The following is a 57671-nucleotide window of genomic DNA, read 5'->3' as shown; positions in this document are numbered from 1 at the left end:
CTTTCTCTCCATACAGAAATCCCTGGCGCCGCAAGACTCAAAGCCGCAGATTTACGTACCTTTGTAGAAGTGTCATTTCGACCAGGCCCGGAAGAATCGTACGAGAACTGGTCCAGAACTTTCCCCGAAATCGGATCTTTTAGAAGCAGAGTAACTTTCCCGGTAGAGGGCAAAATGAAGCCCGGGATTTTCCAAGAAGGAATCTGTAAAAAGCAGGAAAGTGAATTAGAACTTAGTACAGTGAATCCTTTTTCCAGAGGGAAATACCAGGATTTCAAAAGTTTTGAATCTTGGTACACTTCCAGATAAATGCTTTCTAAAGATTCTTCAGCTCCTTCCTCCAATTTTAATTCTATGAATCTATCATTTAATACGGACTCGGTTCCTTTGTAAGAACCCATCCAAGAGACCTCCGAAAATTTGGGCCTTCCAAACATTTCATTTTTGGTAGGCAATTCCTTGAATTTCTGCCCAGGAGAAACCCTGTGTTTTGGAGAATAATTTTCGGGAAGAACGGATGGAATCTCCGGGTGAAAAATCGGAATCCGATCCTTCCATGTGATCGATACAGTATGACCGAAAGTGTGATCTGTAGAAACCCCAATTGGAATGCCAGCATTCGTACTCGTACTTCCACTCCAAAGTTCTGTAATTTCAGAGTGAAGATTCTGTTTCAGAAAGATTTTTTCTGAATACTTTCCTCCTTCCAGATTCCCATAGGAAAAAGTATCTGAACCGAACAAAAAAGGAAGAGCACCTAGACTAAGAATGTCCCCAGGCACCAAAGTCTTTTTGGAAATCTGAATCGGAATCTCCTCTGTTCCCCAGACTACACTTAGATTGGAAGGAATACAAGAAGCGAACCCGGTATATTCCAAGTCCAAAAATTTTCGATCAGCTCTCAAAGTCTGAACCTGATAAAGTCCAGTTGCATTCAGTTCTTCTAATATAAAATCTTTGGAATGGCAAAAATCCAGATTGGAAACAATTTCTCCGGTTTTCCTAAGCTCCATTCCGGGATCCATACAGAAACTCGGAGGCAGATATCCAGTAAGAGGCAAATAAGAACAGTCCGAAAATCCATGCTTCCAAGAAACATACTTTTCCTGAAATTTGAACTCGCTCCCCGGTAAATCTAATTCAGAAGTAAGATTCTGATAGATCATCCGAATCTTTCCTTCTCTCTTCAAGTCACCCCATCGGATCTTTAGATTCACCCCCTCTAATTTGGAGTTTTCTTCTGAGTACACTCTGGTTTCATTTGGAAGAAAGAATCCAATAGTAGGAGGCAATTCATATCTTTGCCCGAATACCTCCAGAAATAGATCCTTCTCGCAAAGGAAATTCTCCGACCGATTCCTTACTTCTATCCATCTACCTAATTCAGACTCTGGTTCTCCAAAGATTTCTGTTATCTCGGGAAGCCCTGGCGCACAATGATCAACTGCGTTTTGATTCCTCTTTTCAATCCCGAACAATGCATCTTCCACAGTATTCGAATAGGTAGCGTTTACTTGTATCGCTAAAAAGATTTCCGAACCGTTGATATCTCTTGGTGGGAATACTAAAATAAAATTAGCATTAGGTAATTTAAATATGCTGAAACTTCCAAAGGAATTTGTCCGAGCAAATGAATTTCTGCCTAGCCTAAAGGTAGCGCTCTCCTTTTCTCCCAAATCAGAATTCTTGCTTCCGATTAAGTAGAAGTTACTTTCTGAAACTAGTTTTTTTAAAGCGGCTGAGCTGTAGGTGCCTATCAAGCCCCAGTGGCCTATCCCATTACTCGACAAGATTTCTTCCGGAAGCAAGGTGGCTTCCTTCCATGCAATCCAGTATCTGCTGACCACTTCTTTGAATGCTTGATCAGGGTCTGGTGAGCAAACCGATGCCCTTAAGCGGGATATTTCAGAAGAAACAATGCAGGTTGCTCCTTCCGAAATCGTAATCCTAGGATTGTAGTCGGGAGGCAGATCGAAGCTCTTAGGATCGATTGATTCCAGATCATATTCCACATGAAATTCTGGGATCTCGGAAACTTTCCACCAGTTCTGCTTAGAGTTAGAATGGCACCGCGCGCATATTAGAAAAATCTGTAGGATAAATATACAACGAAATGTGAAAAACGAAATGGTATCGTGGATATTGGCTTTCTGGTTCACATTCACCTCCACTTTCTCGAGTAGAAAAAGTAGAGGTGTGCGATAAAATTATTCTGGTTTAGAGGTCCTTTGTTTGAAATGGGAATGAATTCTTTCTGCCAGGGAAGCACCTATTCCAGAAACTTGCTTCAACTCCTCTATGCTTGCCTCTTCGATTTTCTTTTTCCCAGAGAAAGCGCGAAGTAGTAATTTACTCCTTTTTAATCCAATATCGGAAACATCCTGGATCAGTGAATTCAAGGCAGCTCGGTTCCGTCTAGAACGATGGTGTTCCACTCCAAATCTGTGGGCTTCGTCCCTGATCCTACGCAAAAGCTTCATTCCGGGTGAATTCATATCGAAAGTATAAGGATTCGTTTCTCCAGGAAAATAGATTTCTTCGCGCTTCTTAGCCAATCCGACCATCGGAAGTTTATTTAAACCTGCCTCTAATGCCGCTTCGCAGGCTTTGGTGAGTTGAGTATAACCTCCGTCGATTACTATTAGGTCCGGAACAGTTAACTCCTCATTTGTGATTCTTTGCAATCTTCGAGCAATCACCTCGTGCATCATTCCGGGGTCATTGATTCCTTCATAACCTCGAATATTATATTTTCTGTAACCTTGTTTGAAAGGCTTTCCCTCTACAAACATCACACCGCTCGCTACAGGCTGAGATCCCTGAAAGTGCGAAATATCATAACATTCAATAATATGAGGTGGTTCCTTGAGATGAAAAAGTTCCTGGATTTCTTTGAGCGCTGGTGTCTGGTCTTTGTACTGAGTCGCAAGCAATCGTTCTGTAAGACTTAGTTCCGCGTTCTTCTCGGCGATTTTGAGTAAGGATCTTTTTTCTCCCATTCTAGGAAATTTTAGCTTTGGCCTAAACCCTGTTTTTTCCTGCAAAAAGTCCAGGATTGCATCTGCTTCGTCCTTCACAGAGGATGCCATTAAGATCGAAGCGGGAATCAGGCTCGCATTCATATAATAATCTCTGAAAAACGAAGTGAGTATTTCTTCGTCTGAGGAATTTTCCACACCCTGGATCGGAAAGGATTTCTTGTTATCCAGCATTCCCCCTCTCACTTCCATCACGATGACTTGGCCTTCATCCTGCTTTCTGGCGAATGCAACTACATCCTCGTCGCCACCTTCCAAGCTAACCACAGTCTGTTTTTGTCTGAATTTCTGCAGCTTCTCGAGCATATCCCTGTATCTGGCGGCTTTTTCATATTCCATGTTCTCGGAATTCTCGGCCATCCTTTTGGTCAACTCGGTGATAAGAGCTTCCTTTTTCCCTTCCAAAAACTGTACAATCTGATTTACGATTACGTTATATTCGTCTTCCGGAACATTCCCTTGGCAGGGTCCCAAGCACCTTCCCATATGGAAGTTGAGACAGGGCCTCCTGGGCCTTGGCAAAGGCAAACTTTGCACGGTCTTTCGAATCGGGAAGATTCTATGAATGATATCTAAGGTTTCTCTAGTAGTTTTGACATCCGTATACGGACCGAAGTACCGATCTCCGTTGTCCTTTAGAGTTCGAGTCACATAAATCATCGGATACGGCTCTGAAAAGGAGACGCAAAGATACGGGTACTTTTTATCGTCCTTTAATCTGACGTTAAATCTAGGAGTGTGCTTTTTGATCAGAGTCGCTTCGAGTATCAAAGCTTCTCTCTCAGTAGAAGTGGCAATCCAGTCTAGATCAAAAATTTCCCTTCTCAGACACTGGGTTTTTAAGTCGGGGTGAGTCGTTTTTAAATAGCTGCGGATCCTTTTGTCTAGTTCCTTCGCCTTTCCGACATAGATGATCTCACCCTCCTGGTTTTTCCAGAGGTAGCACCCTGGTGATCCGGTCAGGTTTTTTATTTTTTCAACGATTAGAGTGTGATTGAGTACTTCTGACATTTACTTTAGCTGCATTTATCTGTACTAGATTGGACTTTGGAGTCATACACAAATTTGATCGATTGACGTAGGAGTTCCTACTTTTGGTGCGCCCCGCCCGGGGCCCTGGGTGGGGGGCCGGTGGTGGGAAACCCCTCCGCGACGTTTCGTCACGCGTGCCACAAAAGCGGATTTTTTACAACCCATTTTGCAGGTGATTCCCGTGTAGGAGGTCCTACACGTTCTATTGGTTTGAAACTACTCCCAATCTTCCTCTTGCTTCGGTCCTTTTTCCGGTTTTCGAGCTGCCAAGGAAGCCGCCTTCCGTTTTACTTTTCTAGCTTTGTCTGCTTTTGCCTTTCGAATCTTGGCGTGCTCTGGATCTTCTATTTTCGACAAGGCTCTCTCTTTTTCTTCGAGTTTCTCACAAAGTAGTACACGCGCCTTATAACGGTTCAGTCCTTGGGTTCTGTGAATCGAACATTTGATTTCTACACCAGAAGGAATGTGCAAAAGTCTGACCGCGGTCGAAACCTTGTTCACGTTCTGCCCGCCCTTTCCACCGCTCCGAGTAAAAGTTTCTTCTAGGTCAGATTCCTGAATTCCTAGAGCAAGCATTCTAGAGATTAGAGAATTCTGCTTTTCGGGAGAAACTGGAAATCGAAACGACATGATCTATATTCAGTTTAGCTAATAAGCTTACTTACGTCAAAACCACCAAAGTACGGAAATGGCTTACCTTGGTCGTCCAGGCAAACGTAGGTGATCCTGCAATCTATGATTTCTCTCACGTGTTTAGTCTTTTGACTCTTGGTCACAGAGGAGTTCCGAATGGTAATCGAGCTTTTTCCGACCTTCTCTATTTTGGAATAAATCTGAATGATCTCGCCCAACAATCCCGGGCTCTTAAAAACTACATCGTCCATACTTACTGTAACTATATTGCTGTAATGAATTTTTTCCATTACATACATTGCACATCCTTCGTCGATCCAGGCGAGCATTTGCCCACCGAACAAGAATCCGTGCTGATTCAGATCACGAGACATGACGATATGCTGCGTGGACAATTCCATGCCTTCTAATTTTTTTTCCAGAGGACTTTCTTCCATCATCTCTTCCCCTTTTTGGTATTTCTTTGAGCTGATTCTGTCGAGGAGGACGGACAAAGATCCTTTAATACGCATTCGTTGCAAAAGGTCTTATGAGCCTTGCACCATTTTCTTCCTAGGAAAATCAGATATAATGACAAGTCCATCCAGTAAGCGGAAGGAACAATTCTTAGCAGATCTTTTTCTACCTTAACCGGATCCGTGTTCTCAGTGAGTCCTAATTTAACGGAAACCCTTTTGACGTGTGTATCCACTACAAATCCCTGAGAAATCCCATGAATTTCGTTTAATATTACGTTGGCAGTCTTTCTGCCGATGCCTGGCAATCCGGTCAGCTCTTCCATAGATTCAGGTAATTTTCCATTATAATCTTCTAATAATCGCTTAGAAAACCCCAGGATCGATTTCGTCTTATTTCGATAGAAGCCGGTTGGAAATATGATTTCTTCTATTTTCTTCGGTTCCGCATTTGCGATCGATTCCAGTGTCGGAAATCGAGAAAACAAAACCGGCGCAACTTGGTTGACCCTTTCGTCCGTGCACTGCGCGGATAGGATCACCGAGATCGCGAACTCGTAGTCTTTTTTGTAATGTAAGGGAGATCTGACGGCCCCGAATTCTCCCTTTAAAAGAGAGAAGACTCGGGATACGTATTGGCGAGTCGGAACAAACTCAGGCTTTCTTTGCCTGTCTTTGGATTCCGACGTATTTTTTCGGGGCAAGAGATTGTAAAGATCCGCCGTTGTCTTTGATCGCGGCTTTAATTCCTTTTTTTCTGAGAGTGCGGAGAGCTCTGGTAGAGATCCTCACAGTCACCCAGCGGTTCTCATCTTCTAAGAAAATCCGCTTTTTGATTAGGTTGAGTTTCCAGGTTCTACGGGTTTTCAGGTGAGAGTGAGAAACATTGTTCCCAGCGACTGTTCCGCGACCGGTAACGACACATTTTCTGGCCATATTGCGACCATAATTTTCCGGGAGAAAGGTCTGTCAAGAATTCAACTTCCTGGTGCCTGAATTTCAGGGATTTCTTTCTACTCTTCCATTGGGACCTTCGCCTTCAGTGTCTTTAGCACTTCTTGCGGGGTATTGCAGTAGGTAACCAAGTCCAGGTCAGACGGATCGATCAACCCGTACTCCTTCATTTTTTCCAGGTCAAAAATCTGGTCCCAGAATTCTTTGCCGTAGAGAACGACCGGGATCTTTAGATTGTTTCTGCCGGTTTGGATCAGAGTCAGTGTCTCAAAAAGTTCGTCCACTGTTCCGTATCCTCCGGGAAACACCACGATCCCTCTGGAAAGTCTCAAGAACCAAAGCTTTCTCAAGAAGAAATAGTGGAATTCTATGCTCAAGGCTGGGTCTGCATACGCGTTCAAACTTTGCTCGAAAGGAAGTCGGATATTCAGGCCAAGGCTGGGCCCTCCAGCGTCAGTAGCTCCCTTGTTTGCTGCTTCCATGATTCCAGGTCCGCCGCCGGTGCAAACTGCCATCCTTCTATCTCCACCGTTAGAAATCTCCTGGCCCCATAGAGTAATTAATTTTGCGGTCTCGTAGGCGTCCTGGTAATATTTTACCAATTCTTTTTGCTTATCCAAGATCCTAGCTTCTTGAGGAGATAGTTTCTTTTTGGTATTTTCTTTTTTGGCCATCTCTTCCGGTCCAGGAATTCTGGCTGAACCAAAGATACATATCGTATCCTTGATTTTGGTTGCTTTAAACAAGGCTTGTGGATAATTTATTTCCGCCAATACCCGTAAATGGAATGCATCCACTGAATGTAGGAACTCATCGTTCTCAAATGCTGCTCTTCCCATATAATTTCCCTTTTTCTCTAGTTTCCCCAATGGTGCCTCCCAATGAGCTTGCGTCTCTCATCCCTTAGGTAAATCTATCAACCTATGGACCACTTTCGGAACTACAGGGACAGATTAAGATCCTTCTTGCATCGGGTTTGGTTCCGAATTTCTGTAAAATTTTTTGCATCTAAAGTACAAATTTCGAAAAGGTTCTCTCCTTTCTTGAGAAGTGAATCTGTTTCCGAAGCCATTTATCCTATCGGCAAGGAAGTCGAAACATCTGATTGGACGGAAAACAATCCCCCCTTTCCCTATATGGAAATCCAGGAAGAGCAAATCTTTCCGAACGCAAAAAGAAAAAGAAGGCTTCGTAAACTACAATGGGCAAAATTTTCCCAAATTTTTTCTTTTTTACCCTGGAGAAAAAAACTCCCGGGGGGAGAGGTTGCAAACTACGGATTCCCGGCAGGAACCAATCCGGAAAAGGAAAAAAAACAAAAGATTCCGCGAACACATTTAGTTTCTCCTAGGTCAAAGCCCTATTTTTGGGAAGCTTGGTTTCCAATGGAATCTACTCTGACAATCTCTCCTCTGCTTGTTTGGGAGAGCCATATAGAAAGCCATTTTTTTTCTGACTGTCTTCCAGAAGGAGTCGTCCCCTTTGGCCCACCCGGTAAATGGAAGATCCAATTTTATGTGATGAGAATTCGCAGCCACCAGATCGGAAATCTCTACGAGGACTTTTTTCCTAAGCCGAATCTTGCCTATCGTGCAGAGGCTTGGGTCTATGGAGTACAAAACGGATCTGAAATGGATCCGGAAAATCTGTACCAATTTCCACTAGGTGTTTGGACCAGTCCTTCCACATTACAGCACCTGGACCCAAGGATTCGACAAAAAATGACCTTTCGCTCTGGTGAACTAGAATGGAATATTTTAGGATCCATTCTAGAAATCCGTTTGAGAGAATTGTACTGGAGATGGAAACCATCTTCCGAACAGGACGCGAACATAGAAAAGCAAAACCTCGCGCCTCATGTGCAAGTCGGAAAAAAGAAACACAAGCTGGTGTTAGATTCTCCCAGGGAAAAAATGGAAAACGCGATACTTTACGAAAGATCAGTGATCAGCGAACCTAAGCTCTTCCAACGATCCAATCCAGATCTGAATCGCTCCGTATCCTCTCCGAATCCGATTCGAAGATAGCCCTCCTCTTCAAAATCGGAACCAGGCAATACGAATACGTCTGCATTCTCCATTAGATAATCGGAATATTCTGAGGAGCGTATCTTTTTCGCTAGTTTGGCAAAACCGACCACTCCTCCTTTGGGGCGAGAAAAGGATTCTATTCCGGGCAAAGAAGGCCAGAATTCTTGAAAGAGTTCGATATTGGTTCGTATCGTTTCTTGGGCCTTCTTTTGCAGAAAGGACCGATTCCTTAATAACTTTAACGTAATGTATTCCGAAATGGGAGATACAGTATGTGTAAGGTAATCCTTGATCGATCTGGACTTTTCGATCACTTCCTTTGGAGCAAGTAACCAACCGATTCTTAGCCCCATGACCCCGAAACATTTTGTGACAGAGCCAGTGCAAATTGCGCGTTCGGAAGTCCCCCATCCGCTCCAGCCTAATTCTTCTTTTCCTTCCAAAAATCTATAGTGCTCATCAAACAGAATCCATCCGGAAAATTTCTTCAAATGCAAAAGCAATGCTTTCTTATCTTCTGCAGTAGGAACAATTCCTGTAGGGTTGTGGGGATGATTGTAGATTACTAGTTTTGGAGAGTTTCGGAAAAGCATATCCGTATTGTATTCTCCGAAGCAGAAGTTAGACTCGGATTTTAATTGAGAAAGAAGACTTACCTTTTGGATTCTAGATCCTAAAAACCGAGGGACCTCATACAAACCCTGAAAGGCAGGCCAAAAAAGAGAAACCAAATCTCCCTTTTCCAAGATTGCTGCAAAGCTGATAAACAAGGCTTCTCCGGTTCCGGTAGTTATCAGAACTTGATCCGGGCTTGCTCCGGAATACAAAGATGCCACTTCTCTTCTTAACTCGTAACTTCCTCTGTTTTCCGAATCCTCTAAGGATAAATTTCCGAGTTCGTTTAGATCCAGGCCGATGGACTCGCTTAAATCTTTGAGGGTGAGATTTCGAATCCCGCTTTCCCCCAAATTGCAAGCCGCCTTTTTCCGATACCGTTCTAACCTATCCTCGATAAAGAATTCTCTGAGTTGCATCTTAGAAAATTAGAAACTTCCTAAGTAAACAGAGTAGCGATTGCGCCAGCAAAAGAAAGCAAAAAGAATCCGAGTAAGGTCCAGCCTAACCAAAGCAAAAAAGTTCTGAGATCTTTGAGCGCGTACAATAACTGCTCTGGATCCGACCCTTCTAAGTCGAGGGATCTGCGAAAAGAAAGTGAGGCGCTATAGGACAAAACTCCCAAAATCAAAGAGAAGGTCCCCAAGCATCCGAGCAATGCGATCTTGCCTGGTAATTCGGCGAATACAGCGCTAAAGAAAATCGGTCCTGATAACAAAAAGAAAATGATTGCGATATTTCTAAGATAGGCTCTTAGAGAATCCAATTCCCGATGCTGCTCTCTAGAAAATTCTGTAGATTCCATAGTTTTAGAATCGGCGAAAAAACGGGTTGAACCAGGGGGAAACTAAAATTTTATGAAATCGGACCATCAATTTATCAGCTATGGATAAAGAACTCTCAACCATTCAATCCTGGACCCAAAGTCCTTTCTCCGAAAAAACTAGAAACGAAGCCCAAGGTATTTTGACCCGTTATCAAAAGGGAGAACGGACTCTCGAAACCGAGGCTTTTACGGTTCCATTGGAATTCGGGACGGGCGGGATCCGGGGAAGAATCGGCAACGGAATCGGCAGGATGAACGAGTTCACAGTCGGACGAGCCGCCCTAGGATTTTCTCGTTATCTAAAAAAGAAGTTCAAGAATCCAATTTTGGTGATCGCTTATGATTCCAGAAGAAGGTCTCGTGAATTCGCGGAGGTCACGGCCGGAATCGCAGCTTCTTTAAACATTAAAGTTTTTTTATTTCCGGAAGTAGCTCCTACTCCTCTACTTTCCTACGCGGTTCGCCATTACAAGGCAAGCGGCGGCGTAGTCCTGACTGCTTCCCACAATCCTCCGGAATATAACGGATTTAAGGCGTATCTTTCCAAAGGAGAACAGCTAGTTCCGCCTGATGATTCCAAAATCATAGGACTGATTCAGTCCATAGATAACTGGAACGAAATCAAGATCTTATCTCCGAAAGATTCGTTATATAAAAAATTCGTAAATAAAGTGGACAGGAAATGTTTCGAGAGTTATCTCAAGGATATCAAAAAATCAGGAATACTTTCCAAATCCGTAAAGGATAAGGATCGCTCTTCATTAAAAATCGTATATTCTCCACTGCACGGCACCGGCGGAAAATATATGAAAGATCTTTTAAACCATTTCGGATACAGCAAGGTGCAACTAGTACCGGAGCAAAAAGATCCAAATGGAGAATTTCCTACTGTCAAATACCCAAATCCGGAAGAACCGGAAGCACTAGAGCTCAGCAAAAACCTGGCGATAAAAACCAACTCGAATGTATTTATCGCAACGGACCCGGACGCGGACCGTTTAGGAGTAGGAATCAGGAACGGCTCGGGAAGCTATACCTTGTTAAACGGAAATCAAATCGGTTCGATTATGGCCGCTTTTCTTGGAGAGAGAGAATTCGGAAAAACCAAAAAGGGTAAAAAACCGGTGATCGTAAAAACGGTTGTGACTACGGATTTGCAGTCAGCAATCGCAAAGAAAAACAAGATTGCGATCAAGAATGTTCTCACCGGTTTCAAATTCATCGCTGAAGTTATGAACAAGTTAGATGTAAGTTCCTCTCAGTACTTTCTTTTCGGAGGAGAGGAATCCTACGGATACTTGCCGGTTCAATTTGTACGGGACAAAGACAGTCTTTCTTCTGCCCTATTACTTTTGGAAATCCTCGCCGAAAAGAAAGATTTGCTATCTTATCTAGATGAAATTTATCTAAAGTACGGTTTGTTCCAGGAAAGTCTAAAATCCTTAAATCTAGAAGGATTGGCTGGCAAAAAGAAAATCCAGGAATCTCTCCAGAAATTGAGAGAATCGGACCTTCTGGGAAAAACGGTCGGAAGAAGAAAAGTAGTCGGGTTCTTGGACTTTAAAAACAAAGTCGCCAAAGGAATCTCAAAAAAATCTGCTTTCGCAGGTCTTCCACCTTCAGACGTGATCCAGCTCGAGCTAGAAAACGAAGCAAAACTTACGATCCGACCTTCTGGGACAGAACCTAAAATTAAAATCTATTCCTCTTTCAAAAGTCTGCAGTCTCCCAAAAAGAGAGACGAAATTCCTAGACTGACAGAACAACTTTTGGACGAACTACATCAAACAGAGACCCAATTCTTAACTTTGGCAGGTTTATCATGAACGACGCAGCAACCGAATTTCAGAAAACAAAAGAGCTTACGGATAAATACTTACTCGATCTGTATTCCAGATATCCTGTCGCGTTTCGTTACGGGGTCAACGAGCTCCTATTTGACCAAGACAACAAACAGTATATCGATTTTCTCTGCGGTGTCGCGGTCACCAATCTAGGACATAGTGATCCAGATATCATCGAAGTGATTCGAAACCAAGCAGACAAACTGATGCATACTTCCAACTGGTTTTATTCGGAAGAGGCTTCTAAACTTGCAGAACTCTTAATATTAAATACGTTTCCGGGAAAAGTATTTCTGTGCAACTCCGGGACGGAGGCCACAGAAGCAGCTTTCAAACTAGCCCGCAGATACGCAGAGCAAAAACAAATCGGCGACCCTATCATTATCTCTCTGCAAAAGAGTTTCCACGGTAGATCTGTATCCGGGATCAGTCTGACCGGACAATCAAAGATACACTCTGGATTCGGAAAACTACTGGAAGGAATCGAGTATGTGCAGCCGAACAGCGAGGAAGAATTAGTCGCCGCATTCGAAAGGTATGCAGGTAGAGTGGTCGCTTTTTTTGCCGAGCCGATTCTTGGAGAAAGCGGAATTATTCCTCTTACTCACGGATTCATGAATTTAGCCCGCGAACTTACGACAGAGAACGATGCACTTTTGATTCTGGATGAAATACAAACCGGATTTGGAAGGACCGGAACCATGTTTGCTTTCGAAACCTACGGATTTTCTCCGGATGCAATGACTCTAGCAAAGGGCCTAGGCTCCGGATTTCCGATCGGTGCATTGATCGTCGCAGAGAAGTTTGAAAAAGTTTTGGGCCCCGGTACTCACGGCACTACCTTTGGAGGGAATCATTTAGCCGCATCGGTTGCGTATGAAACCGTTCGAGCCATTCAGACCAGAGATCTACTTTCCAATGTGAACAGTTGCTCTGATATCGCAATCAGCAGATTACATCAGATGCAGCAAAAATTAAAACTGATTAAAGAAATCCGTGGGAAAGGATTACATATCGGTGTGGAACTTACAATTCCATCCAGACAGGTCGCTGAAAGTTGCCTAAACAAGGGACTCATCGTCAATGCAACTGCAGAAACTGTCATTCGGGTAATGCCTCCTCTTACGATTTCGGCAAAATATCTAAATGAAGGCTTGGATATTTTAGAATCAGTTCTGACCGAATTTCAAAACGAACAAAAATAAAAGGAACAACAACCAATGAAAAAAGTTGCCGTACTTGCCGGAGACGGTATCGGCCCTGAGGTCATGAAAGTGGCACTTTCCGTTTTGGAAAAGGCGCTCGGATCCAAAAAAACTGAATTCCAATTTCAGGAAGCATATGTGGGAGGAATCGCGATCGATAAGACCGGCACCCCTCTTCCTCCTGAAACATTAAAACTTTGTGAAGAATCAGATGCAATTTTGTTCGGAAGTGTGGGAGGTCCTAAATGGGAAAACCTACCTCCCGAAAAACAGCCGGAAAGAGGAGCCTTACTCCCTTTGCGAAAACACTTCGATTTATTTGCCAATTTGAGACCGGCGATCATCTATTCAGAGCTTAGAAATGCTTCTCCAATCAAAGGAGAGATTATCGGAGACGGACTGGACATTTTGATCCTAAGGGAGCTTACATCCGGGATTTATTTCGGAGAGCCGAAAGGAAGAGAAGGTCAGGGACAAGAGGAGTTTGCCTACGATACCATGAAATATTCTCGCAGAGAAATCGAAAGAGCTGCGCGGGTAGCTTTTGAAGCCGCCAGAAAGAGACGAAAAAAAGTAACCAGTATCGATAAAGCAAACGTGCTGACTACCTCCGTTTTTTGGAAAGAAGTTGTAATCGATTTACACAAAAGAGAATTTTCCGACGTCCAACTAGCTCATCTTTATGTGGATAACGCGGCCATGCAGTTGATCGTAAACCCGAAACAGTTTGATGTAATTTTATGCGAGAACATGTTCGGGGATATCCTTTCGGATGAGGCTTCCGTTATCACAGGCTCTATCGGAATGCTTCCGTCTGCTTCTCTCTCAGAATCAGGATTTGGATTGTACGAGCCCTCTGGTGGTTCGGCACCAGACATCGCCGGCAAAGGAATAGCAAATCCGATTGCGCAAATCCTGAGTGCTGCATTAATGCTGCGGTATTCTTTTTCTATGGAAGCAGAAGCGCAAAAGATTGAAACCGCAGTTAGAAAAGTTATTTCCTCCGGAAAAAGGACAAGAGATATTGCGGAACCGAATCTTCCGGTTTTGGGAACGGAAGAAATCGGAAAGGAAATCGAAAACGCATTGTAGTCTGAAATTTTGGATTTAAAATGAGGTTAAGATGAAAGGCGGAATCACTCCTTCGGGACGACCATATCAGGTACTAATCGCAGAAAGCTCTAAGTTCCAAGCGAAGCAGCTGGCTCAAATTCTTGAGTCTGAGGGCTATGAAGTGGTTGGTTTCGCCGAAACAGGTCCGGATATTCTAAAGCTTTACAAAGAAAATCGTAAAGTGGATCTGATCACCATGGACTTACAGCTCCCAGCCATCGACGGTTACGCAGTATTTTTCGAGATGAAGGATATGGGCGTACTTCCCAGAATCCTTTTCATTTCAGAAGAGAACACTCCTGCTGTAATGAAAGCACTGGTTGAAAACGGTGCAATGGATTACATAGTAAAACCGATCAAAAGGGAAAAAGTATTAGAAAAAGCGAATGCTACTGTTCGCAAAACTATCAAGGTGTAACTGACTCCATCCAAATACAGTTCAAGTTTCTTGCACTGTCCTTTTTTCGGTGACTGAAAAACCCACTATCCTCTGACATAGTGCAGATTTGAGAATTTTCCAAGCTCTCAAAAATTCCGAGTTTAGAAAGCCTCATCTCTAAGAAACTTTTTTGCTCCAACAGAAACTTACCAGAATCTCCTATCGGAGTTAAACAATCTGGAAACTCTTTTCGAAAAAGGGAAGCAACATCTTCTCCTACCTCATAATGCTTTCCAGTTGCATAAGGTCCCAAAAAGAAACGAAGTTCCTCCAATTTTATCCCTTTCTCTTTTTCCGTTTTTTTGAGGGTCAGCTCTGTAATTCCTCCCAGAGTTCCCTTCCAACCTGAGTGTATCGCACCGGCGATATTTTTGTTCCAAAAGAAGATTGGCAAACAGTCAGCAGTCTTGATTACCAGCACCCTATTCTTCTGCGCGGTAAAAAATGCATCCGCTTCCGGCATTTCCTTCCCTGAAAGTAGATCCGCGTCCAAGGCTTTAACACCGTGTACCTGATCTAATACATGTATTCTTTCTTGAGAAATTCCGGAATAGTGAGAAACCTTAGAGCGAATGTAAGGCCCGGAATTCTCAAAATCCTGCAATTCCTGCTTTCCCAAAACCAAAATCTTAAGAATACTTTGATCATCTAGTTTGTAAAGACGACTGATCATACTTGACGGAAACTGCTTCCAACCTTGTATAGAAAAGTAGGAGAATATTTCGAGCGAGAAATTCAGCTCGATTCGGCTTCACCCGAAAAACGACCTAGTTCCAATGGAAACATCGATTAAAGTAAAAATTTGCGGAATCAAAGATACGGAAGCACTGACTTGTTGCTTGGAGGAAGGTGCGGATTTTATCGGATTGAATTTTTCTCCTGTGAGTGCGAGAAATATCTCTCCTCAAACTGCAGCAAAGCTTCTCTCTTATCTGGAAAACTCAAGTGCTGGGCTAGAAAAGCCGAAAGTGGTTTTTCTATTCTATAAGACACCTTTGCCCTTGATCAAATTTATTCTAAAGGAGCTACCTCATGACTTCCGTCAGTGGGTCACAGATGATCCATTGTTGCCCGGACTTACCTCTCCTTTATTAGGTCCTTATTCCAAACGGATTTACTCTCATCGAGTGACTCACAGAGAAGATGATGATTCTCTTACCTATCTTCACTCCCCGCTCCTTATTCTAGACAGCTTTGTTCCTGGAATGGGAGGAGGAACCGGAGAATCTTTTCCCTGGGAATTTATCAAAGATGTGAAAAGACCGTTTCTATTGGCCGGTGGATTGAAGCCGGAGAATGTGGAAAAAGCAGTTCGAACCGTAAAACCGTACGGTGTGGATGTGGCGAGCGGCGTGGAATCTTCTCCAGGAGTAAAGGATCCAAATCTGATTCGCCAGTTTATTCGAAATGCAAAAAAGAGCCATACCCAATGATTGCACCTGATTCGGACTTTAAAGAAGCTCTAGATACTCCTATGATGCGTCAGTATCTGGAGATAAAAGCGAAAGTACCTGATTCCATCCTATTCTTCCGAATGGGGGATTTTTATGAAATGTTCTTGGAAGATGCGAAAGTAGCTTCCTCGATCCTAGACATCGCACTCACAAAGCGCCAAAATTCAGTCCCGATGTGTGGGATACCTTTTCACTCCAAAGACGGCTATATTTCAAGACTTCTTTCCGCGGGAAAAAAGATCGCAGTCTGCGAACAATCCAAGCCGGATCCTGCAAATCCAAAACTGATGACCCGTGAAATCGTTCGGATCATTACGCCAGGAACTGTTATCGAAGAAAATCTACTCTCAGGATATCGTAATAATTACCTTTGTGCACTTTTGCCTAAAGCGACTCTCATTTTCGTCGGAATGGCGGATGTATCCACAGGGGAGGTCCTTCAATTCACGATCCCAATTTCTTCCAAAGAAGCATTAGTGTCTGAATTAGAAAAATTTAAACCTAGCGAAATCTGCGTACTACCGAAGGATTTGGAAAAATGGGGACAGTTTCCGGATTCTATTCTTTCTAAGATGACCGCACTCTCCCTTGAGGCAGAAAAGCAAGCCGATGGAAAGGAGCCTTTTCTCGCGGTGAGATCTTGTCTTGAATCCTATATTCGAACGAATTACAAGGACGATTCTCTCCAGCTAAGAGAAGCCAAAATTCTCCGTACCGGCTCTTATCTGGAAATGGATAGAGAAACCGTAATCAATCTAGAATTAGTAGAGAACGAAAAAGACGACGTTTCCAAGCCGACCTTGTTTTCTGTATTAAATTTTTGTAAAACCTCCAAGGGCAAAAGACTCTTAAAACAGAGAATCTTATTTCCCGAGACAGATCTGGCGGTGTTGCAATCCAGATGGGAAAAGCAAGATATACTGAGGAAAGCGAATTTATCCGTGATCAACCAGCACCTAAAAGAACTGGGCGATCTCGAAAGAATTCTGACTCGATTCAAAGGAAATAAGGCTTATCCTAGAGATTTCAAAGTCATCCTACAATCGATACAGACCGCGGAAACTTTTTCCAAAACACTAGGGAGCCTAAATTTCCCATTTACCTATTCCGAGGAAAAATTAAAGTCCCTCGCCAACTATATTACGAATAGGCTGAATTCAGAAGAATTACCGGTAATCTTGGGAAACGGAAAGTTTCTGAAGGACGGTTTTGATCCTATCTTAGACAAAGCGAGAGAAGCTGAGACCAAAGGAAAAGACTGGATTTTAGAATTAGAGACCGAGGAAAAGAAAAGGACCGGCCTAAGCACTCTCAAAATCAAATATAACAAAATCGTTGGGTACTTTATAGAAATTTCCAGATTGCAGGCAGAACAAGCGCCCAAAGATTACTTAAAAAAACAAACCTTGGTCACCACGGAAAGATTTACCACTTCCAAATTAGAAGAGCTCGAAAGAGCAATCTTGGAATCAGACGAAACGATCCGCACTCTCGAAAGAGAAGAGTTCGATCGAATGATTCAAGAGGTACTTAAGTTCAATGAGGAGCTCCTAGATCTGTCCGAAGAATTCGGAGACCTTGACTTCCAAATCAGTTTGCTCAAGGCCGAAGAGGATTACAATTGGAAGCGCGCACTCTGGAACGGAGATGGCAACATAGATCTAAAGAATTCCAGGCATCCGGTAGTAGAAGCTTGCCTCCCTGTAGGAGAAAAATTCGTTCCGAATGACGTAACTTTGGACGGAGCAGATTCTGCGATTTCGATTCTGACCGGACCGAACATGGCGGGTAAATCGACTTACATGCGCCAAATCGCACTCAATCAGATCTTATTCCAAATCGGAGCCAGTGTCGCTGCGACCAAGGCAAGCCTTCCAATCTTAGACAGGCTATTCACCAGAATCGGAGCCGGAGATAATCTCACTGCTGGAGAATCTACTTTTTACGTGGAGATGAGGGAGACCGCTCATATCCTCAAAAACTGTTCCGCACAATCCTTATTACTTTTTGATGAAGTAGGAAGAGGAACTTCTACCTACGACGGGATGAGCATAGCCTGGTCCATTTTGGAATATTTATCCGAAATGAGTCCAAGACCTAAGACAGTGTTTGCTACTCATTACCACGAACTTACTGAGCTGTCCAGACTGCCGGGAATCTTTAACCTGCATATGGAAACTATAGAAAAAGAAGACAAGGTACTGTTCCTTCGAAAAGTAAAATCAGGAAAAGCCAAGAAGTCTTTTGGTATTTATGTAGCTAGTCTTGCTGGAGTTCCTGCACCAGTTGTGAAAAGAGCCGGCGAAATTTTACAGGATCTGGAATCTAGAAAAAAGGAAATTCGAATACAGACCGGCGAGCCTAGTCTGTTCTCCAACCTTTCTGCAAACTCTCATGAGCAGCAATACTTGCAAGACTGGAAAAACCAACTGTTGTCCCTTCCGATTGAAGAAATGACTCCCATGGAAGCCCTACGTCTTTTGGACGACTGGAAGCGCAGAATGCGTTAATTCAAGATTCGAAAAGATAGAGTAATATATCCATGGGCGCAAAGTCCACATAGTTTAAGATTTTGGATTTTAAGCCATCTTTTGCATGGAAGCCGATTCCGATTCCTGCTTCTTCCAACATGAGCAAGTCATTCGCTCCGTCGCCAACAGCTACGATATTTTCTTTTTCGATCTCGTATTTTTCAGCGAGCTCTATTAAAGAATCCTTTTTTAGAAATTTATCAACAATTGCCCCGGAAACTGTCCCGGTTAATTTCCCGTCTATCCTATCCAAAAAGTTTGCACGAACCTCGTCGATTCCGTGGTCTTTCTGAAATCTTTCCAAGATGTCCGTGAATCCGCCACTAAATACACCCAGTTTAGATTTCCTAGCCTTCAAGCCTTCGATCAAATTTTTCACACCAGGTTGTAGCTCTAATTTGGGGTATAGCTCTGCAAAGCTGCTGCTAGGCAACCCTTTCAGGTACGCACAACGTTTTTTTAATGCATCTTTGAAATCCAAATTTCCCTGCATTGCTTCCTGGGTGACATGAGCAACTTCCGAGTAAACTCCGGCAAAACGCGCCAGCTCGTCGATCACCTCTTGCTTGATCAACGTGGAGTCCATGTCGAAGCAGAAAAGGCTTATCCTAGTCTTTGAAAGAAAATGAGAAATTTGTAATACATCAACTTTGTGACTGACCAAAAGGCCCCTCATTCGGTCCAATTCTTCTTTGCTGAGTGGTTTTGGAAGTTTACAGGAGCAGGCGTCCCAACCACTCGGAATCTTTCCGTTTTCAGAAAGACTTAAACTTTCGTAGTGGATGTCAAACTCGGGAAACTCAGAACCGAGTACCGAAGCCAACGCAGAGGGAATCTCATTCTGCATTTTTTGGGAATTTTCGGAAGGAGAAAAGAAAAGAAGGTACACGATTATTTTAGATAGGGTTTGAGCATTTTTGCCCAGAGCTTGTATGCTTCCTGGTTCACGTGTATTTTATCCACGAAAGCGTATTCCGGACGAATAAAAGGGATATCATTCTGTCTCATCCAAGGCCAAGGGTCTACGAAAGTCACATTCGAAAATTCCCCAGAAAGCCGATACAGTGCAAAATTCACAATAGGAGAGACCGAGTTAATATTTCTATCCCGGACCGGAGGAATTCCCAAAAGAACTAACTTACCCTTGGGTAGTGCCTTGCTTAACTTGGTAACTACGCTTCTGAGGCTTTCTTCCAGATAGTGGAGGCATTTGCCTTCTCGTATATCGTTCCCGCCGATTTCCAAGAGCACTACGCTCGGCTTCAAAGAAAGCACAGTTTCATCCAGCCTGTCCAAAATGAGATCCGCGGTATCACCCCCGATTCCACGATTGACAGCGTCTGGAAATTCTGCAGACAGTATCTCCGGGGGAAAATTCATGATCAGACTATTTCCGACCAGAACAACCCTTGAAGTCTTGATTCTCTCATTTTCTTCGATGTACTTTTGTTTTACAATTTCATAATCTTTTAAATATTTCTGATACCAGGACTCGTTCCTAGAGCCTTTAGAGGCCATACATTCGAAAGAAGGATTGTAATAATCCAGAACTGGTTTAGAGGAAAAGGTAGAACAAGAAAAAAGCGGGCAAAAAAGAAAAAGCAGGTATTTGGTTCTGAAGCTCACCATCGAAAAGTATTCCAAGGATCCTCAGTTATCAGGATCCTTCATATGAAATCTTTTGTGCCAATCTGCAATCTGCGCCTGCAAGTAATCTTCTGTGTCGCAGATTCTGAACTCGATCGGATTATTGGAAACAGTGTCGATCAATTTGGCTTCGATATAGCCGTTCTTCAGCTTATTGATCTCTATTTTATACTTCATCCATAATCTCCGTAATATCCAGGATTTTTATCCCTCCAAGACTTTCAATCTAATCAAAAACTAAGTCGCTCAATTCCGGGAGAGAATTTATTCTTCCCTTTCCGGTTAGGCATATACTGCTTTTATTATGAACTTTTTTCGGATTTTTGTCTTCCGTATTTGTATAATTTCCGAATGTTCTCCGGAGAATACATTGCATTCCCGCCGAGCATAGACTGCCAGTCCACAGCCTCCCCAATTCCGGAGGAAAATTCGGGCACAAATCCGGCATCCAAGATCATCTTTACGGTCTCTAAAGCATCGGATCCCTTTACGTTCAAATATCCAGAAGCAAACAGCGAATTGGCGGCAAATAATGCCATGGATTGGAGCCCTCTTAAGTGGCCTTCCCTGCCCGCAGCGATCCTGATTTCGGAATCCGGATTTACCAATCTAAATACAATGAGGGTTCTGAGGCAAAAATCAGGAGTCAGTTCCTGAGGATTGCGAATTGCATGTCCCGCAACCGGAATGAAGAAATTTACCGGAATCGAGATCACCCGATATGCCTTTAATTCGAATGCTACGTCGACTAAATCGTCCAGACTTTCTCCCATGCCCACGATTAACCCGGAGCACATTCCGATCCCTGCATCAGAAAGATGAGAAATAGTTTCTACCCTTTGCTCATAAGTATGAGATTCACAAATTTCGGGGTAATGGGCTTTAGAAGTGTTCAGATTGTGATTGTATCTGTCCAATCCCGCGCGCTTTAATCGAATTGCTTTTTCCTTGTCTAAGAGTCCTGCAGAAAGACAAACCTTGATTCCAAGTTCTCGGTTGATTCTTTCGATTGTGTTCGCGAGTTTTTCTGTCACCTGAGAGTTCGGACCGGTTCCGGCGGTAACCATGCAAAAACGATAGGCTCCGTTCTCTTTTGCAGATTTTGCCGCCTCGAAAATTTCTTCTTCCGGTTTTAATGAGTACTCTTGTATTTCCGAGCTTCCGCCTTTTCTCTGAGTACAATAGCCACAGTCTTCGGCGCAATGACCATTCTTAATATTATCTAGGATATGAATTCGAACCGACCTGCCGAAATATCTCTCCCTCGCCTGAAATGCTCTATCTAGGCACTCAGTCAGGGAAACCTCGCCGGAGAGTATTCCCAACGCCTCCTCCCTAGTGATTAAACTCGGGACCTCAGACCTGAGTTTTTCGGGCGTTTTGGCGATTGTAGATGTTCCTGGTTCCATACTGCCGATAGCTTCTTTTTCAATGTTCTGGATGGCAATCGTTTATTTCGGTACAGAATATTGACCGAGAGCAATCCTAATCGCTGCGAAAATCCGTTCTAAGGAAGTATCCGAAATCGTATACGGAGGGGTAATGTAAATCACGTTCCCGAGTGGCCTTAAGATCACACCTTGCTCCAGGCAAATCCTTCGAAATTCTTTAGAGAAGGAATAAGAATATCCTGGAGATTCTCTTCCTGTCTCTAGCTCTCCCACCCCAACCGCACCAACCGTTCTTACATTTCTCAGTTTTTCCGGAAAGGAATGCTTTATTCTAGCCCAACCATCTTCTAACTTGGAGGAAAGTTTTTTTACGTCCTCCAGGCGGTTCTCTTCTTCGAATACTTGTATTGAAGCGAGAGCGGCCGCACACCCGAGTGGATTTCCTGTCATGGTATGCCCATGGTAAAAGATTTTGATCGGCTCGTCCGAAACGAATTCTCTGTAGATCTCTTCCCTTACCAGGGTTACGGCGAGTGGTAGCACACCTGCGGTCAATCCCTTGGCAAGAGCGATCATATCCGGTTGGATTCCGGCAGTTTGATATGCAAAATTCTTTCCAGTTCTACCGAATCCCGTAAATACTTCATCTAAGAGAAAAAGCACACCGTACTTAGAGGTAATTTCTCGGAGCCTTTTCAGTACTTCCGGCTTGTGAAACAGCATCCCACCTGCTCCGGCAACGATCGGCTCCATAACCACTCCCACTACTTCACTGGAGTGAGCTGAAAGATATGCCTCTAGTTCGTCCAAACATTCTTCGGAACATGTGGTCGGTTTTTTTCCTAATGGGCAATCGTGGCAGGCCGGAGAAGGAAATTCCTTTGCTTTAAATAAGAGCGATTGAAACACACGATTAAAAATCGAATCTCCACCGACGCTCATCGCTCCTATCGTATCTCCGTGATAAGAACTAGAAAATTTGATGAATACTTTCCTTTTATTCTCTCCCCGGTTTTTAAAATACTGGAGAGCTACTTTCAGCATTATCTCCAATGCGGTGGAGCCGTTATCCGAAAAGATGACCTTGTGAAAATTCCAATCAGTGAATTCCAAGAGTTTATGAGCTAATTCTAATGCAGGCGGATGAGTGAATCCTGCGAGTAAAACATGGTCTAGCTTATTTAACTGTTGTTTGACTGCTTCCACAATTTTGGGGTGATTGTGCCCGTGGATGCTGACCCACCAGGAGGAAATTCCGTCCACATATTCATTTCCGCTTTCGTCATATAGAAATTCGTTTTTCCCCGAAACGACTTTCAAGGGAGGATCGCTTCCTAATTGGGCTGTATAGGGGTGCCAGATCATGGAGATAGTAGTTTTGGTAGAATTTCCTTCAAATCAAATTCGCCCGCGACCTTTTCCAAAAACTCTTGGCGAGAAAGTCTATATTCCGGAAGTAAGAAAGTTCCGAGTAGATTCATTCCCGTAGCGTCCAAGACGGTTTGGATACTGTCGCTTCGAAGTGGATTCTCCGGACCAATAAAGTACACACCCAAGCACTGTATGGAAGCTTTTTTTAATGCTTCAAAAGATAATAATGTATGGTTGATCGTGCCTAACTTGGTAGAAGCGACCAATACGGTTGGTATCTCAGACTGGGAGATCAACTCTAAATTGTAATAAGATTTTTTAAGAGGTACGTATAATCCGCCGGCGGCTTCCACCAGAATTTTTTCGGAGCGGATACTGTACAAATGCCTGGTCAATTCTTCAGTATCAATTTCCACTCCTGCCAAGGTGGAAGCTAACAGAGGTGAGGCGGGAACATCAAAAGTATAATAGTTTTTTAGAAAATACTTTTCGTTCAAGCCTGTCAGGTTCATGACATGAACTCGATCCGAATCCTCGCCGGTTTGAATCGGCTTAAAGTATTTGATTCCCATTTTAGCAGCGTATTTCGCCATAAATAGCGCGCAGAAAAAAGTCTTACCGACATCGGTGCCTGTACCAGTTACAAAAATCGCCAAACTATAACCTGGGAAAATGTTCTATAAAGGATTTCAATTGTTCCGGTGTAATTCCCGCATGAATCGAAACTCTGATCCTGGATTGGGTTACAGTGGGAGGTCGAATCGCTTTGGCCTCGAACCCGGCGTCTAACAGCCGAGATGCGAACAAAAGAGAGTCTTTTTCGGATTGCATAAGAATCGGAACGATCTGAGAATTAGAACTTCCTGTAGAATAACCCCTCTCTCTCAGTTCCCTTCTCAAATCATCAGAATTCCGTTCGATTGTGGATCTTTCAGAATCCATAGACTGAGCTAATCGAATCGCGGTCATTCCTGCATGAGCGATGGCAGGGATGGGAGCCGTAGAAAATACAAAAGTTCTCGCGCAATGCAATAGATACTCTCTAGAACTTTCAGAACACGAAACCAAAGCGCCTTCGAGGCCTAAAGCTTTTCCCAAGGTGGACATTCTAAAATCGATTTGAGAAATCCTTTCTTCAGGCACCTTCATGTGAGAGACTCCGGCTCCTTTCTTTCCCCAGACTCCGATTGAGTGGGCTTCGTCTAAGTATAATAAGGTGCCGTATCTTTCTTTCAGATTTAATAGACCTTCTACGTCCGTTACATCACCGTCCATGCTAAACAGAGATTCGGTCACAATCATTTTGTGTTTGGAGCTGGAATACTTTTTCAATAACTCTTCGAGATGATCGAAATCCTGGTGATGATAGTAGACTTTTTTTGCACCAGAAAGCCTGACCCCGTCCATTAAAGAAGCGTGATTGTTTCTGTCCGCAAATACGACGTAAGACGGATCGCAGATGGAAGAGATCGCGCCTACATTCGCCGTATAACCGTTCGCTAAGAATAGCGATCCTTCGGAGCCTACCCAAGAAGAGAATTCTTCTTCCAATTTTTGGAATATACTTCTATGGCCTCTGACCAGTCTACTTGCTGTGGATCCGGCGCCATACAGATCGATCCCTTCTTTGAGAGATTGTATTATTTCAGGATGCTTGGATAAGCCAAGATAGTCGTTGGAACAAAGATCCAGACCCTGGGGTTCCCTAAGAGTCCGGACTCTATCTTGACTTTCTAAACGAGAAAAGAATGCGGGCAGCTCTTCGTAAAACGGAATCGAACTTGTACTGTTTTCCCGCACTTTTCTTCCAGTGGGATCTTAGAGCATCCCTTTGACTTCGTCTCTTTCCGATTTCAATTCGTCGTGGGTTACTTTGAACTTTTCCTTTGCAAAATCGTTCAATTCTATGCCTTGTACGATCTCTACTTTGGATCCGTCGGATTTTACTGGATAACCGAAGATCAATCCTTTATCCGCTCCATAAGAGCCGTCGGAACAAACTGCTACGCTAAACCAGTCTCCTGCCTTGGTAGGAGTGATGATTTGGCGAACTGTATCTACAACTCCGTTGGCGGCAGAAGCAGCGGAGGAAGCACCTCTTGCTTTGATGATCTCGGCGCCTCTTTGCTGGACATTCTTGATAAAGTCTCCCTTCAGCCAATCGTGATCTTTGATCACATCAGTTGCAGGCAACCCTTGTATTTTTGCACTGTAGAAATCAGGATACTGAGTCGAGGAGTGATTTCCCCAGATTCCAAGATTAGAAACTTCTTTTACAAGTACTCCTGCTTTGGATGCAAGCTGAGACTTGGCTCTGTTCTCGTCGAGTTTTGTCATAGCGAACCAACGATCGGAAGGAATTCCTTTCGCGTTGTTCATCGCAATCAAGCAGTTCGTATTACAAGGATTACCTACGACTAGAATTTTTACATCGCTCGCTGCATTTTTTTCAATAGCCTTGCCCTGGTTCACAAAGATGCCGCCGTTAATTTTTAAGAGATCACCTCTTTCCATTCCCGCTTTACGAGGAACAGAACCGACAAGCAATGCCCAATTGATATCTTTAAACGCCTGGTCTAAATCGGAAGAAACAGATACTTTCTGCAAGAGAGGAAAAGCGCAGTCCTCTAACTCCATGATCACCCCTTTGGCGGATGGAATAGCGGCCTCCAATTCGAGCATTTGGATTTCGACCGGAGTATTTTCCCCGAACATCTGTCCGGATGCAATCCGAAACAAAAGCGCATAACCTATCTGTCCTGCTGCTCCGGTAACTGCGACTTTTACTACTTTACTCATATTAGGCTGACTCCTCTTTTCTATTAAGCTTTTTTAATTCTTCAACTCTTCGTCGATGATTTTTGTGAATGATTCGATCGGCTGTGCACCTTCTACAACGAGTCCGTTGATAAAGAAGGCCGGCGTTCCGTTGACTCCGTATTCCTGGCCATCCGCCATGTCTTGTTCTATTTCGCTCTTTACGCTGCCCTTAGAATCTGCTATGCAACTCTGTAACTGACCTACATTCAAACCGGAGGACTGAGCCAAAGAAATAACTTTCGATTTTTCTAAATTACCTGAATTCTGAAATAGCACCTGGAAAAATTCCCAGTATTTTCCCTGAGGAATCGCACAGTTTGCGGCCATATGCGCGTACATCGCGTTCTGGTGAAAAGAAAGCGGGAAGTCTCTAAACACCCAGCGAATCTTGCCCTGGTATTTCTCTCGCAAAATCTTTGTAACTTCTTGGCTTCGTTTACAATAAGGACATTCAAAATCGGAGAATTCTACAATGGTAACCTTTGCGTCTTCAGGTCCAAGCGAAGGATTTCCTTTTGTGGTTATGTTCAATCTTTCCGCAGGAGGTGGTTCCGGAACATGAATATTGACTTCGTATTTTCCGCGAAGCTGCTGATAGAAGGATTGTTTTTCTTCGTCTTCTTTCATTCTCTTCAGATACATCGCGATTTTTTCCTGAACCTGTCCGTAGGATTTTCCCTTTAGATCCGGAACAGTGGCTTTGTACTGATTGTACGTGTCCATTTTTTCTTGCTCAGAAGGCTCGTATCCCTGTGCAAACTTAGTCAGGTCCTTGACTTCTATCCCTCTCTCTTTTGCTTCAATATCAAGAATTTTTGAACTAGCAAACTGAGAGAACATTCTGTATGCAAGATTGTTGGCTTCGATTATATACTTTCTGTAAACCTCGGGCTTTTCCTTTGCTACATCTCCAAAAGTGTAAACTCGGTACCCGACTGTTAGATTGTATTCTGGATAAAAGAACTTAAATAATGGATACGCTGTGATCCCTATGTATGCGATTAAGATTCCAAGAATTGAGTAAGTGCTCGTATTAAAGCTGGAGAACGGTTTCATCCATTTCGAAGTGCTTTCTTCCGACATAATCTCCTGTCCAAGGGAAAATTCTCCCCACCTACCAATCTAGAAACCTAAGCCACACTGGCAAACGTTTAATTGAGAAAGGAACATAAGCGAAATACTTCATATTGGAAGCATTTGAAAAAAATGTTAAAGCTATAGTTGGAAAACCGATACAAATAAGTAGGGATAGACCTGAAAACGGAGGTTTAGGTTTATGAACGTAAACAGTATTCAAGGCAGTGGGTTTCATCACTTTTCTGCCCGTTGGTCTCCGCCGGAAATCGCGGACAAACAAGAAGCAAGGAAAGATCCCTTGCAGGTTTCCGATTTATCTTTAGCAGTAGAGAAACAACTGCATACAGGTAAATCAAAGCCGAATATAGAAGAGCTTGTAATGAAGCCTTCTCCAGTGACTACGGAAGAAAGATTGAGCCAAGTAATTAGCGCCGAACAAATGAAGAACCTTTTATCTATGATGGTAAGGTCCAAATTTTCCGGCGAACAGAAGCATCAAGTGTCAGGGCATAGATTGGATCAGAAGGGATAATCTTTGACCTTTCCTTTTGCATTAATTTACTCACCCAAAGTCGATTTATTCTTATACTTGCTATTTGCAATTGCAGGTATCGGTTTCCTATTTTTCCTGTATTGGGAGATCGTACGACCTTATTTATTAAAAACAAAACCAGGACAAATGGATCCACCAGACGAAGGCCAAGTATTCAGCCTAGTCATTCCAGAAAGTACCAGATCTTATAAGTTCTCGATAGGTCAGATTTCTGGAGATGTGCGCACCGTCTGCAAAGCGATCCAGGACAACCACTTAGTCTTTCATATCAAAAAAGCAAAAGAAACAGAAGATTATGATATTGAAATAGAGAAGCAAGGCCCTACCCTGATCAAGCCGCCTCGGATGCAGTTCTTTACGAAAATGGAATCCGTAGAGAAATTAGAAAGTCACGAAATCATTGGTTACACCGCCAATTTTCGAATTAGCGATAAAGTAATCAAAGAAAGGATGACTCAGTATTTCGAGATCAGCCTAGGCTCCGAGTTTTTTATGAATCGAATGGGAAAAGAAAGAATGAGGTTCCTATTCACGATCGAAAAAATTCATCCGGGTCTGTCTTATGGCTCCAGGGACAAGAAGGGACTCTATTCTTTCGGAAAAGAAACCGGCAGATCAGAAGATTAAGAAGAAATACAGATCTATACTATATTTTTTTCGGAGTTAATACTGCTCCGACTGTATCTACGGGAATTCTTGCGATCTTGCATTGAATTCCACTCGAACCCGAAAAATCAGCCGCTGCAATTTCTAGCTTTTTAGAAACTTGGATCGAATGCTTCCTTTGACAGTACAAGAGTACAGATGGTCCGCTTCCGGATAAAGAATATCCGATTACTGAGTCCTTCACTTTTTGGATAAATGGATTCAGTAAGAATTCTGAGTTCATCCGATACGGAGTGTGAATCTTATCTTCCAAGGCCCTTTGCAGCAAATTTGGTTTTCCAGAATCTAGGAACTCCCACCAAGTCCCGATTCTGCTCATATTAAAAATTATATCCTCAATCGGATAGGAGTCCGGCAGAATCTTTCTGGAATGGTGAGTGGAAATTTCCAACTTCGGAATTACAAAGTAGCAATGAATCGATTGAGGAAATTTCTTTTTGAAATAGTAGAGTTTTTGATCCGCAAAGTAAGAAAACACGAAGCCGCCGATGAATGCTGGAGTCGTATTGTCCGGATGCCCTTCTAATTGAGCCAAATGGTACAGGAAAGTTCCTTCGTCCGGAACCTTTATCGATGGGAAGTATGTCTGGTGCACAAACCTAGCGGCGCAATATCCCGCGACTACTGCACTCGCACTGGATCCCAACCCTCCCTTCATCGGAAGTTCCAAATCCATTTTTACGGAATAGAATAAGGGAGAAACATTCTCTAGAAATCTTTGAAAATAATCTCTATACGAAAATAGAACCAGATCTTCCTTTTCGGAAAAGGGAGGAGTATCGAATCCTTTTACTGTACTCTTAAATTCGGAAGCATTCCCGAATTCAAAAGTAAATGTATTATAGATCTTGAAAGCAAGTCCAAGCAAATCGAATCCGGGGCCTAGGTTAGCCGAGGTACCTGGGACCTTGATTTGAAGTCTATATTTCGGATTCATGCAAAGATACTGCTAATTCCAGGCGAGTTATCGCCATTCTCATTTTCTATTTGCACCAGTCATTTGCTTTTCGGATCTAAAATGCAGATCCAGGATTTCTTCTTTCCGAGAATCCAACCTAGTTCCAGGATGCTCCCGTATGCAATTTGGTTGGGGAGACGCCCTCATATTATTTTTCTATTTTTCCTTAGTGCTCTATTCCGGATGGAAATCCGGAAAATCCGATTCAGACTCTTCGGAGTTTTTTCTCGCGGGCAAAACCTTATCGTGGATTCCACTTTCTCTATCCATCGTGGCGACCGAAACTTCTGCGCTTACATTTCTTACGGTTCCAGGCATGTCCTTCTCTGGGAATTTCACTTTCCTTCAAGTAGTATTCGGATACATTGTCGGCAGAACAATCGTTTCCTTTTTTCTATTGCCTCTGGTTTATCATCACAATTTTCTCTCTGTTTACGAATGGGTGGGGGCTAAATTCGGAAAGAGTTCCCAAAAGGTCATGTCCGGTTTGTTTTCTTTCACTAGACTTTTGGGAGATGGCGTTCGGCTATTTGCCTCGACATTACCGGTAGCGTTCTTATTACAAGTTGCTTTAGGAAAAATGCTGACCTCTCCCCCATCTGAATACTGGATCGGGGTAGGCACCTTGGTTTTTGTGATGGCAATCACTGCCGTGTATACAATGCAAGGAGGGTTTCGGTCTGTAGTTTGGGTGGATACGGTTCAATACTTTATCTATATCTTCGGAGGTCTGGTCGCACTATTTATACTACTAGGACAAACGGACCAGCTATCAAGCAAACTTTCCGAAGCGATTACTTCAGGAAAACTGAATGTACTAGATTGGAATTTTTCCCACCCTTACTTTTTCTTTTGGGCGGTTATAGGAGGAGCTCTATTGAGTTTAGGAACTCACGGAGCAGACCAAATGTTTGTGCAAAGGGCCTTGGCGGCGAAGAGATTGAAAGACGCACAAAAGGCAATGATAGGCTCTGGTATTGCTGTGTTTGTTCAAATGATCCTGTTCTTAGCAATCGGAACTCTATTATATTTTCGTTATGCAGGACAGGACATACATCAGGACAAAGTATTTTCTAAATTTATCGTCGAGGAGGTTCCAACACCGATTTTGGGCTTGATCCTATCCGGAATACTCGCTTCTACTATGTCGACTCTTTCCAGTTCGATTAACTCTTTGGCTCTCACTGCGAGTGTAGATTTTGGCTGGAATTTTTGGAACAGAAAAGTTTCTACACTCTTCTTTGCACTCTTGCTATTCTTGAGTTCCTTCTTTTTCTTTTCCTTACCCGAGGCATATACAAAAGGTTTGCTGGAACTAGGACTAAAAATCTCTTCGTTTACAGTCGGATCAATGGTAGCTGTATTTTTATTCGAAGTGGTTCCTTTTCTTCGAAAGAGAATTCAAACGAACGATACCGGTCTTTCTATTTCTTTGGCGTCTTCGATTCTCTTGACCGCTAGCATAGGACTAAAAAGCGGATGGGGTTTTACGATTTTGGTTCCGATCGGAATGATTTTGCTTTGGGGATTCGCCTTCTTAACGGGGTTTCTTTTCCCGAGAAAGAGTGTTCATTGATCTAAGATAGAGTCGATTGCGTTTCTGAATTTTTCGGCCTTTGTAAAGTGCATATAATGATCTGCATTTTCAATGCGGATGAATTTTGCATTCGGAAAATACTTTTGTGCGACCGCTTTGTCACCCTCCTGAAAGTATTCAGAAGCGCCTCCTACAATAAAAAAAGCAGGAGCGCTAAAAGGTTTCTTTCCTTCATGAAAAACGGATTCGAACATCCTAGTCGAATTTGCGATTCCTTCTACATTTAGTTTCCATTTGTATCCTCCATCCTCTTTTCTCTCCAAATTCATTTGTAGAAAATTTCGAATAAAAGAATCAGTTACAAATCTAGACATCTCCTGATCGATTTCTTGTCTCGATTTTGCAAGAGACACATCTACTTTCAAAGCGGAAATTTCATTTTGGTAGTTGAATTCATAATTCCTAGGAGCGATATCTTCTATGATAAGTTTGTTCACTCTGGTCGGATAGTCTAACGCAAAAGCCATTGCAACCATTCCTCCCATGGAATGTCCCAAAATTGTACAATTCTCAATCTCTCGATCATTCAAAAATTCTAATACATCTTCCGCGAGTTGGGGTAAACTATGATCCGAAGAATGGGGAGAATCCCCGTGATTTCTTAAGTCCAGAGAATATACATCTCCGTATTTTGTCAGGTATTCCGCTACGCTCACCCAATTCTTGGAAGAACCAAATAGCCCATGTAAGATGAGGATGGTAGTAGCTCCGTCTTTCTTAGGATAAAAACGAAAGGCGAGCTTCACTTGGCTAAGCACTCTTCCTGGAGTACCTTCATATAAGGAAAAAACTTCTTTCCATATCTTGCAGGAAGTTCCTGCAATTTTTTCCTAAAATGAGAAGTCACCTCCTCTTTCGGAAGATTGGAATCACAAATAAATGCATCCTTGTCCTTTTGAATTGCCTGGAGTCTCTTCTCGATTTGGTTTGTGTAGATTCTTGCATAATTTCCATTTGGCTGCAAAAGCACATACTTCAGGCGCCTAGTCTCCTCATCCTTTAGAATGCAAAATGGGTCCTTCTTACACCGAATTTCTGGAGTATGTTTCACCGCTAGATAAGCCGCAAAGTCTCCAGGATTCGTGTTTGGATAAGATTCAGCGATTCTCCAATATGCTTCCGGTCTGACCTTTACTTTGGAACCCTCTTTTTGGTTGGTGATCGAATCCAGCCAAACTCCTTCCTTGACATACACTCCGATTTCTGTGGGAAAATTTCGGAGCAGCTCTTCAAGCTGGGATCCGGATCTAGACCGATGTTCTGGACTCTGCAACTTGTCCAAGTATCTCTGTAGAACTACGAGCCTTCTTGCTTTTAGGAATAGAAACTCGTCACCCTTGTATTCCACACCTTCTTGCATTCTGGTAAGATAGTAAAAGATGGATTCCATTTCAGAAAGAGCTGTATCTTGGTAGAGCAATTTCTCGATTGCCTTGGTCACGATTAAGTAGGAACCTTTGCTTCCTAATCTCTGCACAGAACCAGACTCCACCCAACCTCTGAGTCCGTCCTTATCCGTCAGAAGAAAGTATTTGGAATTCGTTTCCTTTTGGTTTTCGGAGGTAAGAATTTCTCCAAAAGAAAGCTTTCGTAGAACTTCAGAATTCTTTTCCGGAAATAAAGAAAGTGGAGCTAGTACCTTCAGTACGATATAGTCCTTTCGCCCCTCTGCGATTGCAGGGAACGCGCAGAACAAAAGCAGGATCAGAAAGTTCCTGCTTTTGCTTGGAATCATCCCTAACCTCGAGATAGGTCCCTCACCATGTCTGCGATTCTGGAAATTCCCTTTTGAATATCTGCTTCTCCCATTGCGTAAGAGAGTCGGAGCGCATTATCATCTCCGAATGCAATTCCCGGAACCGCGGCTACTTTGTACTGGTCCAGGAGCACAGAGCAGAATAGTTTGCTTTTACTCTTTTCCACGGAAGTAGATTGGTACTTTTTGAAGCCAGGAGTTTCATACACTCCAGTCAAATACGGGAACACATAAAAAGCTCCCTCAGGCAAATTCACAGAAACTCCGGGAATCTCTCTCAGCTTACTTACGATGAGGTTTCTTCTGTTCTCAAAAGCTTTCGCCATTTCGCCGACGCATTTCTGGTCGCCGGTCAGAGCTGCTTCTGCTGCGGCTTGAGAAATCGAAGAAGGATTGGATGTGGACTGACTTTGGATCGTGTCCATGTTTTGGATGATCTCTGTGCTTCCCGCTCCAAATCCAATTCTCCATCCGGTCATAGAGTAGGTTTTAGATACTCCGCTCGCGATAAATGTAAGTTCTTTCAACTCTTTGGAGAGCATTGCAATATTACAAAATTCGAATCCATCGAACACGATCTTCTCGTAAATATCGTCGCTCAGGACCAAGATGTTATGCTTCAGTACTACTTCTGCCAAAGCCTCTAATTCTTTTTTTGTGTAAGCAGATCCGGTAGGGTTCGAAGGAGAATTAATAATGAGTACTCTGGTTTTTTTAGTAATCGCTTTTTCTAATTGTGCAGGAGTGATTTTGAATCCTTGCTCCGGAGTAGTATGAACAATGATAGGAATTCCTTCAGAAAGCCTGACGATATCTACATAGCTCACCCAGTATGGAGCAGGTACAATCACTTCGTCTCCGGGATTCAAGGTCGCCAGAAAGAAATTATAGATTACCTGCTTTCCTCCGGTTCCTACGATGATTTGATTTCTAGTATAATCCAGCCCGTTGTCCCGTTTGAACTTGTTCAGGATTGCGTCTCTTAGTTCTGGTGTTCCGGAAACAGCAGTATATCTAGTTTGCCCTTTATCGATCGCGTTCTTTGCCGCGTCGCGGATATGAACCGGGGTTTCAAAGTCCGGTTCTCCTGCTCCAAAGCTGACGATATCTTCGCCTTTCTTTTTTAATTCGGCCGCTTTGGCGCTAATCGCCAAAGTTTGAGAAGGCTCGATTACATCTAGCCTCCGTGCATTCCATTCCATCATGGGTCCCTCTCTTTTTATTAGGCCCCGACCTTTTCTTCTAATGACTCCGAAAATTGGTCGAGAGTGTATATTTCGTATTCGTAACCTTGCTCGGTTAGGAACAATTGTCTATTTTGTCCGAATCTTTCCTCGTTGGTGTCTCTTGAAATCAAAGAGTAAAAGATCGCAGAGTTATCGGCACCTTTCGGCCTTAGGATTCGACCTAACCTCTGAGCTTCCTCTTGTCTAGAACCGAAAGTCCCGGAGACTTGGATCGCAATATTCGCGTCCGGTAAGTCGATGGAAAAGTTCGCCACCTTACTCACTACCAAAGACTTGATCCTTCCAGAACGGAAAGCATCGTAGAGTTCCTGACGTTCTCCTAGGGGAGTCTTTCCAGTAATTAACGGAATCTTAAACTTTTTCGAAATTTCTTCCAACTGATTGATATATTGGCCGATTACCAGCAAGTGGGAATCTGCGTGCTTTTTCATGATCAGGTCGATCGCTTTCAGTTTCTCAGGGTTCTCGGATGCCAATCTGAACTTCTCGCGGTCGTCCGCGATAGAGTATCTCATCCGCAGATCGTCTTCCATAGAAACTCTGATTTCCTTGCACTTCGCTTCTGCGATCCAAGATTTGCTCTCTAATTCCTTCCAAGGAACGTCGTACTTTTTAGGTCCGATCAAACTGAAGACATCCTCTTCTAATCCGTCCTCTCTCACCAAGGTAGCAGTCAGTCCCAAACGACGTTTAGCCTGTAACTCTGAAGTCATTCTGAAAACTGGAGCAGGCAACAAGTGAACCTCGTCATAGACAATCAAACCCCAATTGTTCGCGCTGAACAAATGAAAGTGCGTAAAATCCCCGCCTTTCTTTTTTCTATGAGTTAGGATATTGTAGGTAGCGATCGTGATCGGTTTGATCTCCTTCACTTCCCCGGAATATTCTCCGATATCCGATTCTGGAATATCAGTCTTATCTAAAATTTCGTTTTTCCATTGGCGAATGGAAAGAGTGTTGGTGACCAAAATCAAGGTTTCTGCACCTACGATCTGCATCACCCCAATCCCGACGATCGTCTTTCCGGCACCGCAAGGGAGTACCACGACTCCGGATCCGCCTTCGTTCCCTCCTCCTGCATGGAATACTTCCACAGAGGCTCTCTGGTAATCTCTCATTCCGAACTTTTTGCCTGACTTGGTATCCGGGCGAAGATTGAATCCGTATTTGTTCCCTTCGTCGTAACCTGCTAGATCCTCGACAGGGAATCCTATCTTAATTAAGGCTTGTTTAATATGTCCACGAAACTCTTTCTTAATATAGATCTTGTCTCCAATCGTATGATCTATATAAGGTTGTACAGCTCTGTGGTTGGAAATTTCTTGCAAAAATCCTTTTTCATTAGAAATGATGCAGAGGTCTCCGTTTTCTTCTTTGACCAGTTTTACTTTTCCGTACCGACCGATCTGTTCTCTGATTTCATTGATTACGTTTTTAGGAACTGAATATCTGGAAAATTTTTCCAGGCATTCAACGATTTCATCCGCGCTCATCTTGATAGATGCTGCGTTCCAAAGCGATAAAGGAGAAATCCGATACGTATGTAAATACTCCGGGCTTTTTTCTAGTTCCGCGAATTTGGAAACGACGAGCTGACACGCTTCGAATTCTGGATTGTCTACTTCCAGAAGCATGGTCTTGTCGCTTTGTACAATTAAAGGTTTACTCATTTGGATGCGGATTCCCCCTGCAAACTTAGACTGAAAAGGGCCCTCTTCTTGTCAAGAAGAAAGCGATTATAAGGACGTTTCAAAGCGATTGCACCATAATCCGGAATTCTCCCGACTTTTCGGAATGACCTTTTAGCTCAATCAGACCTTGTCCGGACATCAACGCATTCCCAGGAGAACTGCAAGGTTCTATCGCCGCAGAGTTACGATCTCTCGGAACGTAGATTTGAAAATAGCAAAGTTGGATCTTCCCTTCCTCCGGCAAACTCATCACAGAGATACTGTATTTCTCTGTTCTATTTTCTAGAATCACTCTTGGATCTTGTCCGAAGAAAAGATGATCCAGATTCTGCAATTCACCAGTCGCGAAAGATTCGATTGGATTTCCTACTGTCGGAATCAGTGGCAACATTTTGTCGTCCAGTTCGATATTCTTATCCATATGTAAATGTATGCGCCAATCTTCTCTGTGTCCCAACAATTGAAAGGTAGGATGATAACCGTACGCAAATCGAATCGACTCCGAGCGAGTATTGAAAAATTTTGTGGTCACGGTCAGTATCGTTCCTTGGCTAGAATCTTCGAGTCTTAGTTCTTCTTGGATCGCTATCGCGGAGATTGGATTTTCTTCCCAAATTTCCGGAAAGATAACTCTAAATTCGGCGGAACTTCCCGCATTTTCTCCGGACAAAACTTTTCTAGGTAAGGAATGCACCAATCCGTGCAATGGAAATCCGTGAGAATCTCGAACTGCGTTAGAAAGGTCTACATCTTTTCCATTCCAGACCAAGGTTTCCGAAGAGTGTCGATTCACCCAAGGGTACATCAAAAAACTTCCAAACCCAAAGCTTGAATCCCCTGGCAAAGCAGTGTGTAAGACTCCGAACATTTTTTTGCTCCTGGGATGTACCCAGTCCCAATTTGTCCACCTGGTTCCATCAGTGGTCAGCTTGGAAGAAGAAGTCCGCAAGGTGAGCATCGCGCAAAAGGCTGAGGAGAATCCGTTCCACGGAAAGTAAAAAACGGTTTTGCCCGCAATTTTTAGAAACCCTTTTCCCTGGGAAAGGAATTGAACCTTCTCACTGTTTTCCAAGAATGGCCTTCTCGAGGTTAGCAATGAAGATCCTTCCTCTTTTTCTCAGAAGTTTTTGTGGGTTAGTCTTGGTTTTATTTGGAATCGGGTGCGGCTCACTGATGACCGCAAGACCTCCTATCCCTTATCAAAGGGTTTTAAAAAGCGGTTCTTCGGATAAGATTCTCATTATCCCGATCGACGGACCGATTACGGATGAATCTAGAGAGGGAAACTTCTTTATGGAAGGAAAGGATTCCATTTTAGCCGGCCTAAAGCTACAGCTAGAATTGGCAACCGAGGATCCGGATATCAAAGCAGTTCTGTTAAAAATCAACTCCCCTGGAGGAACGGTTACCTCTAGCGATATACTTTATAGAGAACTAATGGAATTTAAAAAAAAGAAAAAGGTTCCTGTAAGCGCTTTGTTTATGGATATGGCGGCTTCCGGAGCCTACTATATCGCGATGTCCTCTGACTATATCGTAGTACATCCTACAAGTGTCACCGGTTCCATCGGCGTAATCATGCAAGGGATCAACTTGAAAGAGGGTTTGGAAAAACTCGGAATCAAGGACCAATCGATTCGATCCGGTGATAATAAAGCGATCGGATCTCCTTTGCAGGATCTCACTCCTGAGCAGAGAAAGTTGCTACAAGGAATCGTGGACAGTTTATATGAAAGATTCTTTGAAGTCGTAAAGAATGGCAGACCCAAACTCAAAGAAGCTGATCTGAGAAAACTCGCCGATGGCAGGATCTATACTGCGACACAAGCGGTCAAAAATGGTCTAGTCGATAGTATGGGCTATTTTGAAGACGCGGTAAAAGCAACTGTCAAGTTACCCGGTTATTCGGGTTCCGCCGAACCTCAATTGATCTACTATTCGTATTCCAGAAGACCTGGTACGATTTATCATGTGCAGGCAAATGCGGGAGAGGCTCCTACCCTAATGGACACGATGGGCTTAGGAAAACATAAATTTCAGTTTTTGTATTTGTTTGCACCTTGAGGTAGAACCTAGGTTTTGCCTTTTCTATAAAAAATGTTATTTAATTCCATCCCATACTTAGGGCTTTTCATTGCCACGTTTCTAATCTATTGGTCGATTCCACAAAGGCTTAGAAAACGTTTACTTCTATTTTCTTCATTTCTATTCTATTTCTATTCCGGTCTGGCATTCACTGTTCATTTTCTCGCCGTCATTGCAGTGAACTATGTATTCTCCCTAAAACTTTGGAAAAAGAAATCCTCAGGTGAGTCTACTCTGAGCACACTCGGGTGGATTATACTTCTCAACTTTATCAATCTGGCCTTATTCAAATATTTCTACTTTTTCTTGGATACTCTGGATGCAATCACCGGCTCGACCCAATTCTTTACATTCGGAAAAGGCATTCACATCCCGCTTCCTCTAGCGATCAGCTTTTATACTTTTCAGTTGATCGCTCTTCAGGTGGATATCCATCGGAATCTGGTTCCAGAGCGAATCTCAGCACTGGATTACTTTTTATTTATATTATTTTTTCCTCAATTAATCGCCGGCCCGATTATGAGGACGACTGATTTTCTCCCCAAGCTGGATCATCCTGCGATCGACTTTGATAGAGTGAAATGGGGAATTTTTCTGATTCTATCCGGATTATTTAAAAAAGTAGTCATCGCGGATAATATTGCAGGGATCGTGTCTCCTATCTATCTGCATCCGAGCGACTACAATGGATTCGGTCTCTATCTTGTGATGTTCGGTTTTGCGAGTCAAGTGTACTGCGACTTTTCCGGGTATACGGATATAGCAAGGGGATCTGCCTTTCTTTTAGGTTACGATATTCCGGAAAACTTCCGAGGACCGTTCCTCTCCCCGTCCTTTCGAGAATTTTGGGGAAGATGGCATGTAACACTTTCTACTTGGCTCAAGGATTATCTCTATATTCCCCTTGGAGGAAGCAGGGCCGGATTCTGGAGAGCCCAATGGAACTCACTTCTCACGATGACCTTAGGGGGCTTGTGGCACGGAGCAAACTTTGGCTACCTACTCTGGGGATTTTTCCTCGGGATTGTGTTGGCAACAGAGAGAATCATTTCTCCGGCAAATCCAAAAGACGAGCCTGATCCGAAAGGATGGGTTCGATTTCTTAAGGTGGCCCTTACGGTTCACTTATTTGCGATGTCTGGAATTTTCTTCCGGTGTGCTTCTGCAGGTGGAGCGTCCCTGGCCAAGACCTGGGATTATTTCCTTGGACTCACGAACCTTTTTTCGGGAAAAGCGTTACTCAGGTGGGAAGAATTGCTGCTTTTTGTCATTTTGGCCTTTTTCTGGAATGCAGTTCAGTATTATTCTTTTATAAAAGAAAAAATTAAAGCTCAGTTTTCCTGGCTGCTGCCTGTTTTCTCTATTATAATATTATTATTACTTGGGATATTTGGAGACGGCGGAGGAGAATTTATATACTTTCAGTTCTGATCTCCTTCGATTTTCCACCAAAGATTCGATTTTGGGATGAACGCCCTTAGTCAAAGTTATGCGTAATAGCCAGTGCATTAAGTTTTCTTTAATCCGATGATATTCTGTCGCACAACTTTCGTTTACCTTAGCATAGTCATTATAACTCTGCTCCTTTACGATTGCTTTCCTCCATACTGGATCAGAGAACTGCCAAAAGAGCCTCAGACGGCAAAAAATGCATATTTATCAGGAACTTTTCAAAAAAATCTACCGCCCTTATCACCATTAACATCCGTAAATTATAAAGAAACACATTTGGAAAAAATAAAGTTTAATCCTGTGGAAAATACTTTCGTAAAAACTTATGTTAGAGAAGTGATTGATGGAAATAAATTCCGTCGAATCAATCTGGAAGGGCGAGGTTCTTACGAGGTACAAGGGAACTGGATATTGTTATCCACTTCCGAGATAGAAACCACTGAAGAGAATTGGAAATTTGGAGAAACTTCCAAATTTTCTACCAAAACGATGAAATCATCATCACATCGACTGCTTTACCACTTTGACCCGCTTTCTGATTCTATTATACCGATGCTCTATGAAACCGGTTACGATGAAAAACCGTTCGGAGTGGTTGAAGGGACCAGAATTCCTTATTCAGAAAACGAAGCTTTTCAAATTTCCCGAAAAAACTATGCGTCAAAGGAATATCAAAGTCACGTCTACACAAGGATTAGATGAGAACTTCGTTTACGATTCAGCAATATCTAAAGGGTGCTTGGCCGATAATTCTCGTGCTGAATTCCTCACTGTTCATTTTTCTCATTCTGAGTTTGAGTTTTTATAAACTTCTAATTCCGATTCCATTATTCTTACTTATCTTTACGGCATTTTCTCTTTTCTTAAATTACGTTGCTTTCATACTCTATCTTACTGAAAAGATACTTCCGAAAGAACAGGAGTACGGAAAACTCATCAAACGATTTCGGAAAGGCGACAATAGGATGCAACATTATGTTCTTCCTCTTGATTTCAAGGACGAAAACTACGAGGTACTAGGAAGGTCCCTGACCTACAATCCGATCGGTGGCGATTTTTATAATTTTGTAAAGGACCGAGGTGGTAACTATTGGTTCGGCATCGGCGATACTTCAGGACACGGCTATGTGGCCGGCCTTTTTAGTATGATGGTCCTCAACCAAATGTCTCACTGGATCCACATGAAGGACAGCCCTGAACAAGTAATCGATAGTATTATTCAAAATCTGGAGACTAGGACCGAGTCCTTTTCGAGCTTTCCTAGAAGCCTCTACGCTACTTTCTTACTTATGAAAGCAGACTCAAACGGTAATTTTTTGCACTCTGGAATTCATCCTAGTTCTGTTTTGTATCGATTCCAAAAAAATCAGAACGAAATTTTGGAAACCGACGGCAAATTCTTGTCAACAGTCATGAATCCTCCGAGCAAAAAACCATCACCTCCTCAACCTTTCAAAATGGATAAGGGAGATATTCTGTTTTGCTTTACGGACGGCTTATTTGAGCAAAAGAACCGGATGATGAACAAATATTATGGGGAAAATCTATATAAGTTTTTGGAAAAAACTCCCAAGAAGAATCTGAAGAAACTCGTAGATAGATTGTTTGAAGAAATCGCAGAGTATGCCGGAGGCAGAATTCAGGATGATATGAGCATCCTGGTCATCCGAAAACTTTGATTTTCGAACCGCATTTCTTTTTCTTCTGTGTTTTCCCGTTGAAGAAAAGCCATCCGAAAATAGAATTATAGAAATGGATCATTCGGAATCCGCCATGAAATTGGCTGTTAGAATCTCTTGGAACGAAAGGGACGCCAGAAAAGTACTTCGAGTCATAGCGGACGCAGTCTTAGTGACCGGACTTACCGAAATCGAAATATTGGATTTTTTGCCTCACGGCCTCGAGGAGGAAATACTAGAACTAAAAGAAAACTATGATTGGCCGAAATTCAAGAAGCAGTTAATCGGAAAGCTTTCCAAAAAGGATCATAGCTCTCCGGCCTTATCTATTCTACACCCGGACCTGGCGGAAGAGCCGGATTAAGTTAAAAACTCCGATCCGTTTTTTTGCGGCGGATTCAAATACTTGGAGCTGGTTCCATGATTCACATTGAGGGATCAAACTACCATTTCTTTCTATGCACTCCGGACTCGGTAGCCCGAGTCAAAACCACTCAATCTCCATTTTATGATTTTGATCCGAATCAAATCGAGGAACTCCCCTATCTCTATTCGCAACCCAGCATGATTCCTAAGTTTCTATATAAGCTGGAATACTCGCGCAGAACTTACGAATCCGAACCAATGCATAGCCCTGCGTACATTTCTTACAAAAACGGAAATCTATCTCTTGAAGAAACTAGATTTCCAGAAGGCACAAGAGAGTTGTCGGGTGGAAAGCTGTACTTGATCAAAAAGCATCCTTATTCACCGATCGGAAAAATTCCGATCTATCTTTTAACAGCGCCTTCTCACTCGACTCAGATCGGGCCCATACAAACTGGAAAGTTTACTCTAGTCAGATTGGATCGAACCAGACAGATTTCAACTCGCTATCTATCTCTCAGGGATATAGTGAATCCGGAACTGGACGAGAAATCTGTTTCGAAAAAGATCGAAGAATTGTACTTTGACAAAGAAAGCAAAAGTTACCTGTTTCGCTTAGTAAAAATATTATACGCGGGAACTCCTGCAGAAGAGCAAACGATCGTATCAAACCTGTTCAGCAAAGAACCCGAATTCGCTTCCTTTTTGAGGGATAAGATTTTTACGATAGAAATTCTTCCCTTAATTCACGGACCCTTTTTGAATTCGATCTTGAACATCATGGACGAAAGACTTTTAAAGTTTTCGATCGCGAGGCTTTCCAGTCCCGTAAAAAGGATGGTCGAGAAGAACGTTTCCAAAAACAAGTGGAAGTCCATTCAGTCTAGCCCGGCCAAAAAACCAGATCCTGGAGAATCGTTTGAGGAAATCGTAGAAAAGGAAATCTTCAGAAGATTTTCCCGGAAAATCTATTATGAAGAAGGAATCTTTCCAGTATATGCGATCGCTCGCAACGAGGAGCAAATTTCTCTAGGAACCAGAAAGGAAGTGCATTTTCAAACGATTCCTGCAGAAAAATATAATCTAAACCTGGTCGGCCACGGAATCGAATTGTTCGCGGTCACCCAAGAGAAAATTCTATTCAGGGTCGGCCAGTCTCTAGAAGTTTTTAGAGCGGACCTTTTAATTTCCAAAAGAGAGAGAGATTCAGTAGAATATTATAAAATTCCGGAGAACTCTATACTGGAAATTCCGCGCTACGACCAAACAAAATTGGTCGTAGGTGGTGGAATTGGAGCAGACAGAAAGCCTGTGGAGTTTTCGCTTCTTTCTTATAACTATTAGAAAATCCGCAATCACTCGGAAAGAATCAACCTTCGGTTAAGATCCTTTTCACAGCGGACTTCCAGACTTTGATTTCCTTTTCTCTGGTGGCTTGGTTCATGTTCGGTGTGAATTCTTTACTTACCTTTAGCTTTTTCTTTAAGTCGGCAACCGAAGAATAGAATCCTCTTTCCAGACCGGCGAGATAAGCAGCACCTAACACAGTAGTGTCCACGTTCGATGGACGGACCACTTTCTTTCCAAGAATATCTGCTTGGTATTGCATAAGCCAGTTATTGGAAGTCGCACCTCCATCCACTTTCAAAAGTTTTAATTTGGATCCCGTGTCGTTCTCCATCGCCTCTACTAGTTCGTAGGATTGTAAGGCGATAGATTTGAGTGCTGCCCGAGTAATTTGCTCTTGAGTCGTATCTCTAGTCAGACCTAAGATAGCACCTCTAGCGTTCATGTCCCAATAAGGAGCTCCTAAACCCGAGAATGCCGGAACAAAAACAACATCATCCTCTTTCTTGACGGAAGAAGCCAGCTTCTCAGAGAGCTTAGATTCTTTAAAAAATCTTAAATTGTCTCGTAGGTACTGTACTACAGCGCCTCCGATAAATATGGAACCTTCCAGACAATACACCGTTTTACCTTCCGGACCGCAGGCCAGAGTGGTGATCAGATTGTTCTTGGAGATCTGCATTTTATTTCCGGTATTGAATAGCAGAAAGCAACCTGTGCCATAGGTATTCTTTGCTTCTCCGGGTTCCGTGCAAAGCTGTCCGAATAATGCACCCTGTTGGTCCCCGACTAGGGAAGAAATCGGAATCCCATCCGGCAATCCTTTGACACCTTCTGTGCGACCAAATAGATTGCTGGAATTGTGTGCTTCTGGGAGGGCTGCCTCGGGTATGTCGAGTATCTTTAAGAGTTCCTTATCCCAGTCCTTTTTTTCGATATTGTAGATCAAGGTACGACTTGCATTCGTATGATCCGTTTTATGAGTCTTTCCATTTGTTAAACGAAATAACAAATAGGTATCTATCGTTCCAAAGAGAACTTTTCCCTTTTCTGCTTTCGCTCTTACGCCCTTTACGTTCTCTAGGATCCAGCGAATTTTAGTTCCGCTGAAGTACGCATCCATTACAAGTCCTGTCTTATTTCTAAAAACAGGTTCCAATCCTTCTTTTTTTAAACTAGTGCAATACTCGGAGGTACGTCTGCATTGCCATACGATCGCGTTATAGACGGGCTTCCCGGTATCTTTTTCGAAGAGTACGGTGGTTTCTCTTTGGTTTGTGATTCCGATGGCAACTGCCTTCTCCGGTTTCAGCTTTCCGATACGGATCGCTTTTAGAATTAATTTTTCGGTCTTGGACCAAATCTCTTCCGGATCGTGTTCCACCCATCCAGGCTTTGGATAGTATTGTTTGAATTCTGAATACGCGCTGGAAATCACTCCACCCGCTTTATTGAAACAATACGTACGAATTCCAGTCGTACCGGCATCGATCCCGATGATATATTCGCTCATACAGATTTCTCCGTCTATTTTCAGTTTGTCGAAAGAGCTGGACCCTAAACCGGATCCTAGAAGAGTTAAACTTGGATTTCTAGTCCTTCTCTGGCCATAATAATTTCAAGTTGGTTGTCCGGGTCGAACATTTCTTTGTATTTGATGGCCCGTAAATACACTGCGTCCAACTTTTCGTCATCATAGGAAGGATCATGGTGGAACATTACAAGTTTTTTAACATTTGCTCGGAGCGCGATGTCTGTCGCCATGGAAGCCGTGCTGTGTCCCCAGTCGATCTTTTGCAAAGATTCCTCAAAAGTGTACTGTGTATCGAACACCAATAAATCTGCTCCGCGGAAATAATTCAGATAGTCCTCGATATTTTCCATCTCATCCAGGTTGAACTCAGCATCGGAAGCGAAGATCAATGACTTACCGTCTTCTTCAAATCGATACGAAAAACTTCCACCGGGGTGACGGACCGCTTTAGAAATCGCAGTGATCGAGTCGGTTACTCTAAAAGCCCTGCCTTCTGGCACGTGCTTAAATGTTTTTTCTGCCCGGAAGCCTTCAAACGGAACCGGAAAGTGTGTAAATGTATGCTGGTATCTCAATCTCTGCTCCAGATTCTCCACGGAGCTAAGCATTTCGAATTTGTTTCCCGGAGTATACAATGGGATAAAGAAAGGAATTCCTTGGATATGGTCCCAATGCGTGTGAGTGAAAATCCAGACCGCGCTTCCCTGCCCCTGCAAATAGCCTTCGTGCAGGATAGAATTTCCAAGCTCTCTTAGACCTGTACCGCCATCCACAATGACTAAATGGTCTTCCTTGTCCCGAATCTCGATACAGGTAGTATTTCCCCCGTACGTACTCCAGTTAGAAAGCGCCAAGGAATCCAGGAAATCTTCGATCGCTTCCGGACTTTGCAAATCGGAAGGAGAAGCTAGACTTAGAATCTTAAGAATTTTAGATCTTATTAAATCTCCTTTGACGGGAGAAGAAATAGAACCTCGAACACCCCAGAACTTAATTCGCATAGGTATTCCTTCTATCGGCAGTTTTTTTAGAGAAGGACATCGTAAAATGACTCCAGACAATTCTTACATATGCCTAGAATTTTCCAGCCATTTCCGAAAGTTTGCAATTGGGATTTCCAAGGGTTACCTTTTAAAAAAGAGTTTACCTAAGAGTTCCTTACATTTAACTTTTTAGGGGGTTTTTGGCCAAAATTCTGGCTAAATTTTTCCCTCTTGCGATAAATAAGAAGTAGTGAATCAACCCCTAAGACTGTCATATAAAAGCATACATTTGGAGCCGATACCTATTGGAAGGATTTCAGACAGAAGTGGCCTTAGAAGACGGAGCATGTATAGTTCGAATTCAGGGAAATGTAAGCCTAAAAAATGCGTTTGCATTGAAGGAGCTTATCATTCGTTATTTCGACCAAGGTCATAAGAATATCATTCTAGACTTTGAAGGAGATGTGTATTTAGACTCTTCTGGAATTGGCGCAATCTTTAATACCCAAAAGTACGTTACGGAAAGGCACGGAAGCCTAAAACTCAGAAACCTAAGCAGAGACGTAATGACGATTCTTAGAATCGCGAATCTAGACAAGCATCTAGACATCATCAGCTAGGTATCTCTTGCAAGAGATCGTTCGTATCTATACCAATAGTCCTCTCAGAAATTTTACCTATTTAGTCCACGAAAGCTCGACAAGCCAAACTCTCTGTATAGACCCTTATGACTCAGAACAAGTGATTCGGGTTCTCAAACAAAAAGGTTGGTCCTTACAAATCATAGTAAATACCCACGAGCATGGGGATCATACCAGAGGAAACGAAGGACTATACAAGGAGTTTAGTCCGGAAGTACTGACTCATAAAAATGCACATAGGGTCGTGCCATTTGCGACTCGCTCGGTTTCCAATTCAGAAAGGATACTAGAATCCTCGGACCAGTTAAACTATTTGCGAATCCTCGATACTCCGGGACACACATTCGCTCATATCTGCCTTTTGCAGATCGAATACGAAATTCCTGTCGCTGTATTTTCGGGAGATACGATTTTTAACTGCGGAGTTGGAAACTGCAAAAATGGAGGAGATCCCACTTCTCTCTTCGAGACGGTCTCTCAAATCTTTCAACCTCTTTCGGATCAGGTACTTCTCTACCCGGGCCATGACTATTTAAAGAATAACTTAAGGTTCAGCTTTGATCTGGATCCTAGTAATGATTCCACAAGGTTGGCTTTAGAAAACGCAGAGTCGCTCTCCCAGGATCGAGAATTTATCACGGCGACCTTCGGGGAAGAACGCACTTACAATCCGTTCTTTCTATGCTTCGAACCGACTGCACAGTTAATTTCCTCGGTTCGAAGGAAGGCCCAAAATCCTGAATTACCTTCCGACCGAAAATCCCTTTTCCTTTCTCTCAGAGAACTCAGGGATCGTTGGTAATCTGCCGGTTCCAAACTGGCCCCAAAAGCAAACATTCATTTACAATTCGTACCCTCGACCGAATCTAAGTTTCGATCCGTCTAAACTCACAAAATAGAATCTCGGATCTAAATTTTTCGAATGAAGAAGTACGATATCATTGTTATAGGTTCCGGGGGTGGCACAAAGTTAGTCACTCCTCCCTCCAAGCTAGGCTACAAAGTTGCAATCATTGAAAAGGATAGACTGGGAGGCACTTGCCTGAACCGGGGTTGCATCCCTTCTAAAATGCTCATCTATCCCGCTGAGATTCTCGCCTCGCTCAAAGACTCGAATCGATTTCAGTTGGAGGTCCAGCAAGACTTCAAAGTTCGCTTCCGAGAATTGACGGAAAGAATTTCCGCCACCGTAGACGCAGATTCTGACAGCATAGAGCCGGCTTATGAAAAAAATCCGAACATCGACTTTTATCATGCAGAGGCTAGATTTGTAGATAAAAAGACCGTACAAGTCGGGACGGAACTGCTAACCGCAGATCGAATCTTTATCGCTGCCGGTGCTAGGCCAAGAATTCCACATATTCCAGGGCTGGAAGGAACTCCATACATGACTAGCCGAGAGGCACTGAGGCGAACAGAACTTCCGGATTCTCTGATCGTAATCGGAGGCGGTTACATTGCTCTAGAACTCGGATTTGCTTATTCAGCTTTCGGATCCAAAACTACTTTTTTAGTCCGAAATCGTATGCTTTCCAACGAGGACCAGGATATCGTGGACAGCTTCGAAAAAAGTTTTTCTAAATCTCAAGACGTTCGACTGCGGACACAAATTCTAAATGTAAACTACCAAGATGGGAAATTTCATGTAAGTGCATTGCAAGAAGGAAAGGAATTCTCTCTTACCGCGAGCGCGCTTTTGGTAGCCACCGGAATCCGACCTAATTCTGATTGGCTCGACTTAGAAAAAGCAGGGATCCAAACCGATGCACACGGCTATATCAAAGTGAACGAGTATTTAGAGACTTCCGCGACCGGAGTCTATGCATTGGGCGACATTATCGGAAGATACTTTTTTAGGCATTCCGTGAACTTTGAAGGCGAGTTTCTATTCCAATCATTATATGTAGATCAGAAGAAAATTCCGATCGTGTATCCTCCGGTTCCACATGCGGTATTCACTCACCCACAAGTGGGATCGGTGGGGAAAACAGAGAAGGAGCTTTTACAAGAAGGAGTAGATTATATTTCTGCAATCAATCCGTATTCCTCGAGCGCGACCGGAATGGCTCGGCTTTCGAAAGACGGAATCGTGAAAATTCTAGTCGAAAGAAAATCCAGAAAGATCTTGGGTGCGCACATCCTAGGTGACGAGGCTTCGAATCTCATCCATCTTTTCATTTTACTAATGACCATGAACGGAAGCTTGGACGATCTATTGAAGATGATTTATGTTCACCCTGCACTACCCGAAATCGCCAGAAATGCGGCGAGAAAGGCCAGGGAGATTTTAGGCATTTAGCGCAAAATGTCCGTATAATGGCTTTAGGAAGTACATTCAATAAATGGAATAGAATTCGGAATCTGAATCGTTTACGAAAAATTGATAGGAGAAATCATTCTTAAGAATGGGGAAAGCCTTAGTTATAGAAAATCTCACAAAAGTGTACGCTGGTGGAAACCAAGCGCTTAAAGGAATCAATTTAACCGTAGAGGAAGGCGATTTCTTTGCACTTTTAGGACCAAACGGTGCCGGAAAATCCACGGTCATAGGCATCCTAAGTTCTCTAGTAAACAAAACTTCCGGACACGTGGAAATTTTAGGAGCAAACTTAGATACTCAGTTAGCAATCGCCAAATCGTATTTAGGAGTGGTTCCGCAAGAGTTCAATTTCAATATTTTCGAAAAAGTAGAACAGATCGTAGTGAACCAAGGAGGTTACTACGGTTTGAGTAAAAAACTAGCCACCGAAAGAGCAGGAGTGTATCTGCAACAATTAGGACTTTATGAAAGAAGAAAAGAATCCGCGGGAAAACTTTCCGGAGGACTAAAACGCAGATTGATGATCGCACGAGCATTAGTACACAATCCTAGAATTCTGATTCTGGATGAACCGACTGCTGGAGTAGACATAGAGTTGAGGAGGTCCCTCTGGGAATTTTTGGTAAAACTAAATTCCTCCGGCGTAACAATTATACTTACGACTCACTATTTGGAAGAGGCAGAAAATCTCTGCAAGAAGATTGCGATTATCGACAAAGGCGAGATCATTCAGAATACAAGCATGAAGGAACTGCTCGTGACTCTTCATACGGAAACATTCGTATTAGATTTGCATACACCGCTCAAAGAGGTTCCTTATCTAAACGGATTCCAACTGAATAAAATAGACGAACTGACCTTAGAAGTAGAAATCAATAAAAGTCATTCTTTGAACGACCTTTTCCAACTACTCGACGAAAACGGAATTCGAATCACTAGTATGAGAAATAAAGCGAATCGTCTGGAAGAGCTGTTTCTAAAAATGGTGGAGAAAAAATCTTGAACGCAAGGGAACAGTACAACGCTTTTTTAACGATAATCCGAAAAGAATCAGTTCGAATCTTAAGAATTTGGATACAAACATTGATTCCTCCCGGTATCACGATTTCACTCTACTTTTTGATTTTTGGAAAATTAGTAGGATCCCAAATTGGGGACATCGGAGGACATACCTACATTCAATTCATCGTTCCCGGATTGGTAATGATGTCCGTGATTTTGAACGCATACACGAACGTAGTCTCTTCTTTTTTCGGAGCAAAATTTCAGAAGAATATAGAGGAAGTGTTAGTCTCCCCGACTCCTGCTTACTTGATCGTTTTAGGTTATTCAGTGGGAGGGGTAATCCGCGGGATTCTAGTCGGTATCATCGTAACTTTCATTTCTCTATTTTTTACCAAGTTGGAGCTATATAGCATAGGCACTGTGATGTTGACAGTCGTTCTATCCGCCATGTTATTTTCACTCGGGGGCTTTTTGAACGCACTCTTTGCCAAGAAATTCGATGATGTTACAATTATTCCTACATTCATACTGACCCCGCTAACCTACCTAGGCGGAATCTTTTATTCGATTCAGATGCTCCCGATGCCCTGGCAAATGCTCTCTAAATTCAACCCTATCCTATATATGGTAAACGCGTTCCGATTCGGGTTTTTAGGAGTGAGCGATATAGATCCGGCCTTAGCTTTATGCTTTTTGGGAACGGGAACAGTTTTCATTTTTATACTTTCTGTGGTACTCTTAAACAAAGGAGTAGGAATCCGTGCCTGAAATTGAGAATGCGTTGCGATCCCTCTTGGAAAGGGAATTTGAACCAGAAATATTAGAAATTCATGATTTTTCGGCGGAACACGCTGGTCATACGGGAAATCCTGATTCGCTTCCGTCCGGCACGCATATTCGGATTTTTATCCGGTCTAGGCATTTTTCTAATCTGGATTTATTAACTCAGCACAGAAAAGTGTTTAATTTGTTAAAAGAATTCATCAGTGCATCCGGAATTCACGCTTTAGAGTTACGAACCGAAGCTGCTTGAGAAAAATAGTTGTTCGAGAATCGAACTCTTAAAACGCTAGTAGTTGAAGAAATGTCTAAGAGTTAGATGAATGACGATAGAGCAAATTCGACAAAAAATTGCAGCCGGATTACCTGGAGCAGACGTTACAATTTTGGACCCGTATCATGATGGAGTTCATATAAAGGCAGTTGTTAAATACGAGGGATTTGCAGGAAAATCGATTTTGGAACAGCACAGAATGGTGTATTCGACATTGGAAGAGGAATTGAAAGAAGAAGTTCATGCACTCGCACTGGAAACTCGAGCTTCCTAATTAAATAGGGCATTGAAAAAAGAGGAATCTAAAATGGAACAAGCAATGAAGGATAAAATAGAAGGAATGATTAAGGAAAACAGAGTATTCCTTTTTATGAAAGGTACTCCGGAAGCTCCTCAATGCGGATTTTCTGCGGGAGTTTCTAACGTTTTGAGAAGCTTGGGAACTCAATTCGGATCTTTTAATGTACTATCCGATCCTGATATTCGCCAAGGAATCAAAGATTATGCGAACTGGCCAACCATTCCTCAGCTTTATATAGACGGAGAATTTATCGGCGGACACGATATCGTTGTGGAAATGGCAAAAACAGGCGATCTTCAAAAGAAATTAGGAGTTCCCTCTAAATGATGAAGCTTTACCATTTCTGGTCTTGCCCCTATTGCACCTATGTGAGGGAAGAATTTTCCAAAATGGGTTTGGTAGAAGGTAAGGACTATGAATTGGTAGAAGCTAGCAGAGGCACGATCGGCCGAGAAGAAGTCATTCGTCTCGGCGGTCTAAGCCAAGTTCCATTCTTAGTCGATGGAGACACCATGATGTACGAATCTAGAGGCATCGTGGATTACGTAAAAAACCGCAAAATCGCTTAAACGTTTTTAACCCTAACTCGTTCCAAAAAATCGGCTATCTTGTCATTACCTTCGCCGCAATACTCTCACTAATCCGCTTAACTATTTGATCAATGCAATACTTATCTGAGCAATAAGCATCTTCGGAATCTTTCCAAAGTATTTCACCGGATTGGGTCTCGTGAACCGCAAAGTTTACTTTTAGACCACTTCCTTGAATTTTTTCTACATTCCCAGAAACCAGTATATTCGCTTTTAGTAATTTACCAAGTTCGGTGGGATTGGCAATAATGCCCGAGTTTTCAAAGATTTGGCTATTGAGTATCTTCTGAATTTCTGCGCTGCTCCTCTCAACCAGGTGCATTCTTTTTTCGATCAAAGAAGACGCCAAACTGTGAGTAACTTTTTCACCTGATTCTCCGCTAAACGACAACACTGCGACCGTAGATCGAGCAATTCTTTCCTTAGAACTCAGGATTTTTTGAAAAGCTGGGTTTTCATAATCTGTTAGCAGATCATTTTTCAAATTCTCCGCAATTTTTTCCTCGGAACGAATTTTTTCCTTCTCCGCTGAAATTCTCTGAGTAATACCTAGTGTAGAAGAAGTCGCTGCGATCGGAGAAAAAGCCATTGGCACCCAGCCAAAAAAGGAAACAAACTTCAAAGAGTAGGAGTACGACTTCAAAGTTCTCCTTTCTAGGCGATCATACAAATCAAATTTCACTGCGGTTTCCCGCTCGGCCCTCATCGGATAAATTCCTAATGTGAGAAACCAAAGAACTGACGAACTACTAATATTTCTTTCCCATTCAGTTTCTATTGAGTACCGAATCTGCACTCTTGCATCTGGATCGTTTACAAAATTTCTAATCTTCTCCAGGTTTTTTCTGAGTTTCTCCGAATCGATCGAGTTATCCGAGTAGTCATAGTATGATTTACCTACCTCGATTAAACTGATCTGCATCACATCTGAATTCGGCTTCGCGGTTGCTGATGAAGGTTTAATTCTCGTATAATATAAAAAACACCCAGAGGAAAAAGCGGACACAAAAGCCAGGACCAAAAGCCGAAATGTTAAGCGAAAAAGAAGCTGGGGCATAGAGTCTCTATAAACGATCAACATGGTAAAAAGTCAAGGAGGTAGTGGCTTTAACTAGGTATCTATAACTTCGAAGTTTAAGACAGAATTTACGAAGGATTTTGGAGAAAAGGGGACGCACCCCCTAGAACACTTAAAAACCTAACAGATCCAGGATTTTATTTCCTACGTCCCGATTCTTGCCTTGGTATGGATAATTATGAATATAAAGCACTGGGTTAAAATTCAGTTCTAGTATCTTGTACGATCCCTTTTTCTCTAAGTCCTGCACGATAATATCTACTCCGCAAATCTTCGCCCCTACTGCCTTGGCTGCTTCTACAGCCATTTGGCAGTAAAAAGAGTGAGCAATATCCGTGACATCAATGCTGTCTCCACCCGTACTGATATTTGAATTTTTACGTAAAAAGACGGTTTCCCCTTTTTTAGGAATGCTTTCGATGGAAAATCCCTGGGAATGCAAAACTCCAAGCTCTGTTTCTTCTAATTTAATTTTTTCTAAAGGAGTCACATGACCAACTCCCCTTCTTGTGTCCGAGTTTTTTTGCTGTACCAATTTTCCGACACTGGAAACTCCATCTCCTAATACGTTAGCAGGCACCCGATTACAAACTGCTACGCACTCTTCGCCTAACACTAGAAATCTGTATTCGTTTCCAGGTACGAACTCTTCAATGATAACTGATTCCCCGTGTGCAAACGCAAGATCTAGTGAATTTCTGACCAGTTCTAGATTCGAATTCGGAGGCAAAATGGAGATCCCGATTCCGAAGTTCGTGGTTGTTGGTTTTACCACTAAATGGAGAGAAGGATTGGCCCTGAAATACTGGATTCCTTCTTCTTTGCTATTTACGCTGGTTCCGATCGGGACCTCGATCCCTTTTTCGGCTAATACCTGCTTGGTGACGATCTTATTCTCCATGATCAGAAAGGTCATATATGAATCCAGATCTGTTTTAGAAGCTTCTTTAATTAACCTATACTCTTTCCCGTTCCGAACTCGTATAAAATGATTTTTCCGATCCAGGATTTCTACTTCCAGCCCTCTATTCAGTGCATCTCTAATTACAATCTGAGAAGATATTTCCATATCTTCAAAGCCTTCTAAGATAGGCTGGTTCGGATCAAATCGCTTGGAAGCTTCTAAGCGGATTTTCAATGATCGCAAACCTTTGCGGTAGTGTTTTTCTTGATCTTCTCTTGGTTCTCGATTTGGTCTAGATCCCGAAACGATTTTTGCACTTCTTTTTCGAAGGAGTTCCATTTTCCAGGAGTGAGTTCCATTTGGGATAAGGTTCTGAAATTTTCTTTAGCAAGATGCATTCCGAGATCTCTGAATTCCCAGCCTTCGTCCAAAATCCTTCCTAAGAATTTTCCCGAAGGAGTCCGGCTCGGATCTTCCCACCGACTCATCATTAGTTTGAGCGTGTCTGAATAAAAACTTTTCCCTGTGTGCCTATCCAACTCTTCAGCGATCGGAAACAGTTCCATCGTATTTCGTTCTCCGCTCTTTCGGAAATCAATTTCGGATCCATCTTCATTCAGGATTTTTACATCAGGCTTTCTGCCTTCCCAAATGATCCTTCTTGTGTTCTCTCGAATCCTAAGGTTTTCTTTTTCCTCAATCTTGGGACTTTCGTGCAGTAGAGAATCTAGCAAAAGCATTTGGACATAAGCAAGAGTGGTTTTACTCACACCCATAGGAGACTCAGGTTCGATATCTATGCATCTTACTTCTAGATACTGTATTCCTCGATTCAGTAATGCGTCGATCGGCCTTTCTTCATTCTTAGGTATTTGTTTCGGTCTAACCGGCGAATAGAACTCATTCTCTATCTGAAGGTAATTTGGATTGAGCTGGCTTGGAAACCCTCCAAACTTCACATATTCAGGATTGACGGTATTCACAGCAGCGCACAGACCATCTATATATTCCAGCAATGAATTATAGTGAATATTCAGTTTTTCTTGCACTTTGCTCGTGTAACCGATCTCACTCATTCTTAGTGAGGTCGCGAAAGGTGCGTAAACCGTGTGACTTTTAAACCTAGAAAAAGGGAAATCCACCGGAACAGGCAAGAATGTCTCGTCAAAAGCAGGAGTAGCTCCGGTCAAATATAGAACGTCCTGAACTTTCCTAAAAAAGTTTCGGGTTACGTTCAAATAAGTTTCCGAGATCTCTTGCTTGTCGAACTTGGCGATTTCTTTGCCAAATATTTGCCGGAAAAATAAATTAGAAAAAGAGAAATTATAATGCACACCGGAGATCGTCTGCATTTTTCTTCCATAACGAAGTCCTAATCCGTGTCGGTAGGCAGTTTTCCAACTACCCGAAAATGATCTTCCGTACTGTGCCAAAGGAATTTGGTCTTCGTCCTTTGGTAAAATCGGAGGCATACTAAAAGGCCAGATCCACTCTCCTTGCATTCTTCGAGAAGCGAATATATGCAAATCTTGTAATTCTCTAACGATCGCTTCTATTCTCGGTCTAGGGTTCGTAGCGAATTCCAGTTGAGGTTCAGAAAAGTCGGTCTTTATGTAATGGTTCGTCAAACTGGAACCTAGAGTTTCTGGGTGGGGCTTCTGAGACAAGTTCCCATCGTAAGACACTCTCATACTTTCTTTCTCTAATCCGTGTTTGGATTTTACTGCATGTCTCAGGTTAGGACAGATCTGTTCCAGTGCACTTCGTTTCATTGATTTTATTCCTTGTATTGGACTATTTCCCCCGGATTTTGATCAGTTTCTTCCGATTTTATTTTATTCTCCCAAAGGAACGCCATCTCCCCTTGGATCAGAAGCGCCGTACAAGGTTCCATTTTCTCTTTTTACCGAAAATAATTTCGCAAAGTTGGGCCCAATTCTAGTATCGTGCTTCTTCGCCTTGAGTTGGTTAAACGTAGCAGTATCCGTCGCAGAACCTTCCAAATACAAAGCATCCGGAAAAAATTGGTGGTGCACTCTTCCTCTTGCTACGGATTCGTAGAGAGTAACTCCAAGGTCGATATTGAAAACGATAGATTGCAGTACTGCATTTACGATATAAGATCCACCGGGCGCACCAGTGGCCAGATAAGATTCTCCACCTTTTAGTACGATCGTAGGAGACATGGAACTTAGTGGAGTCTTGCCTGGCTGGATCGAATTTGCTTCGGCTCCAATCAATCCGTATACGTTCGGTTCTCCAGGAGAACGACTGAAGTCGTCCATAGTGTCGTTTAATACAAAACCGTATCCTTCTAAAATCGTTCCGGAACCGAATCTAAAATTCACAGACTGAGTAGTGGAGACGGCGTTTCCGGAAGAATCGATCACGGAAATATGCGTGGTCTGATCTGATTCCGCTCTTAGATTTAATCTGGTCAAATAAGTGGAACTCGGTGTTGCAAACTCCTCGTTAAAGTCGCTAATCTTTTCCTTTGCATACTGAGTGGATAAAAGTTTCTCTGTGGGAATCTTAGTATAACTAGGATCTCCTCCGATCACAGCGCGATCTGCGTATCCCCTCCTCATAACTTCGGAAAGAAAATGATAAAAATCCGAAGGAGAAGAATCGTAGAGCCCCTTTAAATCTTTGGTCTCGAGCATTCTGAGCATGGTAAGCATATGAATCCCCGAAGAAGGAGGAGTCATAGTTTGAATCGTGTATCCCCTGTACTGGATCTCGAGAGGCTTGGACTCACGCACTTTATAATTTTCTAAATCTGCTTTGGAAATGTCCCCGCCCTGAGTTTTCATTTGTTTTTCAAATGCGGTCGCGATCTGTCCGTGATAGAATTCCGCTTCTCCGGTCTGAGCTATCAATTTAAGAGCCTTTGCCAAATCTTTTTGGATCAGAATTTGCCCCACATTCGGGAGTCTTCCTTCTGGCAAAAAAATCTCTCTCATGGAATCGCTCATATCCTTTGCCGATTTCCGGATCGACTCTTGCAAGTCGCTGTATACAGGAAATCCGGACTCTGCGAGTCGGATCGAAGGAGCTAAAATTTCGGGCAAGGAAAGCTTTCCAAATTGTTTATGAATTCTGAGTAAACCAGCGACTGTGCCAGGAACTCCTACTGATTTAAGCCCTAGTAAAGAATCTTCTTTCGGCTTTCCCTTGTACATATCTCTGGTCGCAGACTTGGGCGCCCTCTCTCTAAAGTCGTACGCAAAAGTTCGTCTTGTCTTTGCGTCATGGTAGAGTAAAAACCCTCCGCCTCCGATTCCTGTAGATTGAGGCCGAGTCACAGAAACCGCAAAAGAAGCCGCGACGATCACATCTACAGTGTTTCCGCCCTTCCGGAAAATTTCTAAACCAGCTTGCGAGGCTTCCACCGAATCCGTTGCGATCATGATTTTTTTTGACTCGGCATAAAGCTGTCTAGCAGATACTCCTTGTTTGGTAGGTACCAACTTTTCGGTTGGCACCTCTCTTCCTTCGATCGTAAGGAACTGTTCTCTACAGCCGAGGACCTGAAATAAAATGAGAATACTGACTAGAAATACTAGTCTTGGAGCTTGTTTGAAGTTTTTAGAATTCACGAAATGTTTTCGCTCTAGTCTTTAATTATGATATGCTAATTCAAGTTCTCCGGATTCTTCGGTCAGGATCACCCTTCCTCCATTCCTCAGCGCTCCGAATAAAATCTCCTCCGACAATTTTTTGGAGATATTCGAATCGATCCACCTTTGCACTGGACGCGCTCCGAATTTCGGATCGTAGGACTTCCTCGCGATAAATAGAAGAACTTCGTCTCCGTATTGGATTACGATTTTCTTTTCTTTCAACCTTTCTTCCAAAAGATCCAGCTGCTTTTTGACAACTTTCGATACTACAAATTCATCCAGAGAATTGAACTCTATAATCGCAGTAAGTCGATTTCGGAATTCGGGAGAAAAATGTCTCTCTATCGCTTTTAGACTACGGTCGTCTTTTTCTGTGTTTTCGAAGCCCAACGGATTGGATGTCCTCTCCCTCGCGCCGGTGTTTGTGGTCATGATCAGGATCACTTGCTTAAAGTCCGCCTTGCGACCGTTATTATCCGTAAGAGTCGCGTGGTCCATGATCTGGAGCAGAATATTATAGATATCCTCGTGTGCCTTTTCTATTTCATCCAGTAAGAGAACGCAGTGGGGAGTGCGAATCACTGCATCCGTAAGTTGTCCGCCTTGCTCATAACCGACGTAACCGGGCGGTGAACCTATCAATCTTGAAACGGTGTGCTTTTCCATATATTCGCTCATATCAAAGCGGATAAACTCTACTCCCAAAATGGAAGCAAGTTGTTTAGAAACTTCTGTTTTGCCCACTCCAGTGGGGCCTGCAAAAAGAAAACTACCTACAGGTTTGCCTTGCTCCGAGAGACCGCTTCTGGACAAACGAATCGACTGTACTAGTTCGTCCACTGCCTTGTCTTGTCCGTAGATCTTCTGTTTTAGTTCATCGTCCAGGACTTTTAGTTTGTCACGATCGTCCGCTTTTACAGTTCTAGTTGGAACTTTAGATATTTTTGATACTAGATCTTCCATATCTTTTACGGTAACGATTTTCTGCTTTGCCTTGGAGCGGATCTTTACTTTTGCACCCGCTTCGTCGATCAAATCGATCGCTTTATCCGGAAGCTTTCTGTCCAAAATGTATCTATCTGCAAGCTTCGCTGCTTCTTCTACCGAAGAAGCGGAATACTTGACCTTGTGGAAAGATTCGTATTTCGGAACCAGTCCTTTTAAGATCCGAATGGTCTCTTGTACGGTCGGCTCTATCACTTCCACTTTCTGAAATCTTCTAGAAAGAGCGTGGTCTTTTTCGAAGATCGCTTTGTATTCTTTATAAGTGGTGGTTCCAATACATCTGAGTTCACCGTTCGAGAGAGCTGGCTTTAATAAATTCGATGCGTCTAAGGAACCTCCGGAAACTGCGCCAGCCCCGATAATCGTATGTATTTCGTCGACGAACAGAACATGATTCGGATCCTTGCTAATCGACTTGACCACATTCTTTAGTCTTTCTTCGAATTCTCCGCGAAACTTAGTACCCGCGAGCAACAAGCCCATATCCAAAGAAAAAATCTTTACCTCTTTCAAAGAATCCGGAACCTTCCCGGCAACGATACTAAGAGCGAGACTCGGAAAACTAGACCCTCTCGTGGGTAGATCCGATGAAATTGACAGAACGATTCATATACTGGCTCGTCGAAGAAAAAATAATCCTATCTTTGTGGGAGATGCAGGAGTAGGAAAGACAGCAATCGTAGAAGGTCTCGCTCTTAGTATCGTTGCCGGGAAGGTTCCGGATTCTTTGAAAGAGGTAAAGATTTTTTCTTTGGATATGG

56 protein-coding genes and 2 pseudogenes (1 of these 58 running past the window's edge) are annotated in these 57671 nt (G+C 42.8%); 26 read left to right on the top strand and 32 right to left on the bottom strand.

Annotation, left to right across the window (positions count from 1 at the left end; all coding sequences use genetic code 11):
• From CH373_RS15160 to CH373_RS15130, 7 genes are all read right to left on the bottom strand, one after another.
• A protein-coding gene (locus tag CH373_RS15160; RefSeq protein WP_125169986.1) for an LIC11755 family lipoprotein crosses the window boundary here: on the bottom strand, nucleotides 1–2159 show its 5' portion. Its footprint begins 868 nt before the window's first position; the window shows 2159 of its 3027 coding nt (coding positions 1–2159); its start codon is at nucleotides 2157–2159; its stop codon lies beyond the left edge, outside the window.
• Nucleotides 2160–2207: 48 nt separating this feature from the next.
• Nucleotides 2208–4049, bottom strand: a complete 1842-nt coding sequence (gene uvrC, locus CH373_RS15155; RefSeq protein ID WP_100714001.1) for an excinuclease ABC subunit UvrC — start codon at nucleotides 4047–4049, stop codon at nucleotides 2208–2210.
• A gap of 237 nt (nucleotides 4050–4286) precedes the next feature.
• Nucleotides 4287–4700 carry a peptide chain release factor family protein gene (locus tag CH373_RS15150; RefSeq protein ID WP_100714000.1) on the bottom strand — a complete coding sequence of 138 codons (414 nt, stop codon included), beginning with the start codon at nucleotides 4698–4700 and terminating at the stop codon, nucleotides 4287–4289.
• A gap of 14 nt (nucleotides 4701–4714) precedes the next feature.
• The gene (locus CH373_RS15145; RefSeq protein ID WP_423789785.1) at nucleotides 4715–5143 is read right to left on the bottom strand and encodes an acyl-CoA thioesterase; all 429 of its coding nucleotides are present in this window, start codon (nucleotides 5141–5143) and stop codon (nucleotides 4715–4717) included.
• Entirely contained in the window at nucleotides 5140–5862 is a 723-nt protein-coding gene (locus CH373_RS15140; RefSeq protein WP_100713998.1) for an endonuclease III domain-containing protein, read from the bottom strand. The genes CH373_RS15145 and CH373_RS15140 overlap by 4 nt, the downstream gene beginning before the upstream one ends.
• Nucleotides 5813–6094, bottom strand: coding sequence for a 50S ribosomal protein L28 (rpmB, locus tag CH373_RS15135; protein WP_100713997.1), 282 nt, complete (start codon nucleotides 6092–6094; stop codon nucleotides 5813–5815). The genes CH373_RS15140 and rpmB overlap by 50 nt, the downstream gene beginning before the upstream one ends.
• A 77-nt stretch (nucleotides 6095–6171) precedes the next feature.
• Nucleotides 6172–6951, bottom strand: a complete 780-nt coding sequence (locus CH373_RS15130) for an LOG family protein (protein ID WP_100714110.1) — start codon at nucleotides 6949–6951, stop codon at nucleotides 6172–6174.
• 204 nt (nucleotides 6952–7155) lie between these two features.
• Here CH373_RS15130 and CH373_RS18580 point away from each other — a divergent pair, with 204 nt between their 5' ends.
• Nucleotides 7156–8139 (top strand): hypothetical protein, encoded by a 984-nt coding sequence (locus CH373_RS18580; protein WP_125169984.1) that lies wholly within the window; start codon nucleotides 7156–7158, stop codon nucleotides 8137–8139.
• Here CH373_RS18580 and CH373_RS15110 read toward each other — a convergent pair.
• Nucleotides 8043–9176 (bottom strand): aminotransferase class I/II-fold pyridoxal phosphate-dependent enzyme, encoded by a 1134-nt coding sequence (locus CH373_RS15110; protein ID WP_100713993.1) that lies wholly within the window; start codon nucleotides 9174–9176, stop codon nucleotides 8043–8045. The genes CH373_RS18580 and CH373_RS15110 overlap by 97 nt on opposite strands.
• Before the next feature lie 20 nt (nucleotides 9177–9196).
• Nucleotides 9197–9562 carry a hypothetical protein gene (locus CH373_RS15105; protein ID WP_100713992.1) on the bottom strand — a complete coding sequence of 122 codons (366 nt, stop codon included), beginning with the start codon at nucleotides 9560–9562 and terminating at the stop codon, nucleotides 9197–9199.
• Between the two features lie 80 nt (nucleotides 9563–9642).
• On the opposite strand from CH373_RS15105, the gene CH373_RS15100 reads away from it, so the two are divergent.
• The 4 genes from CH373_RS15100 to CH373_RS15085 are packed head-to-tail and all read left to right on the top strand — an operon-like array spanning nucleotide 9643 to nucleotide 14163.
• Nucleotides 9643–11409, top strand: coding sequence for a phospho-sugar mutase (locus tag CH373_RS15100; RefSeq protein ID WP_100734103.1), 1767 nt, complete (start codon nucleotides 9643–9645; stop codon nucleotides 11407–11409).
• Nucleotides 11406–12632 carry an aspartate aminotransferase family protein gene (locus tag CH373_RS15095; protein WP_100714977.1) on the top strand — a complete coding sequence of 409 codons (1227 nt, stop codon included), beginning with the start codon at nucleotides 11406–11408 and terminating at the stop codon, nucleotides 12630–12632. Before CH373_RS15100 ends, CH373_RS15095 begins: the two co-directional genes overlap by 4 nt.
• A gap of 15 nt (nucleotides 12633–12647) precedes the next feature.
• A complete protein-coding gene (gene leuB / locus CH373_RS15090; RefSeq protein WP_100714976.1) occupies nucleotides 12648–13724 on the top strand; it encodes a 3-isopropylmalate dehydrogenase in 1077 nt (358 codons plus the stop codon).
• Nucleotides 13725–13755: 31 nt separating this feature from the next.
• Complete coding sequence (locus tag CH373_RS15085; protein ID WP_100714975.1) at nucleotides 13756–14163, top strand: response regulator; 408 nt, start codon at nucleotides 13756–13758, stop codon at nucleotides 14161–14163.
• Here the strand turns inward: CH373_RS15085 and CH373_RS15080 are convergent.
• A complete protein-coding gene (locus CH373_RS15080; RefSeq protein ID WP_100714974.1) occupies nucleotides 14153–14857 on the bottom strand; it encodes a purine nucleoside phosphorylase YfiH/LACC1 family protein in 705 nt (234 codons plus the stop codon). The two genes, CH373_RS15085 and CH373_RS15080, sit on opposite strands and share 11 nt — an antisense overlap.
• Nucleotides 14858–14960: 103 nt before the next feature.
• On the opposite strand from CH373_RS15080, the gene CH373_RS15075 reads away from it, so the two are divergent.
• Both CH373_RS15075 and mutS read left to right on the top strand, forming a co-directional pair.
• A complete protein-coding gene (locus CH373_RS15075; protein ID WP_100714973.1) occupies nucleotides 14961–15617 on the top strand; it encodes a phosphoribosylanthranilate isomerase in 657 nt (218 codons plus the stop codon).
• Nucleotides 15614–18148: a DNA mismatch repair protein MutS gene (gene mutS / locus CH373_RS15070; protein ID WP_100714972.1), complete on the top strand. Its 2535-nt coding sequence runs from the start codon at nucleotides 15614–15616 to the stop codon at nucleotides 18146–18148. Before CH373_RS15075 ends, mutS begins: the two co-directional genes overlap by 4 nt.
• A gap of 1 nt (nucleotide 18149) precedes the next feature.
• Here mutS and serB read toward each other — a convergent pair whose 3' ends face one another.
• From serB to CH373_RS15030, 9 genes are all read right to left on the bottom strand, one after another.
• Nucleotides 18150–19016: a phosphoserine phosphatase SerB gene (gene serB / locus CH373_RS15065; protein ID WP_100714985.1), complete on the bottom strand. Its 867-nt coding sequence runs from the start codon at nucleotides 19014–19016 to the stop codon at nucleotides 18150–18152.
• 44 nt (nucleotides 19017–19060) lie between these two features.
• Nucleotides 19061–19687 (bottom strand): GDSL-type esterase/lipase family protein, encoded by a 627-nt coding sequence (locus tag CH373_RS15060; protein ID WP_243393426.1) that lies wholly within the window; start codon nucleotides 19685–19687, stop codon nucleotides 19061–19063.
• Between the two features lie 132 nt (nucleotides 19688–19819).
• Nucleotides 19820–19993 carry a hypothetical protein gene (locus CH373_RS18675; RefSeq protein WP_165778848.1) on the bottom strand — a complete coding sequence of 58 codons (174 nt, stop codon included), beginning with the start codon at nucleotides 19991–19993 and terminating at the stop codon, nucleotides 19820–19822.
• A 125-nt stretch (nucleotides 19994–20118) separates the two neighbouring features.
• On the bottom strand, nucleotides 20119–21225 hold the full coding sequence (bioB, locus tag CH373_RS15055; protein ID WP_100714970.1) for a biotin synthase BioB: 1107 nt from the start codon (nucleotides 21223–21225) through the stop codon (nucleotides 20119–20121).
• Nucleotides 21226–21267: 42 nt separating this feature from the next.
• Complete coding sequence (bioA, locus tag CH373_RS15050; protein ID WP_100714969.1) at nucleotides 21268–22572, bottom strand: adenosylmethionine--8-amino-7-oxononanoate transaminase; 1305 nt, start codon at nucleotides 22570–22572, stop codon at nucleotides 21268–21270.
• Nucleotides 22569–23234, bottom strand: a complete 666-nt coding sequence (gene bioD / locus CH373_RS15045) for a dethiobiotin synthase (protein WP_100714968.1) — start codon at nucleotides 23232–23234, stop codon at nucleotides 22569–22571. The genes bioA and bioD overlap by 4 nt, the downstream gene beginning before the upstream one ends.
• A gap of 1 nt (nucleotide 23235) precedes the next feature.
• The gene (locus CH373_RS15040; protein WP_100714967.1) at nucleotides 23236–24378 is read right to left on the bottom strand and encodes an aminotransferase class I/II-fold pyridoxal phosphate-dependent enzyme; all 1143 of its coding nucleotides are present in this window, start codon (nucleotides 24376–24378) and stop codon (nucleotides 23236–23238) included.
• 18 nt (nucleotides 24379–24396) lie between these two features.
• The gene (locus CH373_RS15035) at nucleotides 24397–25377 is read right to left on the bottom strand and encodes a malate dehydrogenase (RefSeq protein WP_100714966.1); all 981 of its coding nucleotides are present in this window, start codon (nucleotides 25375–25377) and stop codon (nucleotides 24397–24399) included.
• Between the two features lie 33 nt (nucleotides 25378–25410).
• On the bottom strand, nucleotides 25411–26481 hold the full coding sequence (locus CH373_RS15030) for a DsbA family protein (protein ID WP_100714965.1): 1071 nt from the start codon (nucleotides 26479–26481) through the stop codon (nucleotides 25411–25413).
• A 193-nt stretch (nucleotides 26482–26674) separates the two neighbouring features.
• Here CH373_RS15030 and CH373_RS15025 point away from each other — a divergent pair, with 193 nt between their 5' ends.
• The gene (locus tag CH373_RS15025) at nucleotides 26675–27007 is read left to right on the top strand and encodes a hypothetical protein (protein WP_100714964.1); all 333 of its coding nucleotides are present in this window, start codon (nucleotides 26675–26677) and stop codon (nucleotides 27005–27007) included.
• Nucleotides 27008–27010: 3 nt separating this feature from the next.
• Complete coding sequence (locus CH373_RS15020; RefSeq protein ID WP_100714963.1) at nucleotides 27011–27655, top strand: hypothetical protein; 645 nt, start codon at nucleotides 27011–27013, stop codon at nucleotides 27653–27655.
• Nucleotides 27656–27674: 19 nt separating this feature from the next.
• Here CH373_RS15020 and thrB read toward each other — a convergent pair whose 3' ends face one another.
• A complete protein-coding gene (gene thrB, locus CH373_RS15015) occupies nucleotides 27675–28631 on the bottom strand; it encodes a homoserine kinase (RefSeq protein ID WP_100714962.1) in 957 nt (318 codons plus the stop codon).
• A gap of 139 nt (nucleotides 28632–28770) precedes the next feature.
• Between thrB and CH373_RS15010 the strand changes: the two genes are divergently transcribed.
• Nucleotides 28771–30228, top strand: a complete 1458-nt coding sequence (locus tag CH373_RS15010) for a sodium:solute symporter family transporter (RefSeq protein WP_100714961.1) — start codon at nucleotides 28771–28773, stop codon at nucleotides 30226–30228.
• Here the strand turns inward: CH373_RS15010 and CH373_RS15005 are convergent.
• The 5 genes from CH373_RS15005 to CH373_RS14985 all read right to left on the bottom strand — a co-directional run bounded on the left by CH373_RS15005 (nucleotide 30222) and on the right by CH373_RS14985 (nucleotide 36015).
• Nucleotides 30222–30995, bottom strand: coding sequence for an alpha/beta fold hydrolase (locus CH373_RS15005; protein ID WP_207761495.1), 774 nt, complete (start codon nucleotides 30993–30995; stop codon nucleotides 30222–30224). The two genes, CH373_RS15010 and CH373_RS15005, sit on opposite strands and share 7 nt — an antisense overlap.
• Nucleotides 30992–31984, bottom strand: coding sequence for an SH3 domain-containing protein (locus tag CH373_RS15000; RefSeq protein WP_100714959.1), 993 nt, complete (start codon nucleotides 31982–31984; stop codon nucleotides 30992–30994). The genes CH373_RS15005 and CH373_RS15000 overlap by 4 nt, the downstream gene beginning before the upstream one ends.
• Before the next feature lie 2 nt (nucleotides 31985–31986).
• Entirely contained in the window at nucleotides 31987–33207 is a 1221-nt protein-coding gene (locus CH373_RS14995; protein ID WP_100714984.1) for a pyridoxal phosphate-dependent aminotransferase, read from the bottom strand.
• A 20-nt stretch (nucleotides 33208–33227) separates the two neighbouring features.
• Entirely contained in the window at nucleotides 33228–34922 is a 1695-nt protein-coding gene (locus CH373_RS14990) for a DNA repair helicase XPB (RefSeq protein WP_100714958.1), read from the bottom strand.
• A 79-nt stretch (nucleotides 34923–35001) separates the two neighbouring features.
• Nucleotides 35002–36015: an aldose 1-epimerase gene (locus CH373_RS14985; protein ID WP_243393425.1), complete on the bottom strand. Its 1014-nt coding sequence runs from the start codon at nucleotides 36013–36015 to the stop codon at nucleotides 35002–35004.
• A 101-nt stretch (nucleotides 36016–36116) separates the two neighbouring features.
• Here CH373_RS14985 and sppA point away from each other — a divergent pair, with 101 nt between their 5' ends.
• The 6 genes from sppA to CH373_RS14955 all read left to right on the top strand — a co-directional run bounded on the left by sppA (nucleotide 36117) and on the right by CH373_RS14955 (nucleotide 41869).
• Nucleotides 36117–37007, top strand: a complete 891-nt coding sequence (sppA, locus tag CH373_RS14980; protein WP_243393430.1) for a signal peptide peptidase SppA — start codon at nucleotides 36117–36119, stop codon at nucleotides 37005–37007.
• A 33-nt stretch (nucleotides 37008–37040) separates the two neighbouring features.
• Nucleotides 37041–38459 (top strand): MBOAT family O-acyltransferase, encoded by a 1419-nt coding sequence (locus CH373_RS14975; RefSeq protein WP_100714957.1) that lies wholly within the window; start codon nucleotides 37041–37043, stop codon nucleotides 38457–38459.
• Between the two features lie 297 nt (nucleotides 38460–38756).
• Nucleotides 38757–39182 (top strand): hypothetical protein, encoded by a 426-nt coding sequence (locus tag CH373_RS14970; RefSeq protein WP_243393424.1) that lies wholly within the window; start codon nucleotides 38757–38759, stop codon nucleotides 39180–39182.
• Nucleotides 39179–40159, top strand: coding sequence for a PP2C family protein-serine/threonine phosphatase (locus CH373_RS14965; protein WP_100714956.1), 981 nt, complete (start codon nucleotides 39179–39181; stop codon nucleotides 40157–40159). Before CH373_RS14970 ends, CH373_RS14965 begins: the two co-directional genes overlap by 4 nt.
• Nucleotides 40160–40253: 94 nt before the next feature.
• A complete protein-coding gene (locus CH373_RS14960; RefSeq protein WP_243393423.1) occupies nucleotides 40254–40523 on the top strand; it encodes a hypothetical protein in 270 nt (89 codons plus the stop codon).
• 56 nt (nucleotides 40524–40579) lie between these two features.
• Nucleotides 40580–41869: a hypothetical protein gene (locus CH373_RS14955; RefSeq protein ID WP_100714954.1), complete on the top strand. Its 1290-nt coding sequence runs from the start codon at nucleotides 40580–40582 to the stop codon at nucleotides 41867–41869.
• A 25-nt stretch (nucleotides 41870–41894) separates the two neighbouring features.
• On the opposite strand, the gene glpK is transcribed toward CH373_RS14955, so the two are convergent.
• Nucleotides 41895–43385 (bottom strand): glycerol kinase GlpK, encoded by a 1491-nt coding sequence (gene glpK, locus CH373_RS14950; protein WP_100714953.1) that lies wholly within the window; start codon nucleotides 43383–43385, stop codon nucleotides 41895–41897.
• 65 nt (nucleotides 43386–43450) lie between these two features.
• Nucleotides 43451–44407: an MBL fold metallo-hydrolase gene (locus CH373_RS14945; protein WP_100714952.1), complete on the bottom strand. Its 957-nt coding sequence runs from the start codon at nucleotides 44405–44407 to the stop codon at nucleotides 43451–43453.
• Between the two features lie 287 nt (nucleotides 44408–44694).
• Between CH373_RS14945 and CH373_RS14940 the strand changes: the two genes are divergently transcribed.
• From CH373_RS14940 to CH373_RS14900, 9 genes are all read left to right on the top strand, one after another.
• A complete protein-coding gene (locus CH373_RS14940; RefSeq protein ID WP_100714951.1) occupies nucleotides 44695–45009 on the top strand; it encodes an STAS domain-containing protein in 315 nt (104 codons plus the stop codon).
• A gap of 7 nt (nucleotides 45010–45016) precedes the next feature.
• Nucleotides 45017–45832, top strand: a complete 816-nt coding sequence (locus CH373_RS14935; protein ID WP_100714950.1) for a hydroxyacylglutathione hydrolase family protein — start codon at nucleotides 45017–45019, stop codon at nucleotides 45830–45832.
• A 120-nt stretch (nucleotides 45833–45952) separates the two neighbouring features.
• The gene (locus CH373_RS14930; protein WP_100714949.1) at nucleotides 45953–47329 is read left to right on the top strand and encodes a dihydrolipoyl dehydrogenase; all 1377 of its coding nucleotides are present in this window, start codon (nucleotides 45953–45955) and stop codon (nucleotides 47327–47329) included.
• 106 nt (nucleotides 47330–47435) lie between these two features.
• On the top strand, nucleotides 47436–48353 hold the full coding sequence (locus CH373_RS14925) for an ABC transporter ATP-binding protein (RefSeq protein ID WP_100714948.1): 918 nt from the start codon (nucleotides 47436–47438) through the stop codon (nucleotides 48351–48353).
• Entirely contained in the window at nucleotides 48350–49123 is a 774-nt protein-coding gene (locus tag CH373_RS14920) for an ABC transporter permease (RefSeq protein WP_100714947.1), read from the top strand. The genes CH373_RS14925 and CH373_RS14920 overlap by 4 nt, the downstream gene beginning before the upstream one ends.
• Complete coding sequence (locus tag CH373_RS14915; RefSeq protein ID WP_423789803.1) at nucleotides 49116–49388, top strand: BolA family protein; 273 nt, start codon at nucleotides 49116–49118, stop codon at nucleotides 49386–49388. The genes CH373_RS14920 and CH373_RS14915 overlap by 8 nt, the downstream gene beginning before the upstream one ends.
• A gap of 70 nt (nucleotides 49389–49458) precedes the next feature.
• Nucleotides 49459–49683 (top strand): BolA/IbaG family iron-sulfur metabolism protein, encoded by a 225-nt coding sequence (locus CH373_RS14910; RefSeq protein WP_100714946.1) that lies wholly within the window; start codon nucleotides 49459–49461, stop codon nucleotides 49681–49683.
• A gap of 33 nt (nucleotides 49684–49716) precedes the next feature.
• Entirely contained in the window at nucleotides 49717–50037 is a 321-nt protein-coding gene (grxD, locus tag CH373_RS14905; RefSeq protein WP_100714979.1) for a Grx4 family monothiol glutaredoxin, read from the top strand.
• The gene (locus CH373_RS14900; RefSeq protein WP_100714978.1) at nucleotides 50037–50279 is read left to right on the top strand and encodes a glutathione S-transferase N-terminal domain-containing protein; all 243 of its coding nucleotides are present in this window, start codon (nucleotides 50037–50039) and stop codon (nucleotides 50277–50279) included. The genes grxD and CH373_RS14900 overlap by 1 nt, the downstream gene beginning before the upstream one ends.
• 34 nt (nucleotides 50280–50313) lie before the next feature.
• Here CH373_RS14900 and CH373_RS14895 read toward each other — a convergent pair whose 3' ends face one another.
• The 5 genes and pseudogenes from CH373_RS14895 to CH373_RS14875 all read right to left on the bottom strand — a co-directional run.
• Nucleotides 50314–51357, bottom strand: coding sequence for a hypothetical protein (locus tag CH373_RS14895; protein ID WP_100714945.1), 1044 nt, complete (start codon nucleotides 51355–51357; stop codon nucleotides 50314–50316).
• Nucleotides 51358–51490: 133 nt separating this feature from the next.
• On the bottom strand, nucleotides 51491–52525 hold the full coding sequence (gene gshAB / locus CH373_RS14890) for a bifunctional glutamate--cysteine ligase GshA/glutathione synthetase GshB (protein ID WP_165778847.1): 1035 nt from the start codon (nucleotides 52523–52525) through the stop codon (nucleotides 51491–51493).
• Nucleotides 52513–54054, bottom strand: coding sequence for a glutamate--cysteine ligase (gene gshA / locus CH373_RS14885; RefSeq protein WP_100714943.1), 1542 nt, complete (start codon nucleotides 54052–54054; stop codon nucleotides 52513–52515). The genes gshAB and gshA overlap by 13 nt, the downstream gene beginning before the upstream one ends.
• Before the next feature lie 63 nt (nucleotides 54055–54117).
• On the bottom strand, nucleotides 54118–55881 hold the full coding sequence (gene ggt / locus CH373_RS14880; RefSeq protein WP_100714942.1) for a gamma-glutamyltransferase: 1764 nt from the start codon (nucleotides 55879–55881) through the stop codon (nucleotides 54118–54120).
• Between the two features lie 21 nt (nucleotides 55882–55902).
• Nucleotides 55903–57462 (bottom strand): annotated as a pseudogene (locus CH373_RS14875) (AAA family ATPase); the annotation flags it as partial.
• On the opposite strand from CH373_RS14875, the pseudogene CH373_RS14870 reads away from it, so the two are divergent.
• Nucleotides 57455–57671 (top strand): annotated as a pseudogene (locus CH373_RS14870) (ATP-dependent Clp protease ATP-binding subunit ClpA); the annotation flags it as partial. The pseudogenes CH373_RS14875 and CH373_RS14870 overlap by 8 nt on opposite strands.

This window comes from Leptospira perolatii, from assembly GCF_002811875.1.
GTDB classification, from domain to species: domain Bacteria; phylum Spirochaetota; class Leptospiria; order Leptospirales; family Leptospiraceae; genus Leptospira_B; species Leptospira_B perolatii.
Note: the sequence above shows the minus strand (reverse complement) of the source record. Positions and strands in the feature narration are given on the sequence as shown.

Excerpts from the sequence above, each read along its gene's own strand:
- uvrC (WP_100714001.1), bottom strand. The coding sequence starts at position 4,049 with ATGTCAGAAGTACTCAATCACACTCTAATCGTTGAAAAAATAAAAAAC.
- CH373_RS15150 (WP_100714000.1), bottom strand. The coding sequence starts at position 4,700 with ATGTCGTTTCGATTTCCAGTTTCTCCCGAAAAGCAGAATTCTCTAATC.
- CH373_RS15145 (WP_423789785.1), bottom strand. The coding sequence starts at position 5,143 with ATGATGGAAGAAAGTCCTCTGGAAAAAAAATTAGAAGGCATGGAATTG.
- rpmB (WP_100713997.1), bottom strand. The coding sequence starts at position 6,094 with ATGGCCAGAAAATGTGTCGTTACCGGTCGCGGAACAGTCGCTGGGAAC.
- CH373_RS15130 (WP_100714110.1), bottom strand. The coding sequence starts at position 6,951 with ATGGGAAGAGCAGCATTTGAGAACGATGAGTTCCTACATTCAGTGGAT.
- CH373_RS15110 (WP_100713993.1), bottom strand. The coding sequence starts at position 9,176 with ATGCAACTCAGAGAATTCTTTATCGAGGATAGGTTAGAACGGTATCGG.
- CH373_RS15105 (WP_100713992.1), bottom strand. The coding sequence starts at position 9,562 with ATGGAATCTACAGAATTTTCTAGAGAGCAGCATCGGGAATTGGATTCT.
- CH373_RS15100 (WP_100734103.1), top strand. The coding sequence starts at position 9,643 with ATGGATAAAGAACTCTCAACCATTCAATCCTGGACCCAAAGTCCTTTC.
- CH373_RS15095 (WP_100714977.1), top strand. The coding sequence starts at position 11,406 with ATGAACGACGCAGCAACCGAATTTCAGAAAACAAAAGAGCTTACGGAT.
- leuB (WP_100714976.1), top strand. The coding sequence starts at position 12,648 with ATGAAAAAAGTTGCCGTACTTGCCGGAGACGGTATCGGCCCTGAGGTC.
- CH373_RS15085 (WP_100714975.1), top strand. The coding sequence starts at position 13,756 with ATGAAAGGCGGAATCACTCCTTCGGGACGACCATATCAGGTACTAATC.
- CH373_RS15080 (WP_100714974.1), bottom strand. The coding sequence starts at position 14,857 with ATGATCAGTCGTCTTTACAAACTAGATGATCAAAGTATTCTTAAGATT.
- CH373_RS15075 (WP_100714973.1), top strand. The coding sequence starts at position 14,961 with ATGGAAACATCGATTAAAGTAAAAATTTGCGGAATCAAAGATACGGAA.
- mutS (WP_100714972.1), top strand. The coding sequence starts at position 15,614 with ATGATTGCACCTGATTCGGACTTTAAAGAAGCTCTAGATACTCCTATG.
- serB (WP_100714985.1), bottom strand. The coding sequence starts at position 19,016 with ATGCAGAATGAGATTCCCTCTGCGTTGGCTTCGGTACTCGGTTCTGAG.
- CH373_RS15060 (WP_243393426.1), bottom strand. The coding sequence starts at position 19,687 with ATGGCCTCTAAAGGCTCTAGGAACGAGTCCTGGTATCAGAAATATTTA.
- CH373_RS18675 (WP_165778848.1), bottom strand. The coding sequence starts at position 19,993 with ATGAAGTATAAAATAGAGATCAATAAGCTGAAGAACGGCTATATCGAA.
- bioB (WP_100714970.1), bottom strand. The coding sequence starts at position 21,225 with ATGGAACCAGGAACATCTACAATCGCCAAAACGCCCGAAAAACTCAGG.
- bioA (WP_100714969.1), bottom strand. The coding sequence starts at position 22,572 with ATGATCTGGCACCCCTATACAGCCCAATTAGGAAGCGATCCTCCCTTG.
- CH373_RS15035 (WP_100714966.1), bottom strand. The coding sequence starts at position 25,377 with ATGAGTAAAGTAGTAAAAGTCGCAGTTACCGGAGCAGCAGGACAGATA.
- CH373_RS15030 (WP_100714965.1), bottom strand. The coding sequence starts at position 26,481 with ATGTCGGAAGAAAGCACTTCGAAATGGATGAAACCGTTCTCCAGCTTT.
- CH373_RS15025 (WP_100714964.1), top strand. The coding sequence starts at position 26,675 with ATGAACGTAAACAGTATTCAAGGCAGTGGGTTTCATCACTTTTCTGCC.
- thrB (WP_100714962.1), bottom strand. The coding sequence starts at position 28,631 with ATGAATCCGAAATATAGACTTCAAATCAAGGTCCCAGGTACCTCGGCT.
- CH373_RS15010 (WP_100714961.1), top strand. The coding sequence starts at position 28,771 with ATGCAATTTGGTTGGGGAGACGCCCTCATATTATTTTTCTATTTTTCC.
- CH373_RS15000 (WP_100714959.1), bottom strand. The coding sequence starts at position 31,984 with ATGATTCCAAGCAAAAGCAGGAACTTTCTGATCCTGCTTTTGTTCTGC.
- CH373_RS14995 (WP_100714984.1), bottom strand. The coding sequence starts at position 33,207 with ATGGAATGGAATGCACGGAGGCTAGATGTAATCGAGCCTTCTCAAACT.
- CH373_RS14990 (WP_100714958.1), bottom strand. The coding sequence starts at position 34,922 with ATGAGTAAACCTTTAATTGTACAAAGCGACAAGACCATGCTTCTGGAA.
- sppA (WP_243393430.1), top strand. The coding sequence starts at position 36,117 with ATGACCGCAAGACCTCCTATCCCTTATCAAAGGGTTTTAAAAAGCGGT.
- CH373_RS14975 (WP_100714957.1), top strand. The coding sequence starts at position 37,041 with ATGTTATTTAATTCCATCCCATACTTAGGGCTTTTCATTGCCACGTTT.
- CH373_RS14965 (WP_100714956.1), top strand. The coding sequence starts at position 39,179 with ATGAGAACTTCGTTTACGATTCAGCAATATCTAAAGGGTGCTTGGCCG.
- CH373_RS14960 (WP_243393423.1), top strand. The coding sequence starts at position 40,254 with ATGAAATTGGCTGTTAGAATCTCTTGGAACGAAAGGGACGCCAGAAAA.
- CH373_RS14955 (WP_100714954.1), top strand. The coding sequence starts at position 40,580 with ATGATTCACATTGAGGGATCAAACTACCATTTCTTTCTATGCACTCCG.
- glpK (WP_100714953.1), bottom strand. The coding sequence starts at position 43,385 with ATGAGCGAATATATCATCGGGATCGATGCCGGTACGACTGGAATTCGT.
- CH373_RS14945 (WP_100714952.1), bottom strand. The coding sequence starts at position 44,407 with ATGCGAATTAAGTTCTGGGGTGTTCGAGGTTCTATTTCTTCTCCCGTC.
- CH373_RS14930 (WP_100714949.1), top strand. The coding sequence starts at position 45,953 with ATGAAGAAGTACGATATCATTGTTATAGGTTCCGGGGGTGGCACAAAG.
- CH373_RS14925 (WP_100714948.1), top strand. The coding sequence starts at position 47,436 with ATGGGGAAAGCCTTAGTTATAGAAAATCTCACAAAAGTGTACGCTGGT.
- CH373_RS14910 (WP_100714946.1), top strand. The coding sequence starts at position 49,459 with ATGACGATAGAGCAAATTCGACAAAAAATTGCAGCCGGATTACCTGGA.
- grxD (WP_100714979.1), top strand. The coding sequence starts at position 49,717 with ATGGAACAAGCAATGAAGGATAAAATAGAAGGAATGATTAAGGAAAAC.
- CH373_RS14900 (WP_100714978.1), top strand. The coding sequence starts at position 50,037 with ATGAAGCTTTACCATTTCTGGTCTTGCCCCTATTGCACCTATGTGAGG.
- CH373_RS14895 (WP_100714945.1), bottom strand. The coding sequence starts at position 51,357 with ATGCCCCAGCTTCTTTTTCGCTTAACATTTCGGCTTTTGGTCCTGGCT.
- gshA (WP_100714943.1), bottom strand. The coding sequence starts at position 54,054 with ATGAAACGAAGTGCACTGGAACAGATCTGTCCTAACCTGAGACATGCA.